This is a genomic window from Kitasatospora phosalacinea (assembly GCF_000716545.1).
GTDB lineage: Bacteria > Actinomycetota > Actinomycetes > Streptomycetales > Streptomycetaceae > Kitasatospora > Kitasatospora phosalacinea.
The window spans coordinates 1-56,106 of sequence record NZ_JNWZ01000036.1 but is presented as its reverse complement, the minus strand read 5'-3'; the positions used below and the strand labels follow the sequence as shown (position 1 = coordinate 56,106).

54 protein-coding genes (1 of these 54 only partly in view) are annotated in these 56,106 nt (G+C 75.9%); 31 read left to right on the top strand and 23 right to left on the bottom strand.

Going from position 1 to position 56,106, the window contains the following annotated elements; genetic code table 11:
- The 6 genes in view from OO48_RS19370 to OO48_RS40720 are tightly spaced (at most 33 nt apart) and all read left to right on the top strand, a layout consistent with a single transcriptional unit that may run on beyond the window.
- On the top strand, positions 1-1,089 hold the 3' portion of the coding sequence (locus tag OO48_RS19370; protein WP_051732312.1) for a condensation domain-containing protein. The gene continues 273 nt to the left of window position 1, outside the view; only the last 1,089 of its 1,362 coding nucleotides appear in the window; its start codon lies beyond the left edge, outside the window; it ends in the stop codon at positions 1,087-1,089.
- Positions 1,086-2,024: a 3-oxoacyl-[acyl-carrier-protein] synthase III C-terminal domain-containing protein gene (locus tag OO48_RS19365; protein WP_033217926.1), complete on the top strand. Its 939-nt coding sequence runs from the start codon at positions 1,086-1,088 to the stop codon at positions 2,022-2,024. The genes OO48_RS19370 and OO48_RS19365 overlap by 4 nt, the downstream gene beginning before the upstream one ends.
- 33 nt (positions 2,025-2,057) lie before the next feature.
- Positions 2,058-2,318, top strand: a complete 261-nt coding sequence (locus tag OO48_RS19360; RefSeq protein WP_033217921.1) for a phosphopantetheine-binding protein — start codon at positions 2,058-2,060, stop codon at positions 2,316-2,318.
- Positions 2,315-2,965: a hypothetical protein gene (locus tag OO48_RS19355; protein ID WP_051732311.1), complete on the top strand. Its 651-nt coding sequence runs from the start codon at positions 2,315-2,317 to the stop codon at positions 2,963-2,965. The genes OO48_RS19360 and OO48_RS19355 overlap by 4 nt, the downstream gene beginning before the upstream one ends.
- Positions 2,962-4,053, top strand: coding sequence for an alpha-hydroxy acid oxidase (locus OO48_RS19350; protein ID WP_033217919.1), 1,092 nt, complete (start codon positions 2,962-2,964; stop codon positions 4,051-4,053). Before OO48_RS19355 ends, OO48_RS19350 begins: the two co-directional genes overlap by 4 nt.
- The gene (locus OO48_RS40720; protein ID WP_051732310.1) at positions 4,050-4,751 is read left to right on the top strand and encodes a 4'-phosphopantetheinyl transferase family protein; all 702 of its coding nucleotides are present in this window, start codon (positions 4,050-4,052) and stop codon (positions 4,749-4,751) included. Before OO48_RS19350 ends, OO48_RS40720 begins: the two co-directional genes overlap by 4 nt.
- A gap of 108 nt (positions 4,752-4,859) precedes the next feature.
- Here the strand turns inward: OO48_RS40720 and OO48_RS19340 are convergent, their stop codons facing one another.
- The gene (locus OO48_RS19340) at positions 4,860-6,335 is read right to left on the bottom strand and encodes an aldehyde dehydrogenase (NADP(+)) (protein WP_033217917.1); all 1,476 of its coding nucleotides are present in this window, start codon (positions 6,333-6,335) and stop codon (positions 4,860-4,862) included.
- Positions 6,336-6,508: 173 nt separating this feature from the next.
- Between OO48_RS19340 and OO48_RS19335 the strand changes: the two genes are divergently transcribed.
- The 3 genes from OO48_RS19335 to OO48_RS19325 all read left to right on the top strand — a co-directional run bounded on the left by OO48_RS19335 (position 6,509) and on the right by OO48_RS19325 (position 10,144).
- Positions 6,509-7,306, top strand: coding sequence for an IclR family transcriptional regulator (locus tag OO48_RS19335; RefSeq protein ID WP_051732309.1), 798 nt, complete (start codon positions 6,509-6,511; stop codon positions 7,304-7,306).
- Between the two features lie 263 nt (positions 7,307-7,569).
- Positions 7,570-8,889 (top strand): pectate lyase family protein, encoded by a 1,320-nt coding sequence (locus tag OO48_RS19330; RefSeq protein WP_033217914.1) that lies wholly within the window; start codon positions 7,570-7,572, stop codon positions 8,887-8,889.
- Positions 8,890-9,025: 136 nt separating this feature from the next.
- A complete protein-coding gene (locus OO48_RS19325) occupies positions 9,026-10,144 on the top strand; it encodes a pectinesterase family protein (RefSeq protein WP_033217912.1) in 1,119 nt (372 codons plus the stop codon).
- Between the two features lie 7 nt (positions 10,145-10,151).
- On the opposite strand, the gene OO48_RS19320 is transcribed toward OO48_RS19325, so the two are convergent.
- Positions 10,152-11,288, bottom strand: a complete 1,137-nt coding sequence (locus tag OO48_RS19320) for a hypothetical protein (protein WP_033217910.1) — start codon at positions 11,286-11,288, stop codon at positions 10,152-10,154.
- Between the two features lie 69 nt (positions 11,289-11,357).
- Positions 11,358-12,287: a 5-dehydro-4-deoxyglucarate dehydratase gene (locus tag OO48_RS19315; RefSeq protein WP_033217908.1), complete on the bottom strand. Its 930-nt coding sequence runs from the start codon at positions 12,285-12,287 to the stop codon at positions 11,358-11,360.
- 212 nt (positions 12,288-12,499) lie between these two features.
- On the opposite strand from OO48_RS19315, the gene OO48_RS19310 reads away from it, so the two are divergent.
- The 5 genes from OO48_RS19310 to OO48_RS19290 are packed head-to-tail and all read left to right on the top strand — an operon-like array spanning position 12,500 to position 17,588.
- Positions 12,500-13,420: a carbohydrate ABC transporter permease gene (locus OO48_RS19310; RefSeq protein ID WP_425338561.1), complete on the top strand. Its 921-nt coding sequence runs from the start codon at positions 12,500-12,502 to the stop codon at positions 13,418-13,420.
- Complete coding sequence (locus OO48_RS19305; RefSeq protein WP_033217907.1) at positions 13,417-14,304, top strand: carbohydrate ABC transporter permease; 888 nt, start codon at positions 13,417-13,419, stop codon at positions 14,302-14,304. The genes OO48_RS19310 and OO48_RS19305 overlap by 4 nt, the downstream gene beginning before the upstream one ends.
- A gap of 51 nt (positions 14,305-14,355) precedes the next feature.
- Complete coding sequence (locus tag OO48_RS19300) at positions 14,356-15,651, top strand: ABC transporter substrate-binding protein (RefSeq protein WP_033217906.1); 1,296 nt, start codon at positions 14,356-14,358, stop codon at positions 15,649-15,651.
- 6 nt (positions 15,652-15,657) lie between these two features.
- On the top strand, positions 15,658-16,815 hold the full coding sequence (locus tag OO48_RS19295; RefSeq protein WP_033217904.1) for an enolase C-terminal domain-like protein: 1,158 nt from the start codon (positions 15,658-15,660) through the stop codon (positions 16,813-16,815).
- Positions 16,812-17,588 carry an NAD-dependent epimerase/dehydratase family protein gene (locus tag OO48_RS19290; protein WP_033217903.1) on the top strand — a complete coding sequence of 259 codons (777 nt, stop codon included), beginning with the start codon at positions 16,812-16,814 and terminating at the stop codon, positions 17,586-17,588. Before OO48_RS19295 ends, OO48_RS19290 begins: the two co-directional genes overlap by 4 nt.
- A 117-nt stretch (positions 17,589-17,705) precedes the next feature.
- Here the strand turns inward: OO48_RS19290 and OO48_RS19285 are convergent, their stop codons facing one another.
- A complete protein-coding gene (locus tag OO48_RS19285) occupies positions 17,706-18,215 on the bottom strand; it encodes a hypothetical protein (RefSeq protein WP_033217901.1) in 510 nt (169 codons plus the stop codon).
- A 178-nt stretch (positions 18,216-18,393) separates the two neighbouring features.
- Complete coding sequence (locus OO48_RS19280) at positions 18,394-19,080, bottom strand: esterase/lipase family protein (protein WP_033217899.1); 687 nt, start codon at positions 19,078-19,080, stop codon at positions 18,394-18,396.
- Between the two features lie 202 nt (positions 19,081-19,282).
- Between OO48_RS19280 and OO48_RS19275 the strand changes: the two genes are divergently transcribed.
- The 3 genes from OO48_RS19275 (at position 19,283) to OO48_RS19265 (ending at position 24,874) form a co-directional block, all read left to right on the top strand.
- Positions 19,283-22,105 carry a helix-turn-helix transcriptional regulator gene (locus tag OO48_RS19275; RefSeq protein ID WP_033217897.1) on the top strand — a complete coding sequence of 941 codons (2,823 nt, stop codon included), beginning with the start codon at positions 19,283-19,285 and terminating at the stop codon, positions 22,103-22,105.
- A gap of 145 nt (positions 22,106-22,250) precedes the next feature.
- Complete coding sequence (locus OO48_RS19270; protein ID WP_033217895.1) at positions 22,251-23,669, top strand: aldehyde dehydrogenase family protein; 1,419 nt, start codon at positions 22,251-22,253, stop codon at positions 23,667-23,669.
- Between the two features lie 119 nt (positions 23,670-23,788).
- Positions 23,789-24,874 (top strand): Zn-dependent alcohol dehydrogenase, encoded by a 1,086-nt coding sequence (locus OO48_RS19265; protein ID WP_033217893.1) that lies wholly within the window; start codon positions 23,789-23,791, stop codon positions 24,872-24,874.
- 223 nt (positions 24,875-25,097) lie between these two features.
- Here the strand turns inward: OO48_RS19265 and OO48_RS19260 are convergent, their stop codons facing one another.
- Positions 25,098-25,784: a molybdate ABC transporter substrate-binding protein gene (locus OO48_RS19260; protein WP_245194716.1), complete on the bottom strand. Its 687-nt coding sequence runs from the start codon at positions 25,782-25,784 to the stop codon at positions 25,098-25,100.
- Positions 25,785-25,823: 39 nt separating this feature from the next.
- Between OO48_RS19260 and OO48_RS19255 the strand changes: the two genes are divergently transcribed.
- The 8 genes from OO48_RS19255 (at position 25,824) to OO48_RS19220 (ending at position 33,956) form a co-directional block, all read left to right on the top strand.
- Positions 25,824-26,591, top strand: a complete 768-nt coding sequence (locus OO48_RS19255) for an IclR family transcriptional regulator (RefSeq protein ID WP_033217891.1) — start codon at positions 25,824-25,826, stop codon at positions 26,589-26,591.
- 172 nt (positions 26,592-26,763) lie between these two features.
- Entirely contained in the window at positions 26,764-27,978 is a 1,215-nt protein-coding gene (locus OO48_RS19250) for a 4-hydroxybenzoate 3-monooxygenase (protein WP_051732308.1), read from the top strand.
- 32 nt (positions 27,979-28,010) lie between these two features.
- Positions 28,011-29,039 (top strand): amidohydrolase family protein, encoded by a 1,029-nt coding sequence (locus tag OO48_RS19245; protein ID WP_033217889.1) that lies wholly within the window; start codon positions 28,011-28,013, stop codon positions 29,037-29,039.
- A gap of 18 nt (positions 29,040-29,057) precedes the next feature.
- Entirely contained in the window at positions 29,058-29,747 is a 690-nt protein-coding gene (gene ligK, locus OO48_RS19240) for a 4-carboxy-4-hydroxy-2-oxoadipate aldolase/oxaloacetate decarboxylase (protein ID WP_033217887.1), read from the top strand.
- A gap of 5 nt (positions 29,748-29,752) precedes the next feature.
- A complete protein-coding gene (locus OO48_RS19235) occupies positions 29,753-30,673 on the top strand; it encodes an amidohydrolase family protein (protein WP_033217884.1) in 921 nt (306 codons plus the stop codon).
- A gap of 4 nt (positions 30,674-30,677) precedes the next feature.
- Positions 30,678-31,982, top strand: coding sequence for a protocatechuate 4,5-dioxygenase subunit alpha (gene ligA / locus OO48_RS36415; RefSeq protein ID WP_081952227.1), 1,305 nt, complete (start codon positions 30,678-30,680; stop codon positions 31,980-31,982).
- Between the two features lies 1 nt (position 31,983).
- A complete protein-coding gene (locus OO48_RS19225; RefSeq protein ID WP_033217882.1) occupies positions 31,984-32,958 on the top strand; it encodes a Gfo/Idh/MocA family oxidoreductase in 975 nt (324 codons plus the stop codon).
- A complete protein-coding gene (locus OO48_RS19220; protein ID WP_033217880.1) occupies positions 32,955-33,956 on the top strand; it encodes an aldo/keto reductase in 1,002 nt (333 codons plus the stop codon). The genes OO48_RS19225 and OO48_RS19220 overlap by 4 nt, the downstream gene beginning before the upstream one ends.
- A gap of 34 nt (positions 33,957-33,990) precedes the next feature.
- Here the strand turns inward: OO48_RS19220 and OO48_RS19215 are convergent, their stop codons facing one another.
- A complete protein-coding gene (locus tag OO48_RS19215; protein WP_033217879.1) occupies positions 33,991-34,911 on the bottom strand; it encodes a DUF4097 family beta strand repeat-containing protein in 921 nt (306 codons plus the stop codon).
- 182 nt (positions 34,912-35,093) lie between these two features.
- Here OO48_RS19215 and OO48_RS19210 point away from each other — a divergent pair, with 182 nt between their 5' ends.
- Positions 35,094-36,263 (top strand): AI-2E family transporter, encoded by a 1,170-nt coding sequence (locus OO48_RS19210; protein WP_245194715.1) that lies wholly within the window; start codon positions 35,094-35,096, stop codon positions 36,261-36,263.
- 82 nt (positions 36,264-36,345) lie between these two features.
- Here the strand turns inward: OO48_RS19210 and OO48_RS19205 are convergent, their stop codons facing one another.
- Together OO48_RS19205 and OO48_RS19200 are read right to left on the bottom strand one after the other, a co-directional pair.
- Positions 36,346-36,750, bottom strand: a complete 405-nt coding sequence (locus OO48_RS19205) for an SRPBCC family protein (protein WP_033217877.1) — start codon at positions 36,748-36,750, stop codon at positions 36,346-36,348.
- A gap of 71 nt (positions 36,751-36,821) precedes the next feature.
- Positions 36,822-37,601: an NAD(P)H-dependent oxidoreductase gene (locus OO48_RS19200; RefSeq protein ID WP_033217875.1), complete on the bottom strand. Its 780-nt coding sequence runs from the start codon at positions 37,599-37,601 to the stop codon at positions 36,822-36,824.
- 168 nt (positions 37,602-37,769) lie between these two features.
- Here OO48_RS19200 and OO48_RS19195 point away from each other — a divergent pair, with 168 nt between their 5' ends.
- On the top strand, positions 37,770-38,621 hold the full coding sequence (locus OO48_RS19195) for a helix-turn-helix transcriptional regulator (protein ID WP_033217873.1): 852 nt from the start codon (positions 37,770-37,772) through the stop codon (positions 38,619-38,621).
- 25 nt (positions 38,622-38,646) lie between these two features.
- Here OO48_RS19195 and OO48_RS19190 read toward each other — a convergent pair whose 3' ends face one another.
- Positions 38,647-39,507 carry an NAD(P)H-binding protein gene (locus OO48_RS19190; protein ID WP_033217871.1) on the bottom strand — a complete coding sequence of 287 codons (861 nt, stop codon included), beginning with the start codon at positions 39,505-39,507 and terminating at the stop codon, positions 38,647-38,649.
- Between the two features lie 109 nt (positions 39,508-39,616).
- Here OO48_RS19190 and OO48_RS19185 point away from each other — a divergent pair, with 109 nt between their 5' ends.
- Positions 39,617-40,036 (top strand): winged helix-turn-helix transcriptional regulator, encoded by a 420-nt coding sequence (locus OO48_RS19185; protein WP_033217869.1) that lies wholly within the window; start codon positions 39,617-39,619, stop codon positions 40,034-40,036.
- A 34-nt stretch (positions 40,037-40,070) separates the two neighbouring features.
- Positions 40,071-41,303, top strand: coding sequence for an erythromycin esterase family protein (locus OO48_RS19180; RefSeq protein WP_051732307.1), 1,233 nt, complete (start codon positions 40,071-40,073; stop codon positions 41,301-41,303).
- Positions 41,304-41,360: 57 nt separating this feature from the next.
- Here OO48_RS19180 and OO48_RS19175 read toward each other — a convergent pair whose 3' ends face one another.
- The 8 genes from OO48_RS19175 to OO48_RS19140 all read right to left on the bottom strand — a co-directional run bounded on the left by OO48_RS19175 (position 41,361) and on the right by OO48_RS19140 (position 49,541).
- Complete coding sequence (locus OO48_RS19175; RefSeq protein ID WP_033217867.1) at positions 41,361-41,990, bottom strand: TIGR03086 family metal-binding protein; 630 nt, start codon at positions 41,988-41,990, stop codon at positions 41,361-41,363.
- 63 nt (positions 41,991-42,053) lie between these two features.
- A complete protein-coding gene (locus tag OO48_RS19170) occupies positions 42,054-42,515 on the bottom strand; it encodes a DUF3237 domain-containing protein (RefSeq protein ID WP_033217865.1) in 462 nt (153 codons plus the stop codon).
- Complete coding sequence (locus tag OO48_RS19165) at positions 42,512-43,339, bottom strand: ABC transporter ATP-binding protein (RefSeq protein ID WP_033217863.1); 828 nt, start codon at positions 43,337-43,339, stop codon at positions 42,512-42,514. Before OO48_RS19165 ends, OO48_RS19170 begins: the two co-directional genes overlap by 4 nt.
- A complete protein-coding gene (locus OO48_RS19160) occupies positions 43,336-44,316 on the bottom strand; it encodes an ABC transporter ATP-binding protein (RefSeq protein WP_033217861.1) in 981 nt (326 codons plus the stop codon). The genes OO48_RS19165 and OO48_RS19160 overlap by 4 nt, the downstream gene beginning before the upstream one ends.
- Positions 44,313-45,173 (bottom strand): ABC transporter permease, encoded by an 861-nt coding sequence (locus OO48_RS19155; RefSeq protein ID WP_033217859.1) that lies wholly within the window; start codon positions 45,171-45,173, stop codon positions 44,313-44,315. Before OO48_RS19155 ends, OO48_RS19160 begins: the two co-directional genes overlap by 4 nt.
- The gene (locus tag OO48_RS19150) at positions 45,170-46,123 is read right to left on the bottom strand and encodes an ABC transporter permease (protein WP_033217857.1); all 954 of its coding nucleotides are present in this window, start codon (positions 46,121-46,123) and stop codon (positions 45,170-45,172) included. Before OO48_RS19150 ends, OO48_RS19155 begins: the two co-directional genes overlap by 4 nt.
- Positions 46,120-47,784: an ABC transporter substrate-binding protein gene (locus tag OO48_RS40715; RefSeq protein WP_051732306.1), complete on the bottom strand. Its 1,665-nt coding sequence runs from the start codon at positions 47,782-47,784 to the stop codon at positions 46,120-46,122. The genes OO48_RS19150 and OO48_RS40715 overlap by 4 nt, the downstream gene beginning before the upstream one ends.
- A 53-nt stretch (positions 47,785-47,837) precedes the next feature.
- Positions 47,838-49,541: a CocE/NonD family hydrolase gene (locus OO48_RS19140; RefSeq protein WP_245194714.1), complete on the bottom strand. Its 1,704-nt coding sequence runs from the start codon at positions 49,539-49,541 to the stop codon at positions 47,838-47,840.
- 167 nt (positions 49,542-49,708) lie between these two features.
- On the opposite strand from OO48_RS19140, the gene OO48_RS19135 reads away from it, so the two are divergent.
- Together OO48_RS19135 and OO48_RS19130 are read left to right on the top strand one after the other, a co-directional pair.
- Positions 49,709-50,278, top strand: coding sequence for a TetR/AcrR family transcriptional regulator (locus tag OO48_RS19135; RefSeq protein ID WP_033217856.1), 570 nt, complete (start codon positions 49,709-49,711; stop codon positions 50,276-50,278).
- 185 nt (positions 50,279-50,463) lie between these two features.
- A complete protein-coding gene (locus tag OO48_RS19130; protein ID WP_033217854.1) occupies positions 50,464-51,921 on the top strand; it encodes an amidase in 1,458 nt (485 codons plus the stop codon).
- A gap of 289 nt (positions 51,922-52,210) precedes the next feature.
- Here OO48_RS19130 and OO48_RS19125 read toward each other — a convergent pair whose 3' ends face one another.
- The 5 genes from OO48_RS19125 to OO48_RS19105 form a co-directional block, all read right to left on the bottom strand.
- Positions 52,211-52,639 carry a VOC family protein gene (locus OO48_RS19125; protein ID WP_033217851.1) on the bottom strand — a complete coding sequence of 143 codons (429 nt, stop codon included), beginning with the start codon at positions 52,637-52,639 and terminating at the stop codon, positions 52,211-52,213.
- Between the two features lie 250 nt (positions 52,640-52,889).
- Positions 52,890-53,282, bottom strand: coding sequence for a hypothetical protein (locus OO48_RS19120; protein ID WP_051732305.1), 393 nt, complete (start codon positions 53,280-53,282; stop codon positions 52,890-52,892).
- A 146-nt stretch (positions 53,283-53,428) separates the two neighbouring features.
- A complete protein-coding gene (locus OO48_RS19115; protein ID WP_033217849.1) occupies positions 53,429-53,728 on the bottom strand; it encodes a hypothetical protein in 300 nt (99 codons plus the stop codon).
- A 71-nt stretch (positions 53,729-53,799) separates the two neighbouring features.
- A complete protein-coding gene (locus OO48_RS19110) occupies positions 53,800-54,795 on the bottom strand; it encodes a phosphotransferase (RefSeq protein ID WP_033217847.1) in 996 nt (331 codons plus the stop codon).
- Between the two features lie 186 nt (positions 54,796-54,981).
- Positions 54,982-56,106: NsdA family TPR-like regulatory protein (locus tag OO48_RS19105; protein ID WP_051732304.1), on the bottom strand; the 1,125-nt coding region annotated here is incomplete at its 5' end.

Below are 56,106 nucleotides of genomic sequence, written 5' to 3'. Positions count from 1 at the left end.
CGGATCGGCCTGGAGGTGTACGACGCGCCGGCCGGGACCGATCCGGCGGCGCTGGCCGCCGAGGTGGAACGGCTTTACCGGGAGCGGCCGTTCGACCACGCCGGGCAGTGGCCGGTGCGGATGGCGGTGGTGCGGGCGGGCGGGTCGCCGACGCACCTGGTCAGCATCGTGAGCCACCTGGTGACGGACGCCGCGGGCGGGGAGATCATGCTGCGCGAGGTGCGGGAGCGGGCGGACGGTCCGGTGGCCGGGATGCAGCAGTTGGAGCAGGCGGCCTGGCAGGGGTCGGCGGCGGGGCTGCGGCAGAACGACCGGGCGCTGCGGCACTGGGAGCGGATCCTGCGCACGGTGCCGGCCCGCCGGTTCCCCCCGTCCGCCGATCCGCGCGAACCCAGCCACTGGACGGGCGAGTTCCTCTCCCCCGCCCTGCCGCTGGCCCTGCCGGTGGTGGCCGCCCGCACCGGCGCCGACACCCGCACCGTGCTGCTGGCGCTGTACGCGCTGGCGCTGCGCCGGATCGGCGCGGCGCACCCGGTGGTGCTGCGGCCGGTGGTCAACAACCGCTTCCGCTCGTCGCTGGCCGGGGTGGTGTGCATGGCCGCGCAGGCCGGGATCACCGTCCTGGACCTGGGCGACGGCGACGTGCCGACGGCCGTCGCGGCGGCCGGCCGGGCGACCCTGACGGCCTACAAGCACGCGTACTTCCACCCGGAGCGGCTGAACGAGCTGATCGCCCGGGTCGCGGCGGAGCGCGGCGAGGACCTGGACGTGCGGTGCTTCTTCAACGACCGCAGCGGCCACCCGCCGGCGGAGCGGGCGGCCACCGCCGAGGAGCTGCGGGCCGCCCGGGCGCGCGGCGCCTTCCGCTGGGTGCGGCGCGCGGACTTGGCGGAACGCATCCTGCAGGGGCAGTTCACGGACGCGCCGGGCGGGCTGCTGATGGAGGTCCTGACGGACACCCGGCACGTCTGTCCCGCCGACGCCGAGACGCTGGCCCGCACGGTGGAGGAACTGGCGGTGGAGACCGCGCTCGGCTTCCTGGCGGCGGACCGGGCCGCCGGGCCCGCCGCCGCGGGGGCGGCGCGGTGACGTCGCTGCTCGCGGTCTCCGACCACCTGCCGTCCGGCCGGGTCCCGATCGAGGCGCTGGCCGGGGAGCTCGGGCTGACCCCGATGCAGGTGCGGATCTTCCGCCGCTACCACGGGCTGGGCGAGGTCAGCCGGGACGCGGGCGGCAGCCTGCTGGACCTGCTGCGCGGCGCGGCGGCCGGGCTGGGGGCGCTGAGCGGCCGGGAGCACCTGGTCCGCTACGTGCTGCACGCCCGCTCCTTCCCGACCGTCGTCCCGTACCCGCACGACCCGGTGCGGGAGCTGTGCGCGGAGCTCGGCCTGGACCCGGGGGTGCCGGTGTTCGCGGTCGGCCACCACGCCTGCGCCTCGGGCCTGCTGGCGATCGACGCGGCGGGCCGGCTGCTGGCCGCGGACGGCGACCCGGACGCGCTGGCGCTGGTGCTGGCCGGGGAGAAGGCGTTCACGCCGGAGGCCGCGGCGGTGCCGGGCAGCTCCTTCTTCGGCGAGGGCGCCGGGGCCTGCCTGGTCTCGGCGTCCGGCGGGCGCGACCGGGTGCTGTCGTACGCCGTCGACCTGCGCGGCGAGTTCGACACCGTCCGGGACCGCGCGGAGCTGGAGTCGGAGTTCCAGCGGATCTACGGCGAGGCGCTGGCGGCGGCGGTGCGCGCGGCCGTCGAGCGGGCCGGAGTGGCGCTGGAGCGGGTCACGGCCGTCCTGCCGCACAACGTCAACCGGGTGGCCTGGCACCAGGTCTGCCGGATCCTCGGCTACCCGCGCGAGCGGGTGGTGCTCGACCACGTGCCGACGGTCGGGCACGTCTTCTGCGCCGACCACTTCCTCAACCACCGCACCGCCCGGCAGCGCGGCCTGCTGCGCCCGGGCGAACCGTACGTGATGGCCGCGGCGGGCGCCGGGCGCGGCGCGGCGTTCGCCGCCATGGTCCTCCAGCACTGATTCCCCTCCCCTCCGTCCGAAGGACTCACCCCGATGACTTCCCGTGACCAACTGGTCTCCGCCATCTGCGAGTTGCTGCCGGTCGTGCTCAAGCGCGAGGTGACCGGCGCGGACGCCGGCACCGAGCTGCTGGACGCCCTCGGGCTGAACTCCACCACCGGGCTGGAACTCGTCCTGGAACTGGAGGAGCGCCTCGGCCTGGAGATCAGCGTGGAGGACCTCGGCCGGGACGACTTCGCCACCGTCGGCTCGCTGGCCGCGTACGTCGCGGGCCACCTGCTGGCGGACGCGTGAGCGTCCGCGCCCTCCTGCCGCCGGTCCTGCCCGCCGCCGGACCGGGGGCCTGGGGGGTGCGCCGGGCGGCCCGGCTGGTCTTCCCGGAACCGTCCGCGCTGGCCGCCGACCCGGTGCACGCGGCCCGGCTGCGCCGCTACCTGGCCGACCTGCTGTCCCCGTACGGCCTGCCGGCCCCCGCCGGGCTGCCGCCCGGCGGGCAGTCGTACGGGGAGATGGCCGAGGCGCTGGTCCGGGAGGTCGTCCCGGCGGGCGAGGAGGTCGACCTGCTGGTGCTCGCGCACTCCGTCCCGGACCTGGCCCCGGGCCGGGCCACCGCCTGCCGGCTGGCCCACGTCTGCCCGGGCGGCCCGCTGTCCTTCGCCGTCACCGGCCCGGACGGCACGGCCGCGGCCACCGCGCTGCGGCTGCTGACCGCGTACGCGGACACGGCCGGGCTGCGGCGGGCGCTGCTGCTGGTGGTCGAGCAGGACTGGCTGCCGTACGACCCGGGCGTCCCGGTGGCGGTGCCGGAGGTCAGCCGGGGGGTGGCGCTGCTGTTCGGCGACCCGCTGCCGGGCGAGCGCGTCGTCCGGCCGGCCCTCACCGGCCCCGCGCGGCCGGGCACCGGTCCGTGGTGGGAGCTGGCCGCCGAGGTGTCCCGGTGACCGAACCGCTGCGGCTGGCCGACTACCGCGCCCGCGCGTACCGCCGGATCCCGTCCGCCGTCCGCGACTTCGTCGAGGGCGGGGCGGGCGCGGAGCGGGCGCTCGGCGCGAACCGGCGGGCCTTCGGGCGGGTGACGCTGCGGCCCCGGGTGCTGGTCGACGTCTCGGCCCCCGACCCGGCGACGGAGCTGTTCGGCGCCCCGCTGGCCACCCCGGTGGGCGTCGCGCCCACCGCGTACCACCGGCTGCTGCACCCGGACGGGGAGCTGGCCACCGCGCGCGGCGCCGGGCGGGCGGGGGCGCTGTACGTGGTGAGCCTGTTCGCCTCCCGCACGCTGGAGGAGGTCGCGGCCGCGGCGTCCGGGCCGTGCTGGCTGCAGCTGTACTGGCTGCGCCGCCGGGAGGTGCTGGCGGGCCTGGTCGACCGGGCCGCGGCGGCCGGCTACCGGGCGCTGGTGCTGACGGTGGACGCCCCCCGCCTGGGCCGCCGCCACCGGGACGCCCGCAACGGCTTCGCGATCCCGCCGGACGTGCGCGCGGTCAACCTGGACCCGGCGCTGATGGCCTCCGCCCACCGTCCCGGCCCGGGGCGTTCGGCGCTCGCGGTGCACACGGCGGAGGCCGTCGACCCGTCCGTGACCTGGTCCGACCTGGCCTGGCTGCGCGGGCTCAGCCCGCTGCCGCTGGTGCTGAAGGGAGTCCTGACCGGCGAGGACGCCCGGCTGGCGGTCGAGCACGGGGCGGACGCGGTGGTGGTCTCCAACCACGGCGGCCGCCAGCTCGACGCCGCCCCGGCCGCGCTGGACGCGCTCCCGGAGGTGGTGGACGCGGTCGGCGGGGCCTGCCCGGTGCTGTTCGACGGCGGGGTGCGCGGCGGCGCGGACGCCTTCGCGGCCCTGGCGCTCGGCGCGCGGGCGGTCCTGCTGGGCCGCCCCGTCCTGTGGGGCCTGGCGGCCGGCGGCGCGGACGGCGTGGCGGGGGTGCTGGGCCTGGCCACCGAGGAGCTCGCCCACACCATGGCCCTCACCGGCCGCCCGTCGCTCCCCGCCCTGGACCGCTCGGCGGTCCGCCTGGCGGCGCCGCGATGACCTCCCGTCAGGACACCGTCCTGCTCCACCTCGTCCCCGACCCCGGCCCCGGCCTCCCCCTCGCCCCCCTGCTCGCCGACCTCTCCCCCGCCGAGCGGCTGCGCGCCGACACCTGCCGCGACGCCGACACCCGCCGCCGCTACGTCCTGGCCCACGCGGCCCTGCGCCGCCTGCTGGCCGAACGGCTCGGCACCGCCCCCGCCGAACTCCGCTGGCGGCACGGCCCGCACGGCAAACCCGCCCTCCCCGGCGACGGTCCCCGGTTCAACCTCTCCCACTCCGGCGCCTTCGCCCTCGTCGCCCTCTCCCCCGCCCGCCCGGTCGGCGTCGACATCCAACGCGTCCTGCCCCGCACGGACACCGCCGCGCTGGCCGACCGCTACTTCCCGCCCGAGGAGGCCCGCCGCGTCCGCTCCGCCGCCGACCCCGCCGGGTGCTTCGCCCGCCTCTGGGCCGGCAAGGAGGCCCTGGTCAAGGCGCACGGCGGGCGCCTCGTCGAGGGCCTGCGCGTCCCCCTCGAAGACACCCCCGCCCCCGCCCCCGAGGACGCCTGGTCCCTGGCCTACCGCGTCGCCCCCGTCCCCGCCCCGCCCGGCTACCACGCCGCCGTCGCCCTCGCCGGCACCGCCCCGTTCCGCGTCACCGCCCGCCGCTGGGCGTGGCCCCGCGCCGGCTCGTCGGCCGACGGGCACGGGTAGCGCGCCGGGGGCCCTGCGCCCGCTTCCGGCGCCGGGAGGACCGGCCGGGAGGGCCCGCCGGGAGGCTCGATCGCGGAAGCTCGGTCGCGGAGGGTCGGTCGCGGAGGCTCAGTCGCGGAGTTCGGGCGGGAGGAGGTCCTGCGGGGCGTCCTGGTAGGTGACGGGGCGGAGCCAGCGGTGGATGGCGGCGGTGCCGACCGAGGTGGTGGGGGTGGTGGCGGCGGGGTAGGGGCCGCCGTGCTGCATGGCGGGGGTGACGGCGACGCCGGTGGGCCAGGAGTTGAGGACGAGTCGGCCGGCGAGGGGGGTGAGGCGGGCGAGCAGGGCGCGGGTGTCGGCGGGGGGTTCGTCGGGGGCGTGGTGGAGGGTGGCGGTGAGGGTGCCGGGGAGCCGGGTGAGCACGGCGTGCAGGTCGGTGTGGTCGCGGTAGCGGACCAGGACGGTGAGCGGGCCGAAGCACTCCTCCAGGAGGTCCTCGTGGAGGTCGTCGGCGGTGGTGGCGAGGATGCCGGGGCGGACGGCGAGCGGGGCTTCGGGGGTGGGGGCGGGGCCGGGGGCCAGCAGGACCTCGACGCCGGGGAGGGCGGCGCGGTGGGCGGCGCCGGTGAGGTAGCCGTCGCGGATGCGCGGGTCGAGCAGGGGCCCGGCGGGGGCTTGGGCGGCCGCGGCGACGGCGGCCTTCTCGAGGGCGGGGTGGCCGGCGGGGACGAGGACGAGCCCGGGTTTGGTGCAGAACTGGCCCCGGCCGAGGGTGAAGGAGGCGGCGAGGCCGGCGCCGATCTCCTCGGCGCGGGTGGCGGCGGCGCGTTCGGTGACGACGACCGGGTTGAGGCTGCCGAGTTCGCCGTGGAAGGGGATGGGGCGGGGGCGGGCGGCGGCGAGGTCGTGCAGGGCGCGGCCGCCGCGCAGCGAGCCGGTGAAGCCGACGGCGGCGGTGAGCGGGTGCCGGACGAGGGCGGTGCCGGCGGCGAAGCCGTGGACGGTGGCGAGGACGTCGGCGGGCAGGCCGACGCGCTCGGCGGCGCGGCGCAGCAGGCGGGCGCAGAGTTCGCCGGTCCCGGGGTGGCCTGGGTGGGCCTTGACGACGACGGGGCAGCCGGCGGCGAGGGCGCTGGCGGTGTCGCCGCCGGGGACGCTGAAGGCGAGCGGGAAGTTGCCGGCGGCGAAGACGGCGGCGACGCCGAGCGGGGCCTTGGTGCGGCGCAGGTCGGGGCGGCCGGTGGCGGGGTCGGCCCGGTCGATCCGGACGCCGAGGTAGCCGCCGTCCGCGACGGTCTCCGCGAAGGTGCGCAACTGGTGCGTGGTGCGGGCGAGTTCGCCGGTGAGGCGGGTCTCGCCGAGGGCGGTCTCGGCGTCGGCGGCGGCCAGGATCTCGGGGCGGGCGGCGTCGAGGAGGTCGGCGGCGGTGTGCAGCAGGGCGGCCCGGCGGGGGCGGTCGGCGAGCGCGTCGAGGGTGCGGGCGGCGGCGGTGACGGCCCGGTCGACGTCGGCGGGGCCGGCTTCGCGGGCGGGGTGGGCGCGGACGGTCCCGGTGCGCGGGTCGGTGCTGGGGACGGGGGCGCCGGGGCGGGCTTCGGCGGTCATGACGCGGGCCTCCTCGTGGGGTGCCGGGGTCGGGTAGCGTCCGGTAGCGCGGCGGTGTGCGGCCCGCTGTGGAGCCGGACGGTCCACCGACCCTCGATTGTTCAGTATGCTGAACGGCAGTCAACTATTTGAACTTCGCGGGACGATACGCCGCGGGACAGAAGGGGTCAAGGATGCCCTCGCCGACCAACGCCGCCCGGGGCGGCACCAGCCCGGGCGGCGGCGCCCAGGTGAAGTCCGCCGTGCGGACGGTGGAGCTGCTGGAGTACTTCGCGGGCCGGCCGGGGATGCACAGCCTGGCCGAGGTGCAGGAGCAGACCGGCTACCCGAAGTCGAGCCTGTACATGCTGCTGCGCACGCTGGCCGAGCTGGGCTGGGTGGAGACGGACGCCACCGGCACCCGGTACGGCATCGGGGTGCGGGCGCTGCTGGTGGGCAGCTCGTACATCGACGGGGACGCGGTGGTGGCCGCGGCCCGCCCGGCGCTGGACGTGCTGGCGGAGGACACCGGGGAGACCATCCACCTGGCCCGGCTGGACGGGGCGAACGTGGTGTACCTGGCGACCCGTCAGTCCCAGCACAGCCTGCGCCCGTTCACCCGGATCGGGCGCCGGCTGCCCGCGTACTCGACCTCGCACGGCAAGGCGCTGCTGGCGACGCTGGGCGACGAGGCGGTGCGGCGGCTGCTGCCCGAGCGGCTGGAGCCGCTGACCGAGCACACCCACACCGACCGGGAGGAGCTGATCCGGGAACTGGCCGAGGTGCGCGACCGCGGCTACGCGGTGGACCGGGAGGAGAACACGCTGGGGCTGCGCTGCTTCGGCGTGGCGATCCCGTACCGCACCCCGGCCCGGGACGCGGTGTCGGTGTCGGTGCCGGTGGCGCGGCTGACGCCGGGCCGCGAGCAGACGATCCGGGACGCGCTGTTCGACGCCCGGGACCGGCTGACCCTGGCCACCCGCCACCTGTGATCCCGCCGTCCGCGAGCCGCTGACGCGGCGTCATGTACCTTTCGGCGCCCCGCACCCCGCGTGCGGGGCGCCGTCGCGCTCCGGCGCCGGACACCTTGACAGGGTCGCGCGGGGATCCCTAGGTTGCGGACACGGATGCGACCCGCGTTCACGGACATGAACCGGAACGGCGTCCGGCCGCACCGCACCGCGCACCGCGCTGCACGCCGTACCGCACCGCACGCATGCACCCCCACCCGACAAGCTCGACGAGGAGCCCCGTCATGCGTCTGCCCCGCACCGTCCGCACCACCGGACCGCTGTTCGCCGTCGCCGCCCTGTGCGGCTCGCTCGCCTGCGTCCCGCCCGCCCACGCCGCCGACCTCGGCCACTCCGTGCTGGCCGCGAAGGACGGCTGGGCCTCCGCCACCACCGGCACCACCGGGGGGTCGAAGGCGGACGCCGCGCACACCGTCACCGTCTCCACCCGGGCCCAGCTGGTGGCCGCGCTCGGCGGCAAGAACTCGAGCAACGGCTCCAACGCCACCCCCAAGATCGTCTACGTCTCGGGCGTCATCGACCTCAACACCGACGACTCCGGCAAGCACCTGGACTGCTCGGCGTACGCCACCGGCGGCTACTCGCTGCCCGCGTACCTGGCCGCCTACGACCCGAAGACCTGGGGCACCTCGCAGGTGCCCTCCGGCGCCCAGGAGGACGCCCGCGCCGCCTCGCAGAAGAAGCAGGCCGACAAGGTGCAGATCAACGTCGGCGCGAACACCACCATCGTCGGCGTCAACGGCGGCACGCTGCGCGGCGGCGGCCTGGTGGTGAAGAACGTCGACAACGTGATCGTCCGCAACCTGTCCTTCGAGAACGCCGCCGACTGCTTCCCGCAGTGGGACCCGACCGACGGGTCCACCGGCAACTGGAACTCCGAGTACGACGCGATGACGGTCTACGGCGCCACCCACGTCTGGGTCGACCACGACACCTTCTCCGACGGCGCCGTCCCGGACTCCAGCCTGCCGACGTACTTCGGCCGGATCTACGAGGTCCACGACGGCCTGCTGGACGTGGTCAAGGGCGCGGACTACGTCACCGCCTCCTGGAACGTGTTCAAGGACCACGACAAGACCAACCTGATCGGCAACAGCGACAGCGCCTCCGCCACCGACGCGGGCCACCTGCGGGTGACCTTCCACCACAACCTGTGGCAGAACACCGTGCAGCGCGCGCCCCGGGTGCGCTTCGGGCAGGTGGACGCCTACAACAACTACTACGCGCCGACGGCCGGGGACTACGAGTACAGCATCGGGGTCGGCAAGTCCTCGCAGATCGTCGCGCAGAACAACTACTTCGCGCTGCCCTCCGGCGTCACGGCCGCCAAGGTGCTCTACAACTGGGGCGGCACCGCGCTGACCGCGAGCGGCAACTCGGTCAACGGCACCACCGGCGACCTGGTCGGCGCCTGGAACGCCGCCAACCCCGCCAAGCAGCTGGGCACTTCGGCGGGCTGGACGCCCACCCTGCGTACCGGGCTGGACGCGGCGAACACCGTCCCGGCGAAGGTCACGGCGGGCGCCGGGGCCGGTCGGCTCTGACCGCCCCTCCCCCGCGCACCCCGCACCGCACGGGCCCCGGCGACCCTCCGCCGGGGCCCGCGCCGTCCCGCCCGGCACCTGCACCGCCACCGCCGACGCCACCGCCACCGCCACCGCCCGCCAGGAGGAACCCCCCGTGCCCACCCGCCGCACCGTCCTGCTCACCGCCGCCGGGGCCCTGCTCGGCTTCGGTCCCACCGCCGCCCCGGCCGCCGCCGCCCCGTCCCGTCCCGGGCGGTACGGCACGCCCGCCGACCGGCTGGACCCCCGCACGCTGTACGTGGATCCGGCCGGGTCCGGCGACCACCGGACCGTCCAGGACGCCGTGGACGCCACCCCGGCCAACGCGGACCCGGCCACCGGCTGGACGCTGGTCCTGGCGGCCGGCACCTACCGGGCGCCGGTGCGCGTCCCGGCCGACCGCCGGTACCTGACCGTCCTCGGTGCGACCGGCCGCGCCGAGGACGTGGTCGTGGTGCACGACAACGCGGCGGGCACCCCGAAGCCCGGCGGCGGCACGTACGGCACCACCGGCAGCGCCACCTTCACCGTGCTGGCCGACGGCTTCACGGCCGCGGACACGACCTTCGCCAACGACTGGCTGCGCGCCGACCACCCGGGCTGGACCGGCACCCAGGCGGTGGCCGTGAAGGCCGTCGGCGACCGGACGGCCTTCCTGCGCTGCCGCCTGCTGGGGCACCAGGACACGCTGTACGCGGACTCGGCGGACCTGGCGTCCTTCGCCCGGCAGTACTACGGCCGCTGCTACGTGGAGGGCGACGTGGACTTCGTGTTCGGGCGGGCCACCGCCGTCCTGGACCGGTGCGAGCTGCGCACGCTGGCGCGCACCGACCTGGACTCCGTCCCGCAGGGCTTCGTCTTCGCCCCGAGCACCGCCCGGGCGAACCCGCGCGGCTTCCTGGCCACCCGGTGCGCCTTCACCAGCACCGCCCCGGCCGGTGCCTTCCGGCTGGCGCGGCCGTGGGTGCCGAGCAGCGACCCCACCGCCCGGCCGATGCTGACGGTGCGCCGGTCGCACCTGGGCGCGGGCATCGACGTGGCGGAGCCGTACGCGGACATGTCGGCCGCCCACCCGTGGCAGTCGCAGCGCTTCGCCGAGTACGCGAACACCGGGCCGGGCGCGCGGGTGCCGGTGCCGGCGAACCGGCCGCAGCTGAGTGCCGGGGAGGCCGCCGCGCACACCGCGGAGGCGTACCTGACGGGCGCCGACGGCTGGCGCCCGTGGGAGTGCTGACGTGGGGTCAGCCGGTCTCCGGGCGCAGCAGCCGCCGGACGGCGGCCAGGTCGGCGTCGGAGGCCAACCCGGCGTGGTAGAGCCGCAGTTCGTCGGCGCCCTCGACGTCCTGCGGCGGGTCGCCGCCGAGGGCGGCGACCACGGACCGGTTGGCGGCGAGCACGGTGCCCGGGCGGCGGTGCGGGGCGGCGAGCGGCAGCAGCCGGTGCGGGAGGACCAGGCCGTCGGCCAGGTCGAGCAGCCGGTCGGCCTCGACGCCGGGGTTGGGGCCGCTGCGGTGCGGGACGGGGTCGGCGTGCAGCAGGATCCGGAAGCCGGGCGGGGCGGCGGCGCGGACGGCGGCGACCGCGGCGGACTGCAGGCGGTGGGCGGCGGCCAGCCGGTGGGCGCGGGCGGTGGCGGCGAGGCCGGCGCCCAGCAGGCGTTCGATCCGGGCCCACTCCCCGGGCAGGTCGGGCTCGGGGGCGCCGCGCCACAGCGGTTCCAGGGCGGCCCGGGCCGCGGCGCGCAGGGCGGCGGCGTCGGGGCCGTAGCCGGTGCGGCAGGCGGGGCAGAAGCACAGCGACATCAGGAACTGTCCGGCGGGGCCGAGCGGCACGCCGCCGATCTTGTCGTGGGCGTGCAGGTGGGCGAGGCCGTACCAGCCGCAGGACTCCAGTTCGGTGCCGGCGGCGCCGGGCCGGACGGCGGCCTCGGCGGCGAGGTCGGCGCAGTACTCGACGACCTCGTCCTGGGCGACGCACAGCGCCCAGGGGTAGGGCTCGCCGTAGGCGTTGCGCACGGTGCAGCGCGGGTTCTCCCGCCCCAGGCGGGAGTTGTGGGCGAGCACCACCCAGGAGTGCACCTCCAGGCCGGCCGCGGCGAGGGCGGCGGCGGCCTCGCCGAACGGGTCGTCGCCGGCCAGCCAGTGCTGGGCGTACGGGCGCAGCGCGCGGCCGCGCCAGCGGGCGGGGTCGGCCGGGTAGTAGGCGGCGGAGTGCGGGGCGGTGACGATCCGGCGGGCGGGGTGGCGGGGGGTCAGCGCCCGGGTGGAGTGGTAGGCGGCGGCGAGGACGGCCCCGCGCAGGCCGAGTCCGGCCAGCAGTTCGGGGGCGGCGACGTCGCCGACGACGTCCCACGGGTAGAGGAAGGCGGAGGCGCGCACGGGGTCTCCTGGCGGTCGGCGCGGGGCTGCCCGGCCGGGGGCGGTCCGGCCGGGCGGCGGGCGGGCGGGTCAGATCAGGGTGCGGCCGTGGGCGACGAGCCCGGCGAGCGCGTCGACGTGTTCGGGGGCGGGTTCGGCGAGCGGGGCGCGGACGGTGCCGACGTCGAGCCCGCCGAGCCGGACGCCGGCCTTGACCAGCGAGATCGCGTAGCCGCGGCCCTGGTTGCGCAGTTCGACCAGGGGGCGGAAGAAGCCGTCGAGCAGGCGGTTGACGAGGGCGTCGTCGCCGCCGTTGACGGCCTTGTGGAAGGCGAGGGCGAGGTCGGGGGCGAAGCAGAAGACTGCGGAGGAGTAGAGGGTGACGCCGAGGCCGCGGTAGGCGAGTCCGGTGAGTTCGGCGGTGGGCAGGCCGTTGAAGTAGCGGAAGTCCAGGCCGGGGTGGGTGGTGCGGACGGCGCTGATGACGCGCTGGAGCAGGTCGAGGTCGCCGATGCCGTCCTTGAGTCCGATGACGTTGTCGAGGGCGGCGAGGGCGGCGACGGTGTCGGGTTCGAGGACGGCGTTGTCGCGGGCGTAGACGATGACACCGAGGTCGGTGGCCCGGGCGAGGTCGGTGTAGTGCCGCAGCAGGCCCTGCTGGGAGGGCTTGACCAGGTAGGGGGGCAGGGCGAGGACGCCGTCGGCGCCGGCCCGTTCGGCGCGGCGCAGGAACTCCAGGGCGAGCGCGGTGCCGTGGCCGACGCCGGCGACGACGGGGACGGCGCCGGCGGTCTCCTCGACGGCGGCGGCGACGACGGCCTGGTACTCGTCGAGGTCGAGGGCGTGGTACTCGCCGGTGCCGCAGGCGGCGAACACGGCTCCGGCGCCGGCGTCCAGGCGGGCCCGGACGTGGGTGCGGAAGGCGGCGAGGTCGAGGCCGCCGTCGGGGGTGAAGGCGGTGACGGGGAAGAACAGCAGGCCGTCGAGGCGGTGGCGCAGGCGGTCGGGCGTGTCGGGCATGGGGGTCTCCTGACGGGGCGGCGGGACGGCGGGCGGGTTCGGCGCACGGCGGGCGCCACACCAGCGTTATACATCATTCTGATCGCAGTACACATCCATGAACAGAGAATCAGAATCCTTGCTCGCACAAAGGGTTGACGCCCCCTCAAGCCCTCCCTAGTGTGTCCACGCATGTGAACGGCGTCCATGAATGTAGAGGAGGTGGGCTGCCTGTGGCGCTCGCCGGTCCATCCCCAACCCGTGCCCGCACCCGCCGGGCACTCACCCCGTACGTCCTGATCTCCCCGACCGTGCTGCTGCTGATCGGCTTCCTGCTGGTGCCGCTCGGCAGCGTCGGCTACTACGCCCTGCAGCACCGGGTGGTGAACGAGCCGTACGACGACGCCTTCGTCGGGCTGGAGAACTTCCGCCGGATGCTGGGCGACGAGCAGTTCTGGCACAGCCTGCTGTTCTCGGCGAAGTGGGTGGCCGCCGAGGTCGGGCTGCAACTGCTGCTGGGCCTGGCCCTGGCGCTGATCGTGAACGAGACCTTCGTCGGCCGGGCGGTGGCCCGGGCGCTGGTGTTCTCGCCCTGGGCGGTGTCCGGGGTGCTGACCACCGGGATCTGGCTGCTGCTGTACAACCCCGCCACCGGCGTCTTCCACCAGCTGTCCGAGCTCGGCGTCGGCGACCCGGCGACCTCGGTGCTGGGCGACCCGGACACCGTGTTCCCGGCCGTGGTGGTGGCCGAACTCTGGCGCGGCGTCCCGTTCTTCGCCATCCTCATCCTCGCCGACCTGCAGTCCGTCCCGAAGGACCTGTACGAGGCGGCGTCGATCGACGGCGCGGGCCGGCTGCGCAGCTTCTGGCACGTGACGCTCCCCCACCTGCGGGACGCGATCGTGCTGGCCACCCTGCTGCGCGCGGTGTGGGAGTTCAACAACGTCGACCTGCTGTACACCCTGACCAACGGCGGCCCGGCCGGGGCGACCACCGGCCTGCCGCTGTACGTGGCCCAACTGGCCCGCAAGTCCTACGACTTCGGCTACGGGTCGGCGCTCACCACGGCGGCCTTCGTGCTGCTGCTGTTCTGCTCGGTGCTGTACCTGCGGCTGAGCCGCTTCGAGGGCCGGGGCGAGGGGGTGCGCCGATGACCACCGACGCCCCCCTGCTGCCCGCCGCCCGCCGGAGGGCAGCCCGCTCCGCCGGGCGCGCCGCCGCCGCCCGCTCCGGCACCGGCCGCCTGCTGCGGCTGTTCCTGCCGCTGGGCCTGTACCTGGTCTTCACCCTGGTGCCGTTCTACTGGATGCTGCTGTTCGCGCTGCGCCCGGCCGGCTCGACCGCGCTGCTGCCCTGGCCGGTGACCTTCGAGCACTTCGACACGGTGTGGAACGGCATGGGCTTCCGCACCTACTTCACCAACAGCGTGCTGATCGCCGCGCTCACCCTGGTGTCGGTGACCTGCTTCGCCCTGATGGGCGGGTACGCGCTGGCCAGGTTCGCCTTCCGGGGCCGGCGGGCGTTCATGCTGGGCCTGCTGTGCACCCAGTTCGTGCCCGGCGCGATGATGCTGATCCCGCTGTTCAACGTCTTCCAGCTGCTGCACCTGATCGACACCCGGTGGAGCCTGGTGATCGCCGAGACGGTGTTCCAGCTGCCGCTGGCGATGATCCTGATGAGCGGCTTCGTGAAGAACGTGCCGGTGGAGCTGGAGGAGTCGGCGATGGTGGACGGCTGCGGCCGGCTGCGCGCCTTCCTCGCCGTGGTGCTGCCGCTGCTGCGTCCCGGCATCGTCGCGGTCGGCTCGTTCGCCTTCATCGGCAGCTGGAACAACTTCCTGTTCGCGCTGATGTTCCTCAACGACCCGGAGCTGCAGACCGTCCCGGTGGGCCTGCAGACCACCATCGGCGAGAACACCGTGGACTTCGGCGCGCTGGCCGCGGGCGGCGTGGTCGCCGCGGTGCCGGTGGTGCTGGTGTTCGCCTTCGTGCAGAAGTACCTCGTCCAGGGCATGAGCGCCGGCGCCGTCAAGGGCTGAGCGCCGCGCCCCGCAAGCTCCCCCACCCCGTCACAGACAGGACTCCCACCCATGGCCCGTCCCCTGCGCACCGCCGCCGCGGCGCTCGCCGCGCTCGGCCTGCTGACCGCCTGTTCCTCGGGCGGCTCCGCCGGCGACTCCGCGAAGAAGACCGTGATCACCTTCTGGGACAACAACGCCGGTCCCGCCCGCACCCCGCTGTTCCAGCACCTGATCGACGAGTTCGAGAAGGCCCACCCGGAGATCGAGGTCAAGTACGTCGGGGTGACCAGCGCCGAGGTCGCCGAGAAGTACAACACCGCGATCGCCTCCCACTCCACCCCCGACGTCGGCGGCGTCACCACCGCCCTGCTGGCCTCGCTCACCGCGCAGAAGGCGCTCGTCCAGCTGGACGACCGCCTCGCCGCGAGCCCGCTGAACGGGAAGCTGTCGGCGGCGATGCTGGAGACCTCGAAGGCCGCGGCCGGCGGCAAGGGCCTCTACCAGCTGCCGTCCTCCGGCAACCAGGACGTGATCTGGTACCGGGCGGACAGGTTCAAGGAGGCCGGGGTGGACGTCCCGAAGACCTGGGACGAGCTGTTCGCGGCCGCGGCGAAGCTGACCGACAAGTCGAAGAACCAGTACGGCTTCACCATCCGCGGCGGCGCCGGCTCCGGCTTCCAGGTGCTCGCCGAGGCGTACGCCTACTCCGGGCTGACCGGGGTGTTCGACGCGAGCGGCAGGTCCACCGTCGACGATCCGAAGAACGTCGAGCTGATCGCGAAGATCGCCGCCCAGTACAAGAACACCACCCCGGAGGCCGACGTCTCCAACGCCTACCCGCAGATGCTGGCCCAGTTCCAGGCCGGCCAGGTGATGATGGTGCACCACAACCTGGGCTCCACCAAGGACGTGAAGAGCGCGCTGGGCGACAAGGCGGCCGGCATGCTGCTGCCCGCCGGGCCGGGCGGCACCGCGACGCTGGCCAACCCGGTCGACGGCTTCGGGGTGTTCAAGGGCTCCAAGCACCAGGACGCCGCCTGGACCTTCCTGGAGTACCTCGACTCGCACGAGGCCAACTCGTACTGGAACGAGAACGCCGGCCAGATCCCCGCCAACACCGAGGCGTACGCGGACGACTGGTACCTCCGGTCCGGCATCACCAAGCAGGCCGGCGACGCGCTGAACAGCGGGAAGCTGGTGCAACCGCCGGTCTACCTGCCGCAGTACTCGAAGATCACCAAGACCGAGGCGGAGCCGAACTTCCAGAAGGTGCTGCTGGGCCGGATGACGCCCGCGGACTTCGCCAAGACGGTGGCCGACGCCCTCACCAAGGCGCAGGCCGACTACCGGGCGAAGAACGGCTGACCGGCGATGGCTGCCGTCGAATCGGTCGAGGTGTCCTTCTTCACCACCCTCGCCCGCACCGCCGTCGACCCGCACGGCCACCGGCACCCCGCCGAGCCGCACGAGGTCCGCGAGGCCCTGCTGACCGTCACCGACGCCGACGGCGTCGCCGGGCGGGTGCTGGTGCAGCCCGACCACCTGCGCCCGCACGTGCTGGAGAAGTACGTCCGGCCCGCGCTGCTGGGGCAGGAGGCGCTGGAGCGCGAGCGGCTGTGGACGTCGCTGGCCCGGCGCCAGCGCGGCGCGGGCGGCGCCCTGACCGACCGGGCGCTGTGCTTCGTCGACCTGGCGCTGTGGGACCTCGCGGGGCAGCGGCTGGGCCAGCCGGTGTGGCGGCTGCTCGGCGGCGCCCGCCGGGAGGTGCCCGCCTACGCCTCCACCATGTGCGGCGACGAGACGCCCGGCGGGCTGGCCACCCCCGCCGACTACGCCGAGTTCGCGGTGCGGCTGGTCGAGCAGGGCTACCGGGCGATCAAGCTGCACACCTGGATGCCGCCGGTGGCGGGCGCGCCCAGCGTGGCGATGGACGTCGCGGCCTGCGCGGCGGTGCGCGAGGCGGTCGGCCCGGACGTCGAACTGATGCTGGACGCCAACCACTGGTACTCGCGCACCGAGGCGCTGCGGCTGGGCCGGGAGTTGCAGGAGCTGGGGTTCTACTGGCTGGAGGAGCCGATGGAGGAGGCGTCGGTCTCCTCCTACCGGTGGCTGGCCGAGCAGCTGGACATCCCGGTGATCGGCCCGGAGACCTCCTGGGGCAAGAACTTCACCCGCGCCGAGTGGGCGGCCTCCGGCGCCTGCGACATCCTGCGCACCGGCACCACCGACGTCGGCGGCATCACCCCGGCGGTGCGCACCCTGCACCTGGCCGAGGCGTTCAACCTGGACTGCGAGGTGCACGGCAACGGCTCCGGCAACCTCGCCCTGCTCGGCGCCACCACCAACGCCCGCTGGTACGAACGCGGACTGCTGCACCCGCTGGTCGACTTCGACCTGCTGCCGCCGCACCTGAACTCGGCCGTCGACGCGATCGACGGGCACGGTGTGGTGCGCTTCCCCGAACGCCCGGGCCTGGGCGACGATTTCGACCTCGACTACATCAAGTCCCACACCGTGGAGGTGTCGTGACCCTCGTCCTGCTCACCGGCGCGGCCGGCGGCATGGGTACCCTGCTGCGCGAGCTGCTGCCCCCGTACGGCTACCGGCTGCGCCTGGCCGACCTCAAGCCCGTGGCGGGCGAACCCGACGCGCTGACCTTCGACCTGGCCGACGCCGACGCCGTCCGCGAGGCGGTGCGCGGCGTGGACGCGGTGATCCACCTCGGCGGGATCTCCCTGGAGGACACCTTCGCCAACATCGCGCGCAGCAACATCGAGGGCACCTACCACCTGTACGAGGCGGCCCGGACCGAGGGCGTGCGCCGGGTGCTGTTCGCCAGCTCGAACCACGCGGTGGGCTTCACCCCGCTGGACGGCGAGCTGCCGGTGCGCGCCGACATCGCGCCCCGGCCGGACACCTACTACGGCGTGTCCAAGGCCTTCGGCGAGTCCCTGGCCTCGCTGTACGCCGACAAGTACGGCGTGGAGACGGTCTCGCTGCGGATCGGCTCCTGCTTCCCCGAGCCGCGCTCGCCCCGGATGCTCTCCACCTGGCTCAGCCCCGCCGACTGCGCCCGCCTGATGCACGCCGCCCTCACCGCGCCGGACGTCGGCCACACCGTGGTCAACGCGATCAGCGCCAACACCCGCGCCTGGTGGGACCTGGGCCCGGCCCGCGCGCTCGGCTACGAACCGCAGGACGACGCCGAGGCGTACGCCGAACGGATCCTCGCCGAGCACGGCGAACTGGACCCGGACAGCGCGGACGCCCGGCTGATCGGCGGCCCCTTCACGACCCTGTAGGCACCACTTCGACCTCGACGCGCTCGCGAACCGGGTCCACCGCGGCGATCCGTCCCCCGACCCCCTGCCCGGGGGCCGGATCGGTGCGCCGGCGGGCCCGTTCGAGGGTGGTGGTGGTCAACGCGCTTCCCAGCGGGAGCCGGGGCCGATCCCCAGCGTGCGGCGGGAGGGCAGCCGCAGCACCCAGTCGGGGCCGCTGTCCGGGGTGTGGCAGGTGGTGGGGAAGATGCTGAGCCGGTGGTCGCCGAACTCGATCAGGGCGTCCCAGCCGGGTTCGGTGATCCGGACGTCGGTGATCTCGCGGCCGACCAGCACCCGCAGGTCGGCGGCCAGCTTCGGAACGGCGTCGCCGGAGGCGGCGGCCGGCACGGACTCCCCGGGGCCGGTGCGGTCCAGCCGCCAGGCGGGGCTGCCGAGGGTCAGCCAGCGGTAGGCGAGCCCGTTCCGGCCGCTGGGCCGGCGGTACGTCAGGGCGAGCAGCAGTGCGAACCGGCCGGTGCTCTCGCTGGGCAGGTGCAGTGAGGTCACCCTCCCGCCGTGCAGCACCGCCAGTTGCCGCCGCAGGGCGGGGAGGTCCGTGGAGGCGTCGGGGCACAGCTCGGGGGCGGGGTCGGTCCGGGTCGTCACCGGGCCCAGTCTCCGCGCCGGGCCCGGTCCCGTCCAACCGTTATCGGCGTGCCGCGTCCGGGGGTTGACGCCGGACCGGCCGGGGCACGGGTCCGGGTCACCGGGAGGGCCGCGGTGACGCCGGGGCCGGGGCCGAGGAGCGGGCCCCGGCCCCGGCGGCCGGTGACCGGGGCGGCGGTCAGCTGGTGAGGAAGCGCTCGACGGCCCGGAGGGTGGGGATGTCGGCCAGGAAGCCGAGGTGGGTCTGGCAGGGGACGAGGTTGTTGGCGGCGCCGTCGAGCCGGGTGCTGGTGTAGGGGACGATGACTCCGTCGCAGGGCGAGTACCAGGTGGCGTACTTCGTGTCGCCGGGGGTCTCGTCGCCCGCGTTGAGCGTGGCCAGGAACAGGGAGCCGGGGAACATCTCCACGCAGGACGGGTTCACCAGGCAGGCGCCGGCGGCGGTGGTGCCGTGGTTCGCGCCCGCGATGGAGGCGAGGTGGCGGACGTAGGGCTGGCCGCCGAGCCTCTTGACGTACCAGTCGCTGACCAGGCCGCCCATGGAGTGGTTGACGATGTCGACCTGGTGCGCGCCGGTGGAGGCGAGGACCTGGCGCACGTAGGCGGCCAGGCCGGCGGCGCTGACGGCGTTGGACTGCGACCAGTCGTACTGGTAGGCGAACAGGTCGCCGGAGGAGTAGCCGTCGGCCGCGAACAGGGCTTCCGCGGCGGCCCAGTTGGAGGCGTTGCCGACGAATCCGTGGACGAAGACCACGGGGGTGCGGGTACTGGTCGTGGCCGCGTGGGCGGCGCTGGCGGACATGCCGGGCACGGTGAGCACCACGGCCGTGAGGGCGGCGAGCAGAGCGGTACGCAGGCGTCGCACAGGTGGATCCTCTCTCCCTGCCCCCGGACGGGGGACGGATGGCAGGAGTGTGCGCGTGCCCGGCCCGCTGCGGACCGGTGGAACCACCGGTCCTGCGCACAGCCCGGCGGTGCCGCCCGCCCCCGCCGGAGCGGTCGACGGCGGTTGACGAACGTGCGTCAACTCCCTTCCGCTCCCCGCCCTCCCCCCGCACACTGCGGTCATGGACAGCGACAGCACCACGGCCGCCCGTACGCCGGTCCGCCTGCACGGCCGCGCCGAGGAGCAGCGGAGGCTGCACGACGTGCTCGCGCGGCTGCGCACGGGGCGGGGCGCCGCCGTCGTGGTGACGGGCGAGCCCGGCAGCGGGCGGTCGGCGCTGCTGGACGACGCCGCGCGTTCGGCGAGCGGGTGCGCCGTGCGCCGCGTCGGGGGTGTCGGGTCGGAGGCCGCGGTGCCGTGGGCGTGGTGCCAGCGCTTGCTGCTGCGGCTGGCCGAGGACGTCCCGGTGCCCCCGGCCGGGGACACGGCCGGGGACACCGGCGGGGACACGGGCGGGGACACCGGCGGGGACACGGGCGTCCTGGCGGAAGTCCTGGCGGGCCGGTGCCCGCCGGAGGCGGTCCTCGCGGTGGCCTCGGCGCTGCGCGCCGCGCTGGCGGCCTCCCGCGCCGGGCGCCCGCTGCTGCTGTGCGTGGACGACGCGCACCACCTGGACCGCGTGTCGCTGCAGGTGATCGGCCTGCTCGCCCGCCGCGTGCGCGGTCTGCGGGTCGGCCTGCTGCTGAGCGCGGTCACCGGGCACCCGGCCCTCGCGGCCCTGGACGGGATCGACACGCTGTGGCTGCCGCCGCTGGACGACGCCGCGGCCCGCCTGCTGCTGGCGGACGCGGCGCCCGCGCGGCCGCCGGACCGCCGCTGTCCGGCGGCCGAGGCCGAGGCGCCGGCCCTCGCGGCCGGCAATCCGCTGGCGCTGACCGAACTGGCGGCCGCCGCCCGCGCCGACGGCCGGCGCGGCCCGCTCGTCCTGCCCCCGGGCAGCAGGTGGCGGGCCGGTTGCGGCCGACGGTTCCGCCAACTGCCGGACGACGCCCGGGCCGTGGTCGCCACCGTCCTCGTCGGCGGCCCGCTCGCCCCGGACGTGCTGCGCACCGCCGCCCGCCGGGCGGGGTGGGACCCGGGCGCCGTCGACACGGCCCTGGCGGGCGGGCTGGTCGCGGTGGCCGACGACGGCACGACGGCCGTACCGGGCCGGCTGCTGCGCCAGGTGCTGCGCGCCGAGGTCCCGCTGGCCGACCAGCACGCCGCGCACCGCCTCATGTCCGGCGTCCTCGACCCCGGACGGTTCGGGCCGCGCCGGGCGCTGCACCGGCTGGCCTGCGGCACGGGGCCGGCCGAGCGGGCCGCCGCGGACCTGGAGCGGGCAGCCGACCGCGCCGACCACCGTACGGCCGGCGCGGTGCTGGAGGACGCGGCCGACTTCGCGCCGGGGCCGGGGCTGCGGGAGCGGTGGCTGACGCTGGCGGCCCGGCACGCCTTCCTGGCCGGCGAGGGCGACCGCAGCCGGGCCCTGCTGCACCGGGTGCCGCCGGACGGCGTGCCGGCGGGGACGCGGGCGGTGCGGAGCCTGGCCGAGGGGGAACTGCTGCTGCGCGACGGCGCGCCCTCCGAGGCGTACCGCGCCCTCTCCCTGGCGGCCGGTCTGTTCCCGGACGACTGCCGCGAGTCGGCGGCCCGCGCGCTGATGCTGGCCGGTGAGGCCGCCTTCCTCGCCGGCGACTTCGCCGGGTACTTCGCGCTGGCGCGGCGGGCGCGCCCCCCGGGGCGTGCCGACGACGCCCCCGCCGCGCACCTGGTCGCCGACCACTTCGCGGGGATGACGGCCACCTTCGAGGGCCGGTACGGGGAGGCGGGCCGGCTGCTGCGGAACGTGATGCGGCTGGCCGGGGGCACCGACGATCCGTACTGCGCCCTGTGGGCCGCGCAGGCCGCGTACACCCTGGGCGACGCCGCCCGCGCCCACTCCTTCGCCGCGGCCTCGGCCGACTCGGCCCGCAGCCGGGGCGAGGCCGCCCTGGTGCCCGCCGCGCTCGTCTACCAGGCCCTGGCCGCGCTGCTGACCGACCGCTGCGCGGCGGCCGAGGAGGCGGCCCTGGACGGGCTGCGGCTGGCCCGCCGGACGGGACAGCGCAACCTCGCCGTGGACCACCTCGCCGTGCTCGCCCTGGTGTCGGCGCTGCGGGGCGACGGGGAGGACGCGGCGGCCAGGCTGCGGTCCGTCACCCGGCAGGTGTCCGCCTGGGGGCTGGGCCGACCGGCCGCGTTCGGCCGCTGGGCGTCCGCCTGCGCCGACCTCGCGGACGACCGGCCCGCCGACGCGCTGGCCCGGCTCGCGGGCATGTCCGACGACGCCGCCGGCCGCCAGACCAACCTGGTCATCCGTCAACTGGCCACCCCGCACTTCGTGGAGGCGGCGGTGCGCTGCGACCGGCGCGCCAACGCGGCCGAAGCGCTGCGGGGCTACCACGCCTGGGCGGCGAGCGGGACGAGCGCCGCCCGCCTCGCCCTGGCCCACCGCTGCCACGCGCTGCTGGAGCGCGACGACGCGGCGGCCGACGAGCAGTTCCGGCACGCCGCGCTGCTCCACCAGCGGGACGGTGCCGTACTGGAGTTGGCCAAGACCGAGCTGTTCCACGCCCACCGGCTGCGGCGCGCCCGCAAGCCGGGTCCGGCCCGCGAGCTGCTGCAGGAGGCGGTGCAGATCTTCCAGCGGTTCGACGCCGTCTCCTGGACCAGGCGGGCCGCCGCCGAGCTCCGCGCCACCGGCGCCCGGACGCGGTCCCCCGGCGCCCCCGGGGGCGGGGCGGCCGCGGAACTGACCCCGCAGCAGACGCGGATCTGCGAGCTGGTGGCCCGGGGCGCCACGAACCAGGAGGTCGCCGACGCCCTGGTGCTCAGCGTCCGCACCGTCGAGTACCACCTGAGGAACGTCTTCACCCGGCTCGGCGTGCGTTCCCGCGTCGAACTCGCCGCCTGCTTCCGGTAGTCGATGCGCACGTCGGCGAGCACGGGGAGGGTGGCACCGCCGGCCCCCCGCCGTGCCGTCCTGCGCGGGCCCCTTGCACCGGCCGCCCCTCCCCGAGTTAACTACCACTGCTAGTTTATGGGGATCGGACGCCGAGGAGCACCGGATGGAGCACTACGCGGACCAGTACATCGGGGGCCGCTGGCGGCCCGCCGCCGGGCCGGACACCATCGTGGTGCTCGACCCGGCGACCGAGCGGCCGATCGCCGCCGTCCCCGCGGGCACCGCCGCCGAGGTGGACGCGGCGGTGGCGGCCGCCCGCGCCGCCGCCCCCGGCTGGGCCGCGAGCACCCGCGAGGAGCGGCTCGCCGCGCTGACCCGGCTGCGCGACGGCCTGGCCGCCCGTCGGGCGGAGATCGCCGCGACCGTCACCGCCGAACTCGGCGCTCCGGCGCGCTTCGCCGACGCGGTCCAGGCCGGCACCCCGATCGCGGTGGCCTCGGCCTTCCTGGACGTCCTCGCCGACCACGCCTTCGAGGAGAAGGTCGGCAACTCCACCGTCCACGCGGAGGCCGCCGGGGTGGTCGCCGCGATCACCCCGTGGAACTACCCGCTGCACCAGATCGTCGCCAAGGTCGTCCCGGCCCTCGCGGCGGGGTGCACGGTGGTGCTCAAACCGTCCGAGGAGACCCCGCTGACCGCCCGGCTGTTCGCCCGGGTCGTCGACGCGTCCGGCCTGCCGCCGGGCGTGTTCAACCTGGTCACCGGCCTCGGCACGGTGGTCGGTGCGGCGCTCGCCGCCCACCCCGGCGTGGACGTCGTCTCCTTCACCGGTTCCAGCGCCGTGGGCCGCCTGATCGGGGAGAGCGCCGGACGCGGCCTCAAGAAGCTCTCCCTGGAACTCGGCGGCAAGTCCGCCTGCGTCGTCCTGCCCGGCGCCGACCTGGCCCGCGCGGTCAACGTCACCCTCGCCAACGTCTTCGCCAACTCCGGCCAGACCTGCACCGCCTGGACCAGGCTGCTGGTCCACCGCGAGCAGTACGAGGAGGCCCTGACGATCGCCGCCGCCTCCGCCGCGAGGTACGTCCCCGGCGACCCGTCCGATCCGGCCACCCGGGTCGGCCCGCTGGTCAGCGCCCGCCAGCGCGAGCGCGTCCAGGAGTACCTCGCGGGCGCCCTCGCCGACGGCGCCCGCCTGGTGGCCGGCGGCCCGGGCGCCCCCGAGGGGCTGGACCGCGGCTACTACGTCCGCCCCACCGTCCTCGCCGACCTGGCCCCGGACGCCCGCGCGGTGCGGGAGGAGATCTTCGGCCCGGTGCTGGTGGTCCTGCCCTACGACGACGAGGAGCACGCCCTCGCCCTCGCCAACGGCACCGAGTACGGGCTGGCCGGTGCCGTCTGGGCGGCCGACGACGAGACCGCCGCCGCCTTCGCCCGCCGGATGGAGACCGGCCAGGTCGACATCAACGGCGGTCGCTTCAACCCGCTCGCCCCCTTCGGCGGCCGCAAGAGCTCCGGCGTGGGCCGCGAGCTCGGCCGGCACGGCCTGGAGGAGTTCCTCCAGACCAAGTCGCTCCAGTTCTGACCCCCCGCGGCCTGCGCGCGCCGTCCGCGCCGCGGGCCTCCGCCGGTCTCCGGAGTCCGGCGGGAACGGCACCGAGAACACCCCCGAAGTCCGCCGAGAACACCACCGAGGTGACCGTCATGGTCCGTGCCGCCGTCCTGCGCTCCGCCGGAGCCCCGCTGGAGATCACCGAGATCGACCTGCCCGACCCCGGGCCGGGACAGGTCCGCGTCCGGCTCGCCGCCGCCGGCGTCTGCCACTCCGACCTGTCGATCGCCCGCGGCATGCTCCGCGCCGCCTTCCCGCTGGTCCTCGGGCACGAGGGCGCGGGCACCGTCGTCTCGGTCGGCGACGGCGTCACCGGGGTGGCGCCCGGCGACCCGGTCGTCCTGAACTGGGCCCCGGCCTGCCGCACCTGCTCGGCCTGCGCGATCGGCGAGCCCTGGCTCTGCGAGAACTCCGGCGCCGCGTCCACCGGCCGGTACGCCGCGCTGCCGGACGGCACCGGGCTCCACCCGGGACTGGGCGTCGGGGCCTTCGCCGAGGAGACGGTCGTCGACCGCCGGGCCGTCCTCCCGCTGCCCGCCGGCGTGCCGCTCGCCTCCGCCGCGCTGCTCGGCTGCGCCGTCCTGACCGGCTACGGCGCGGTGCACCACGCGGCCCGGGTGCGGGCCGGGGAGTCCGTGGTGGTGTACGGGCTGGGCGGCATCGGCCTGGCCGTGCTCCAGGCCGCCCGGCTCGCCGGGGCCTCGCCGCTGATCGCCGTCGACGTCACCCCGGAGAAGGCGGAGCTGGCCCGCCGCCACGGCGCCACCGAGTTCCTGCTCGCCGACGACTCCGCCCCCAAGGCCGTCCGGGCACTGACCGGCGGCCGCGGCGCCGACCACGCCTTCGAGTGCGTCGGCCGCGGCGCGGCGATCCGCTCGGCCTGGTCCGCCACCCGCCGCGGCGGCCGGACGACGGTGGTGGGCATCGGCGGCAAGCAGGACACGGTCTCCTTCTCCGCGCTGGAGCTCTTCCACTACGCCCGCACCCTGACCGCCTGCGTCTACGGCAACTGCGACCCGGACGAGACGGTGCCGGTGCTCGCCGGGCACGTGCGCGGCGGCCGGCTCGACCTGGACGCCCTGATCACCGACCGGATCCCCCTCGACGGCATCCCCGCCGCCTTCGAGCGGATGGCAGCCGGCCGGGGCGGGCGCTCCCTGGTGCTCTTCGAGCACTGAGACCGGGCGCCGCCGGGCGGACTCCGGGCGGCCGCCGGAGGCCTCGGCCGGGTGTCAGGTGCGGGTGTTCGCTTCCGCCGCCCTGCCCGGTGGGGGCCGCCTCCCGGGACGGTTCGTGGCGCCCGGGCGGATGCGCGGCGCGGGCGCTCGGCGCAGCGGTGACGGCCGACCGGTTCGACCCCGCCACGCCCTGACGCGCCGGAAGCCCGGTGGCGGGCGGCCGTCACCGGCGTGCCGCGTCCGGGTGCGGGCGTCCGGCCGGGCGCATGCCCCGGGCCAGGGCGGTGGCGTCGGCGGTGCCGGAGGCCAGCAGGTCGAGCAGGGCGCGGGCGCGTTCGGGGCGGGGGGCGGTGGTGAGGACGGCGGCGGCGAAGGTGGAGGTGATGGCGGTGTCGCCGGGCAGCGGGCCGAGGATCCGGACGCCGGGGAGGCCGGCGAGTTCGCTGTGCTGCTGGAAGGCGAGGTCGGCGCGGCCGTCGGCGAGCAGGGTGCCGGCGGGGGTGCCGGGCGGGGCCTGGACGAGGTGGACGCGGTCGGCGAGGCCGAGGCGGTCGAGCAGGGCGCGCAGGGCGGTGCCGCTGGGGCCGGTGGAGTGGGCGACGGCGCGGGCGGAGGTGAGCAGGGCGCGCAGGTCGTCGGCGCTCTCCAGGGCGGCGGGCGGTGCGCCGGCGGCGACGGCGGCGACGGTCTCGGAGTCCCAGAGCGGGCGGGGGGCCTCGGCGAGCCCTTCGGCGTGCAGCGCGGCGAGCGCGTCGGCGGCGAGCACGGCCAGGTCGGCGGTGGCGCCCGCGCGGATCCGGCGGGCGACCTCGACGCCGCCGGCGGCTTCGAACCGGACGGGGGGCAGCAGCGGGGCGAGGTCGGCCAGGACGGGGCGGACGGCCATCGAGGTCAGGGCGAGCAGGTCCACGGGGGGTTTCCTCCACGGGCGGGGTGCGAGACTGGCGGGATGAGTGCGAGCGGTGTGTCGGCGGCGGGCAAGGTCCTCCAGGTGCTGGCGGCGTTCGACCGCGAGCACCCGTCGCGGACGCTGTCGGAGATCGCCCGGTGCACGGGGCTGGCGGTGAGCACGGCGCACCGGGTGGTGGCGGAGCTGGCGGCCTGGGGCGCGCTGGAGCGGGCCGAGGACGGGTCGTGGCACGTGGGGCTGCGGCTGTGGGAGATCGCCTCGGGGTGTCCGCGCACCCAGATCCTGCGGGACGCGGCGCTGCCGTTCATGCAGGACCTGTACGAGGCGACGCACGAGAACGTGCAGCTGGCGGTGCGCGAGGGCACCGAGCTGGTGTTCGTGGAACGGATCGCGGGGCACCGCTCGGTGGAGCTGCTGACGATGGTGGGCACCCGGTTCCCGGTCGGGTCGACGGGGATGGGGCGGGTGCTGCTGGCGCACGCGCCGCGCGAGTTGCAGGAGGAGGTGCTGGCGGCGCCGCTGCGCCCGTGGACGCCGCACACGGTGACCGACCCGAGGACGCTGCGGGCGCAGCTGGACCTGATCCGCCGGGAGCAGGTCTTCGTGAGCGACCGTCAGCTGTCGGAGAGCACGGTGGCGGTGGCCGCGCCGGTGCGGATCGGGCGGGCCGGGCCGGTGAGCGCGGCGCTGGGGATCGTGGTGGCGGCGCGCGGCGCGGAGCGGGCGCGGGGGCTGCGGGAGCCGCTGCTGCGGGCGGTGCACGGGATCTCCGAGGAGTTGGGGCGGCGGGCCCGCACGGCGCTCTGAGGGCCGGGCCCAGTCTGTGCGGCGGGGGCGGCCGGAAGGGGGGCGTTTCCGTCAGGCGGAAAGGGCCGGGACGCGCGGCGCGGTGAGCTGCCAACGTTCGGGGCGTACCCGGACGGCCCGCTGCCCCGGGTACCGCCACCCTCGCCCCGCCCTGCCCTGCCCTGGAGCCGTCATGCCCGAATCCGTCGTCGACCCGGTCGACACCGTCACCGAGGTGCCCGTCGCGGTGGTCGGCGCGGGGCCGGCCGGGCTGATGCTGGCCCACCTGCTGGGCCGGGCCGGGGTGGACGCGGTCGCCGTCGACCTGCGCACCCGGGAGGAGATCGCCACCACCCACCGGGCGGGCATCCTGGAGGACGGCGCGGCCCGGGACCTGGTGGAGACCGGGGTGAGCGACCGGATCCTGCGCGCGGGCCACGAGCACGGGGGCACCGAGCTGCGCTTCGGCGGCCGGTCGCACCGGATCGACTTCCGGGAGCTGGTGGGCGCCTCGGTGTGGCTGTACCCGCAGACCGAGGTGTTCACCGACCTGGCCGACGCCCGCGCGCGCGACGGCGGGACGGTGCACTTCGGGGTGCGCGGCACCGAGGTGCTGGACGCGGACACCGACCGGCCGCGGGTCCGCTTCACGGCGGCGGACGGGACGCGGCACGAGCTGCGGGCTCGCTACGTGGTCGGCGCGGACGGCTCGCGCAGCACCTGCCGCGGCCTCGTCCCGGAGCGGCTGCGCACCCGGTACGGCACCGAGTACCCGTTCGCCTGGTTCGGCGTGCTGGCCCAGGCGCCGGTCAGCGCACCGGAGTTGGTGTACGCGCACTCCGAGCACGGCTTCGCGCTGATCAGCCAGCGCACCGAGACGGTGCAGCGGATGTACTTCCAGTGCGACCCGGACGAGCGGACGGAGGACTGGCCGGACGAGCGGATCTGGGCGACCCTGCAGGCCCGGGTCGCGGGCGAGGACGGCTTCCGGCTGGTCGAGGGGCCGATTCTGGAGCGGTCGGTGCTGCGCTTCCGGTCCTTCGTGCAGGAGCCGATGCGCTGGGGTTCGCTGCTGCTGGCGGGCGACGCCGCGCACACCGTGCCGCCGACCGGCGCGCGCGGACTGAACCTGGCGCTGCACGACGTCAAGGTGCTGGCGGGCGTGCTGCTGCGGGCGCTGGGCGCCGAGGGCGACGCGGCGCTGGCCGACTACCAGCCGCTCGCGCTGCGCCGGATCTGGCGGGCCCAGCACTTCTCGTCCTGGATGACCCGCCTGCTGCACACCGCGCCGGGCGCCACGGCGTTCGAGCTGCGCCGCCAACTGGGCGAGCTGGACGGCGTGGTGGGCACCCGCGCGGGCCGCGCCTACCTGGCCGAGCAGTACACCGGCTGGCCGACCGCCGCCTGACACCCCGTTCGAAGACCCCTCAGGAGACCTCCGTGATCATCGACGCGCACGGCCACTTCACCACCGCCCCGCCGCAGCTCGCCGCCTGGCGCGAGCGCCAGGCGGCCGCCGCGAACGACCCGGCCGCCGCCCCCGACCCGGCCGGGCTGCGCATCTCGGACGACGAGCTGCGCGAGGCGGTCGGGTCCAACCAGCTGCGCCTGATGGACGAGCGCGGCACCGACCTGACGGTCTTCTCTCCGCGCGCCAGCTTCATGGCGCACCACGTCGGCGACTTCGCGGTCTCGTCCGTCTGGGCGCGGATCTGCAACGACCTGGTGCACCGGGTCAGCACGCTGTTCCCGGAGCGCTTCGCGATGGGCGCGATGCTGCCGCAGTCGCCGGGCGCCGACCCGGCGAGCTGCCTGCCGGAGCTGCGGCGGGCGGTGGAGGAGCTGGGCGCGGTCTCGGTGAACCTCAACCCGGACCCGTCGGGCGGGCACTGGAGCGCGCCGCCGCTGACCGACCGCTCCTGGTACCCGCTGTACGAGGCGCTGGTGGAGTACGACGTCCCGGCGATGGTGCACGTGTCGACGTCCTGCAACCCGGCGTTCCACACCACCGGCGCGCACTACCTGAACGCCGACACCACCGCGTTCATGCAGCTGCTCCAGGGGAACCTGTTCGCGGACTTCCCGACGCTGCGGCTGGTGGTCCCGCACGGCGGCGGCGCGGTGCCCTACCACTGGGGGCGCTTCCGCGGGCTGGCGCAGGCGCTCGGCGGGCCGACCCCGGAGGAGCTGGTGGGCACCAACGTCTTCTTCGACACCTGCGTGTACCACCAGCCGGGCATCGACCTGCTGGCCTCGGTCGTCCCGTCCGGGGGCGTGCTGTTCGCCAGCGAGATGATCGGCGCCGTCCGGGGGGTCGACCCGCTGACCGGCCACCACTTCGACGACACCCGGCGGTACGTGGACGCCACCGACCGCCTCTCCGACGCGCAGCGGGCCGCGGTGTACGCGGGCAACGCGCTGCGCGTCCACCCCCGACTGGCCGCCCGCCTCGCCGCGTCCGGCCGCTGACACCCCCAGGAGCAGACCATGGAGCACACCGAACTCGGTGTCGTCCACACCAGGATCGAGCGGCCCGACGAGGCCGCGGTGGCCGCGCTGTCGGCCTTCGGCACGGCGACCGTCCACGAGGCGATGGGCCGCACCGGCCTGACCCGCCCGTACCTGCGCCCGGTGTACCCGTCGGCGCGGCTGTGCGGTCCGGCGGTCACCGTGCTGCTCCAGCCGGGCGACAACTGGATGCTGCACGTCGCGGCGGAGCAGGTCCGGCCGGGCGACGTGGTGGTGGCGGCCTGCACGACGGAGAGCGAGGACGGGTTCTTCGGCGAGCTGCTGGCGACCTCGCTGCGCGCCCGGGGCTGCGCGGGCCTGGTGATCGACGGCGGGGTGCGGGACGTCGCGGAGCTGGCGGCGATGGACTTCCCGGTGTTCTCGCGGGCGGTCAACGCCCGGGGCACGGTGAAGGCCACCTTGGGCTCGGTCAACGTCCCGGTGGTGTGCGCCAACGCGCTGGTGCGCCCGGGCGACGTGGTGCTGGCGGACGCCGACGGCGTGGTGGTGGTGCCGCGCGAGCGGGTCGCCGGGACCGCCGAGGCGTCCGCGGCGCGGGAGGCCAACGAGGCGGTCAAGCGCGAGCGGCTGCGCGCGGGCGAACTCGGCCTGGACATGTACGCGATGCGCGGCCCGCTGGCCGAGCTCGGCCTGCGCTACGAGGACTGATCACCATGGACCAGCAGAAGACCCCGGGCTGGCTGGACTGGCACCCCGCCCCCGGCCGCCCCGCCCTCGAACTGCCGGCCGGCGCGGTGGACGCGCACTGCCACGTGTTCGGCCCGGCGGCGGAGTTCCCGTACGCGCCGGAGCGCAAGTACACCCCGTGCGACGCCTCCGCCGAGCAGCTGTTCGCCCTCCGCGACCACCTGGGCTTCGCCCGCAACGTGATCGTCCAGGCCACCTGCCACGGCGCCGACAACCGGGCCCTGGTGGACGCGCTGCGCCGCTCCGGCGGCCGGGCGCGCGGCGTGGCGACCGTCGGGCCGGGCGTCTCGGACGCCGAGCTGCGCGAGCTGCACGAGGCGGGGGTGCGCGGCGTCCGGTTCAACTTCGTCCGCCGCCTGGTCGACGTCACCCCGCGCGAGGACCTGTGGGACGTGGTGGAGCGGATCGCCCCGCTGGGCTGGCACGTGGTGCTGTACTTCGAGGCCGCGGACCTCGCCGGGCTGCGCGAGTTCTTCCTCTCGATCCCGGTGCCGCTGGTGATCGACCACCTGGGCCGCCCGGACGTCTCCAAGGACGTCGACGGGCCGGAGTTCGCCGGGTTCCTGTCCTTCCTGCGGGCCCGGGACGACGTCTGGTGCAAGGTCAGCTGCCCGGAGCGGCTGTCGCTGACCGGCCCGCCGGCCCTGGACGGCGAGCGCGACGCGTACCGGGACGTGGTGCCGTTCGCCCGCCGGGTGGTCGAGGAGTTCCCCGACCGGGTGCTGTGGGGCACCGACTGGCCGCACCCCAACCTGAAGGACCACATGCCCGACGACGGCCTGCTGGTCGACTTCCTGCCGCACGTCGCCACCACCCCCGAACTGCGCCGGCGCCTGCTGGTGGACAACCCGATGCGCCTCTACTGGCCCGAGAACGAAGGGAGTTGACGCCATGGCAGTCGACCGCAGCTACCGGCTGGTGCCCGGCACCACCATCTTCGACGCCGAGCAGTCCGCCCGCGGCTACCACCTCAACCAGTTCTGCATGTCGCTGATGACGGCCGAGAACCGGGCCGCGTACCTGGCCGACGAGCGCGCCTACCTGGACGCCTGGCCGCTGCGCGAGGAGCAGAAGCGGGCCCTGCTGGACCGGGACCTGAACGCGGCGATGCGCGAGGGCGGGAACATCTACTTCCTCGCCAAGTGGGGTGCCACGCTGGGGTTCTCGTTCCAGCAGATGGCGGGTTCGATGACCGGCATGACCGAGCAGGAGTACCGGGACATGATGGTCTCCGGCGGCCGCTCGGCCACCGCGCCGGCCAGCCGGATCGACCACGCCGTGCTGGAGGCCGCGCACGCCGGCCAGGCGCCGCCCGCCGAGCACGCCGCCGTCTCGGCCGCCGTGTTCACCTCGCACGTCCCGGCGATCGGCGCCGCGATGGACCACGGCAAGACCGAGGAGCCGTACTGGCGGCCGGTGTTCGCCGGCTACGAGCACTCGCGGCGGTGGGCCGCCGCGCACACCCCCGACGTGGTGATCCTGGTCTACAACGACCACGCCAGCGCCTTCGACCTCTCGCTGGTCCCGACCTTCGTGCTGGGCACCGGCGCCGCCTACCCGACCGCCGACGAGGGCTACGGCCCGCGCCCGGTGCCCGGGATCGAGGGCGACCCGGAGCTGGCCGCGCACCTGGCGCACTGCCTGATCCAGGACGACTTCGACCTGACGCTGGCCAACGAGATGCCGGTCGACCACGGGCTGACGGTGCCGCTGTCGCTGATGTTCGGCGAGGTGGAGAAGTGGCCGTGCAGGGTGATCCCGTTCCACGTCAACGTGGTGCAGTACCCGGTGCCGTCGGGGGCGCGCTGCTTCGAACTGGGCCGGGCGCTGCGCCGGGCGGTCGAGTCGTACCCGCGCCCGCTGGACGTGCAGGTCTGGGGCACCGGCGGGATGAGCCACCAGCTCCAGGGCCCGCGCGCCGGGTTGATCAACCGGGAGTGGGACAACGCGTTCCTGGACCGGCTGGTGGCCGACCCGGCGGGCCTGGCCCGGGTGCCGCACCTGGAGTACGTCGAGGAGGCCGGCTCGGAGGGCATCGAGCTGGTGATGTGGCTGATCGCGCGCGGCGCGCTGAGCGACGTGGACGACGGCGGCAGCGTGGACGTCGAGCACCGCTTCTACCACGTGCCGGCGTCCAACACGGCCGTCGGCCACCTGATCCTGAACAACAACCGTCGCCCTTCCGAGGAGAACTGACATGACGAAGCGGCAGCCCCTGAGGATCGCCCTGGCCGGCGGCGGCGCGTTCGGCGCCAAGCACGCGGCGGCGCTGCGCCGGATCGAGGGCGTGGAGGTGGCCGCCGCGGTCTCCTCCTCGCTGGACAGCGCCCGGAAGTTCGCCGCCGAGCAGGGCATCGCCCGGGCGGCCGGCAGCCTGGCCGAGGTGCTGGCGGCGGACGAGGTGGACGCGGTGATCCTGGCCACCCCGACGCCGCTGCACGCCGCCCAGACCCAGGAGTGCCTGGCGGCGGGCAAGCACGTGCAGGTGGAGATCCCGGTGGCGGCCTCGCTGCCGGACGCCGAGGCGTGCGTCGCGGCGGCCGAGCGCACCGGCCTGGTGGCGATGGCCGGGCACACCCGCCGCTTCAACCCGAGCCACCAGTGGGTGCGCCGGCGGGTCGCGGCGGGCGAGTACACCATCCAGCAGATGGACGTGCAGACCTACTTCTTCCGCCGCAGCAACCTCAACGCGCTCGGTCAGAAGCGCAGTTGGACCGACCACCTGCTGTGGCACCACGCCGCGCACACCGTCGACCTGTTCGCGTACCAGACCGGTTCGCCGATCGTCCGGGCCAACGCCGTCCAGGGCCCGATCCACCCCGAACTGGGCATCGCGATGGACATGTCGATCCAGTTGCAGGCGGCGAGCGGCGCGATCTGCACCCTCTCGCTGTCCTTCAACAACGACGGCCCGCTGGGCACCTTCTTCCGCTACATCGGCGACACCGGCACCTACCTGGCTCGCTACGATGACCTGGTGACCGGAGAAGACGAACCGATCGACGTCAGCGGCATCGACGTCTCCCTGGACGGCATCGAACTGCAGGACCGCGAGTTCGTGGCCGCGATCCGGGAAGGCCGCGAACCGAACGCCTCGCTCGCCCAGGTGCTGCCCTGCTACCGCACCCTGGCCGACCTGGAACGGCAGCTCGCCACCCCGGTGGGCGCATGAACACCCTCCGCAGGATCGGCCCGTTCGAGGTTCCGGCGGTCGGCCTCGGCTGCATGAACCTCAGCCACGCCTACGACACGCCGCCCTCGCCCGAGGACGCCGCCAAGCTGCTGCTGTCCGCCCTCGACGCGGGCGTCACGCTCTTCGACACCGCCGCGCTGTACGGCTTCGGCGCCAACGAGGAGCTGGTCGGCCGGGTGCTGGGCCCGCACCGCGAACGGATCGTGCTGGCCTCCAAGTGCGGCATGACCGGCGTGGACGGGCGGCGCGTCATCGACGGCCGCCCCGGGACGATCCGGCGCACCGCGGACGAGTCGCTGGCCCGGCTCGGCACCGACGTGATCGACCTGTACTACCTGCACCGGCTCGACCCGGCCGTCCCGGTCGAAGAGAGCGTGGGCGCGCTGGCCGAGCTGGTCGAGGCGGGCAAGGTCCGCGCCATCGGCCTGTCCGAGGTGTCGGCGGCGACCCTGCGCCGGGCGCACGCGGTGCACCCGGTCGCGGCGCTGCAGAACGAGTACAGCCTGTGGACCCGCAACCCGGAGCGCGGCACCCTGGCGGCCACCCGCGAACTGGGCGTCGCCCTGGTCGCGTTCAGCCCGGTCGGCCGCGGTCTCCTCACCGACGCCCCGCCCCGGACGGCCGACCTGCCGCCCGGCGACATCCGGCGGACCATGCCGCGCTTCACCGACGCCCACTACCCGGCCAACCTGGCGCTGCGGGCCGAACTCGCCGCCCTGGCCGGGGGCGCGGGCCTGACGGTGGCGCAGCTGGCGCTGGCCTGGGTGCTCTCGCGCGGCGAGCACGTGCTCGCCATCCCGGGCACCCGCTCGGTGGACCACCTGCGCGAGGACGTCGCGGTCCTCGGCCTGGACGTGCCCGCCGAACTGCTGGCGGCGGCCGGCCGGGTGCTCTCGGACGAGACGGTGCACGGCTCGCGCTACGCGGAGGCGACCCTGCCGGAGATCGACACCGAACGCTGCGGCGCGGCGGGCTGACGGCCCCGCGACCCCGCCCGTGCTGCCCGCCCGCTCACCCGCCGGCGGGCAGCACGGCCAGCGAGGCCGAGGTGGTGCGCAGCCGCACCCGGTGGTCGGCGTCCGGCCGCGAGGGCAGGGCGATCCGGACGTCGGCGGAGGCCGCGTCCGAGTCGAAGTCGTAGCCGTCGCCCCCGTCCGGCAGCCGCAGCGCCACCGAGGCGGACGCCGACTCGACGGTCAGGTCGCCGGGCGGGGCGGCGAAGCCCAGGTCGGCGCTGCCGGAGCGGACCGACACCGTCGCGTGCTCCGGGCGCAGGCCGACGGCGGTGCAGCGGATCGAGGCCAGGGACAGCGCGAGGTCGCCGCGCAGCCCGGACAGCGCGATCTCCCCGGACTCCTGGCGGACCGTCAGCGCGGTGTCCTCCGGAACGGTCAGCCGCAGCCGCCCCCCGCACCGCTCGTACGGCCCGCCGGGGGCGACGGCGCACCGCACGGGCACGACGCCGTCGCTCCCGGCCGGGCCGAGCCGGACCAGGCCGGGGCTCTCGGACCCTTCGGGCAGGTACTCGGCGGTGGCGGTGGAGTCGTGGGACCCGACGATCTCGACCCGGCCGGACACCCCGTCCAGCAGCAGCGCCCGCGGGCTCCCGGGCAGCGCCCGCGGCCCGTCCCCGGCGCCGGGCCCGGGCCCGGGGCCCTCCCCGTTCCGGCCGGCCAGGGTCACCGCGCAGACCCCGACCAGCAGCAGCGCGGCCGCCGCCGCACCGAACCGCCACGCCCGGCGACGGCCGCCCGGCGGAGCGAACCGCGGGACGGCGGGCGGCGGCGCGGCGGGCGGCGGCGCGGCGGGCGGCGGGACGGCCGGCCTCGGGGGCGCCGAGGGGGTCGGCGGGGCGGACGGGGTGCGCGGGGCCGCCGGAGCCGACTGCTGCGGCACGGACGGTTCCGGGTGCGGCGGTACGGGCTCGTTCATGTCCGGCCGTGTGCCCGCCCGGAGCCGGAAGCATTCCCGTCGGACGGCCGGACGGTCCGAACGGCCGAACGGCCCGCCCGCTGCCGCCACCGCGCGGCTCCCGGACCGGGGGGCTTCGACGCGGCGCGACGGGGCAACCGGACGGTGCCCCACAGGCCCGCGAACGGAACGGAAGCACGGCGATGAAGATGCCACCGGGACTGCGCGTCGTCACCACCGGCGCCGCCGACGGAATCCGTCGGCGGCTGTTCGTCCCCCCTGACGCGGCCCCGGTCGCGCCGCCTGCCGATCCCCCGCCGGCCGCGGAGCGCGGGCGCCGCTCGCTCCTGGCCCGCCTGCCCGGCTTCTCGCTGGGCCTGCGCCTGGCGCTCGGCGCGCTGACCGGCTGGTTCCTCTTCCGCCAACTGCTGCGCCTGGAGGAGTTCCTGACGCTGCTGCTGCTCTCCGCCTTCCTCGCGGTGAGCATGGAGCCGGTCGTGGCCGCGCTGTGCCGGCGCCGGCTGCGGCGCGGCTGGGCGGTGGCCGTGGTGCTCGGCGTCTTCCTGCTGCTCGTCGCGGGCTTCCTGCTGCTGGTCGTCCCCCCGGTGAGCCGGGAGGCCGGTGTGCTGGCCCGCGGGGTGCCGCTCTGGCTGGAGCAGGTGCACGACCACCACTCGGCCCTCGGCCGGATCGAGGACCGCTTCCACCTGGCCGAACAGGCCAAGAACGCCCTCGGCGGCAACGGCGGGGCCGGCCTGATGGGCGGCGTCCTGGGGGCCGGGCGCCTGCTGCTGGACACCGTCACCTCGTTGACGGTCGTCGTCACGGTGACCCTGTACCTGATGGCGGGGATGCCCGACATCAAGGAGTTCTGCTACCGCTTCGTGAAGGGCAGCCGGCGCGACCGGGCCCGCGAGCTGACCGAGGAGATCCTCACCCGCACGGGGCGCTACATGCTCGGCAACCTGGTGACCTCGGCGATCGCCGGCGTCGCCACCGCCGTGTGGTGCGCCGCGGTCGGCGTGCCGTACGCCGCCGCCCTCGGCGTCTTCGTGGCGCTGATGGACCTGGTGCCGATCGTCGGTTCCACCATCGGCGGCGTCGTCGTCAGCCTGGTCGCCCTCGCCGTCTCCTGGCCCGTCGCCCTCGCCACGGCCGGCTTCTACATCGGCTTCCGGCTGCTGGAGGACTACCTGATCATGCCGCGGGCGATGAAGTTCGCCGTCGACGTCCACCCCTTCGTGACCATCGTGGCGGTCCTGATCGGCGGCGCCCTGCTGGGCATCGTCGGCGCGCTGGTCGCCGTCCCGGCCGCGGTCGCCCTCGGGCTGCTGCTGGACGAGTTCGTCTTCCCCCGCCTCGACCGCCGCTGACCCGCCGCCGGCCCGCCCCTCCCCCGCTCCCCGCTGTCCCGCTGTCCCGCTGTCCCGCTGTCCCGCTGTCCCGCTGTCCGGTTCAGCGCAGCATGGCGTGCAGGGCGCGGCGGAAGAGGAGGCGTCCGCACCAGGCGGTGGGGCGGTCGAGGAGGGCGGGCAGCGGGGCGATCCGCAGGTCCTCGCGCCAGCGGACGACGGCGCCGGCGGGGTGCGGGCGGACTTCGATCTCGGCCCACCCGGTGATCAGGGGGCCGCGTTTGACGAGCCGGCAGGTGCCGGGGCGGTCGGCGGTCGGGGGTTCCCAGCGGACGACGTCCATCACGTCGTCGAAGCCGTACCGGCCGGCGCCGGTGCGGGCCGTCACGGTGCGCCCGTCGGAGCGCACGGCGGTCAGCGGCACCGCGTGGCGGGGCCAGTCGGTGACGCGCCGCCAGGCCTCGCCGGGGTCCAGCGGGGTGGCCGCCACGATGCGGAACTCGGTCATCCGCCGATGCTATCCGCCGCGCGGCGGCCCGGGCCGGACCGCCGCCGCGCCCCGCGCCGCACGCGCCGCGCTCAGTGCCGCACGTGCAGGCCGAAGCCGGTGCGGCCGGCCGGTTCGAGGCCGTCCTTGAGGTGCAGGGCGGGGATCTCGTAGTCGCCGAAGTTCTGCCGGCGGAACGGGATCGGTTCGGTGGTCTCCAGCGTGAGCAGGCGCCGCTCCCAGGCTTCGGTGGCGGCCCGGTACTGCTCCTCGGTGAGGCGGTCGGCGCCGTGGACGACGAAGGGCGGCAGCACCTCCAGGCCCGGGTAGTAGAGGATGCCGTGCTGGATGGGGAAGAGCAGGTCGTCGATGGGGCCGTTGATGCCGCGGGCGGCGTAGTGCGAGGCGGGGCCGCCGGTGGTGACCGAGAGCAGGGCGCGCCGGCCGGCGAGGGTGCCTTCGCCGAAGCGCTCGCCGTACTTGGTGTCGCTGTGCTCGCCGACGCCGTACGCGAAGTTGTAGGTGAACACCCGGTCCACCCAGCCCTTGAGGATCGCGGGCATGGTGTACCACCACAGCGGGAACTGGAGGATGACGGTGTCGGCCCAGAGCAGCTTCTCCTGCTCGGCGCGGACGTCGGCGGTGAGCTCCCCGGCGTCGAAGGCCCGGCCGGAGTCGCGGACGACGTTCAGCGGGCTGGAGGCGTGCGGGCCGTAGTCGGCGGCGTCGGCGGTGGCCTTCCAGCCCATCGCGTACAGGTCGCTCACCCGCACCTGGTGCCCGGCGGCCTCCAGGACGGACACCGCCCGGTCCTTGAGCGAGCCGTTGAGCGACTCGGGCTCGGGGTGGGCGTGGACGATCAGGGTCTTCATCGGGGATCTCCTCCGGTTCGGTGGCCCGCGGCCGGCGGCGGCCTGCGGTGCTCCCGATCCTGGCCGTCGGCGCGTCCGGCGTTCAGGGGCCCGGCTTCCGTAGGACCGGACTTCCTGGTACTGACGGGGCCACCCTCGGCGGGGCGCCGGCGGGAGATACTGGGGCGCATGGACGATCTCGCGGGTTTCCTGCGGACCCGGCGCTCCCGGGTCGATCCGGCGACCGCCGGCATCCCCGTCGACAGCCGGCGGCGGGTCGCGGGGCTGCGGCGCGAGGAGGTCGCGCACCTGTCCGGGGTGAGCGTGGACTACTACGTGCGCCTGGAGCAGGGCCGCGCCACCCAGCCCTCCGAGCAGGTGCTGGACGCGCTGGCCCGGGTGCTGGGCCTGGACCGGACCGAGCGGGACCACCTGCACCGGCTGGCCCGGCAGCCCCGGCTGCGGACGAGGACCCCGAGCGGGCGGGTGCGTCCGGAGCTGCTGCGCATGCTGGACCTGGTCGCCGACGCGCCCGCCCTGATCATGGGCCACCGGCTGGACGTGCTGGCCGGGAACCGCCTCGCCGGGCTCCTCTACGGCCGGCCGGACGCCACGGGCCTGAACATCGCCCGGCACCTCTTCCTGGAGGAGGGCGAGCACGGCCTCTACGCGGGCTGGGAGACCTGCACCCTGGACGTGGTCGGCCACCTGCGGCTGGCCGCCGGGAAGTACCCCGACGACCCCCGACTGACGTCGCTGATCGGCGAGTTGGCGATGGGCAGCGAGCGCTTCCGCCGCCTGTGGGCCCGCGCGGACGTCCGCGCCCGCACCCACGGGCACAAGGCGTACCGCCACCCGCTGGTCGGGCTGCTCGAACTGCACCAGGAGAACTTCGCGCTGCCGGACGGATCGGGCGCCGAACTGCTGGTGCTCACCGCGCCCCCCGGCAGCCCCTCCGAGGACGGGCTGCGCCTGCTCGCGGGCCTGGACGCGGCGGACGGCACCGCCCGGGAGCGCGCGGACGCCCGGACCGCCGAGTAGTCCGGGCGTCCGCGCGCGACCGGGTTCAGCGCGCGGCGAGCGCCTGCGCGACGGTGTCGGCCAGCGGCGTGGTCGGGCGGCCGATCAGCCGGGCCAGTTCGCCGCTGCCGCCGGCCAGCAGGCCGCGGGCGATGGCGGAGACGTCCACGTCCACCAGGATCTCGGCGAGCTGCGGCGGCAGGCCCGCGCCGGTGAGCATCCCGAGGTTGGCCTCGGCGGGCAGTTCGTGGTGGGCGACCGTCCGGCCGCTCTGCCGGGAGAGTTCGGCGGCGTACTCCTCCAGCGTCCAGGCCTCGTCCCCGCTGAGTTCGTAGGCGCGGTTCTCGTGACCCTCGCCGGTCAGCACGGCGGCGGCCGCGGCGGCGTAGTCGGCGCGGGTCGCGGAGCCGATCCGGCCGCCCGCGGTGCTGCCGGCCACGCCGTGCTCCAGCTGGACCGGGATCAGGGCGGTGTAGTTCTCGGTGTACCAGCCGTTGCGCAGGAAGGTGTACGGCAGGCCGGAGTCGAGGATCAGCCGCTCGGTGGCCTTGTGCTCGTCGGCGAGCCGGAAGTCGGCGGCCGGGCCGCCGAGCACCCCGGTGTAGACCAGGCGGGCGGCCCCGGCGGCCTTCGCGGCCGCGACCACGGCGGCGTGCTGGGCGACCCGGCGGCCGACCTCGCTGCCGGAGACCAGCAGCACGGTGTCGCCGGGCCGGATCGCCGGGGCCAGCGTCTCGGGCCGGTCGTAGTCGGCGAGCCGCAGTTCGACGCCGCGGGCGGCCAGGTCGGCGGCCTTCCGCTCGTCACGGACGGCGGCGACGACCTCGGCGGCCGGGACACGGGCCAGCAGCTCGTCGATGACGAGGCGGCCGAGCTGTCCGGTGGCGCCGGTGACGACGATGCTCATGGGGATGCAACTCCTGGGGTGGTGCGACGGTGGGTGCGACGGCTGTCCCACCCACCGTAGGAAAGTCACTAACGAATCGGAAGTACCCACTTTCGGGTAAGCTACTTCCATGAACCGCAGAGTGCAGGAGCTGACCGGCGGCCCGCAGCCGGACGTCAACTCGGCGAGCTGCCCCTCCCGGGGCATCCTCGAACACGTCACCAGCCGCTGGGCGGTGCTGGTGCTGACCGTCCTGCTGGACGGCACCCACCGGTTCAGCGAGCTGCGCCGCACGGTGGGCGGGGTGAGCGAGAAGATGCTGGCCCAGACCCTGCAGACCCTGGAGCAGGACGGCCTGGTGCACCGCGAGGCGCACGCCGTCATCCCGCCGCGCGTCGACTACACGCTGACCCCGCTCGGCGAGGAGGCCGCCCGGAAGGTCTGGGCGCTGGCCCGCTGGGCCGAGTCATGCGTCCCCGAGGTGCTGGCGGCCCGCGCGGCCCACGCCGGGGCGAAGGCGGCGGAGGCGAAGGCGGCAGCTCGCGCTTGACTTCAAGTCGACTTGAAGAACGAGACTGGGCGGCATGCCGAACACCACCGCAGCCACTGCGGCCACCGCAGCCACCGCCCGACCCGCGCGCCCGGCCGACGGCCTGACCCCCCGTCACCCCGCCGCCGGCCTTCCGCTCCCGGACGCCGCACTCGACGAGATCGCCGGGCGGCTGGCCGCCGGAGCGGAGGTGGTGGGCATCGGGGAGTCCACCCGCTTCTCCCGGGAGACCTTCGAGGTCCGGGACCAGCTGTTCCGCCGGCTGGTGCGGGAGCACGGCTTCCGGGCGCTGGCCGTCCAGGACGACGCGGTCACTGCCGCCGCCCTCGACGCGTACGCGAACGGCGGCGGCGGGTCGGCCGCGTCCGCGCTGGCCGGTGCCTGGAAGCCGTGGCGCACCGCCGAGATGGCGGCGGTCCTGGATTGGGTGCGGGCGTTCAACCTGGACCACCCGGGCGGTCCGGTGCGGATCTTCGGCGTGCGGCCGGCCCAGGCGGGGCCCGCCGACTACGACGCCGTCCTGGCGCACGTGCGCGCGGCGGCCCCGGAGCTGCTCGCGCGGGTGGCGGCCCACCTGGAGCCGGTCCGCACCGCCCACGAGACGGCGGAGCACGTGCAGCGCGCGCGTGGCATCCATCCGGGGCGCCCGTTCGCCGAGCACGCCCGGGACGCGCTCGCGCTGGTCGCACCACTGCCCGGCGCGGACCTGCCCGGCGGCGCGGCCGAGCGGATGCGGCTGATCGTGGAGTTCCACGAGCACAGCGTCGCCGGGCGCGGCGACTACGCGGGCGAGGCGGAGGCGTGGGCCGGGGCGGTCGCGGACTTCCGGCGGCGGACCGGCCTGCGCGTCGTCTACTGGGACGGCATCGGGCACACCTCGGCGGCCGAGGCGGTGCTGGGCCTGGCGCCCGAACGCGGCGCGCGGGCCACCGTGGGCAGTGCGCTGCGCGAGCGCTACGGCGCGCGGTACGTCTCGGCGGCGATCGGCTTCCACCACGGCGACCTCGGGGTGTTCACCGTCCCGGACCCGGCTGCGGACCTGGTCGACGCGAGGCTCGGCGCGGGGGCCCCGGCCGCCCGCTGGCTGGACCTGCGCGAGGAGGAGGTCCGCCGCCGGTGGGACGGACCGGCGAAGGCCCGCGTGGTCAGCGGCGTCTACACCCCGGAGCGCGACGCCGTCGAGCACCTGGCCGTGGCCTCCCTGGCCGCCGCCTTCGACGTCCTGGTCCACCTCCGCCGGGCCACCGCGGTGCGCTGGCTGCCGTGACGCCCCGGTTGTTCACCGAGGCCGCCCGGGAGGGGCCGGCCAGGAAGGGCCGACCGGTCAACCGGCCCGGGGCGGCGCCCAGTTCGGATCGCGGCCGAGCAGCCTGAGCACCCGGTCGAACGGGTCGGCTCCGTCGTCACCGGCCGCGGCCCCCAGGACGGGGCCGAAGGCAGCACCGGGCTGGTCGCGGGCGGGCCCGGCAGGGACGAGGGCGGCGATCGGGAGGGCGGCGGCCACCAGGTCGGCGTCGAAGGCGGGGCGGAGGCCGATCGAGACGGCGACGTCCCAGCCGTGGACGAGGTAGTCCAGGAAGTGGAAGCCGATCGCCTGCCGGGCCGGGAACGGGCCGCCGTCGCGGATCTCGGGGAGCCAGAACCCGCGTTCCGGCACGCCCTCCTCGGCGAAGGCCGCGGCCACCTCGGCCGCCGAGGCGGCGAACGCCCCCGCCGGGTCCGCGCCGAGTGGGCGGTCCGCCCACTCGGCGAGTTCGCGGCCGCCGCCGCGGGCGGCGGCCGCGAAGCCGTGGTTCTGCCCGGTCATGTGCGCGAGCAGTCGTCCGAGCGTCCACGCCCCGCAGGGGGTCGGCCGGTCGAGCGCGGCGGCGTCGACCCGGTCGACGTAGGAGCGCGCGGCCTTCAGGGCGCGCGCGTCGAGCGCCCGGATGTCCACTTCCTGGGTGTCCGTCATGCCGCCGAGCCTACCCGGGATTTCGGCACGGTCGTGCGAATTATTTCCCGGGCCGCGGCGGCGTCAGCGCAGCGCGTACATCCGGATCGCCACGGTCCGCTCCTCGTCCTCGGGGCGGGCCAGGCCGACGAAGACCGTCTCGGCCAGCCAGCGGTGGGCGGGGGCGTCGGTGCGGAAGACGGGCGCGGTGCGGTAGTAGACGCCCACCTCGCTGACCCGCAGGCCGTCGTCCTCGTGCTGCTCGGGGCAGTCGGGGCCGAGCCGGTAGTACCCGCGGTTGACGATGTCGATGACGGCGCCGTCCTCGGCGCGCAGCAGGTAGCGGGCGTCGAGTTGGCAGACGGCGCCACGGGTGCTGCTCCAGTCGCCGCCGCCGGGCAGCACGGTGCCGGTGAGCCGGGGGCCGGTGACGGTGCCGCCGGTGATGGGGGTGAACTCCAGCGTCTCGCCGTCGCCGTGGCCGACGTGCAGGGCGGGGGCGAGGTGGGCGCGGATCTCGAAGGCGAAGTCGAGGGCGGGGGTCACGGGGTCACGGCCTTTCGTTCGGGCTGTCGGGCGGGCTGTCGGGCGGGCTGTCGGGCGGGCTTCCAGCCGGGGCGGGGGACGGAGTCGACCAGGGCGCGGGTGTACGGGTCGCGCGGGGCGGTGAGCACGTCCCGGGAGCGGCCCGACTCGACGATCCGGCCGCCGCGCATCACCACCACGTCCTCGCACAGGAACGGGACGATGCCCAGGTCGTGGGTGATGAACAGGTAGGCGATCGGGCGCTGTTCGCGGATCCGGGCCAGCAGGTCGACGATCTGGGCCTGCACCGAGACGTCGAGCGCGGCGACCGCCTCGTCCAGCACCAGCAGGTCGGGTTCGACGGCCAGCGCCCGGGCGATGGCGGCGCGTTGGCGCTGGCCGCCGGAGAGGGCGCGGGGGCGGGAGCCGGCCTGCCGGGCGTCCAGGCCGACCCGGGTGAGCAGTTCGTCGCGGCGGGCTTCGAGGGCGGCGCCGCGCAGCGGGCCGTGCAGGGCGAGGACTTCGGCGACGGCGTCGCCGATCTTCTGCCGGGGGTCGAGCGAGGTGTACGGGTCCTGGAAGACCAGTTGGACGCGGCGGGCGTGGGCGAGGCGTTCGGCGCGGCGGGCGCGGGGGCCGGGCGGCGGGGCGCCGCCGAGGGTGATCCGTCCGGCGTCGGAGGTCTCCAGGCCGGTGACCAGGCGGGCGGTGGTGGTCTTGCCGGAGCCGGACTCGCCGACCACGGCGAGGGCCTGGCCGGGCATCAGGCGCAGGTCGACGCCGTCGACGGCGGTGTGGGCGCCGTAGTGCTTGACCAGCTGTTCGACTTCGAGCAGGGGTTTCACGGGGCGCTCCCCTCGAGAGGGACGGGGTGGTGGCAGGCGGCCCGGCCGTCGCCGCTCGGCCGGGGTTCGGGGCGTTCGGTGCGGCACGTCCCGGTGGCGCGGGCGCAGCGCGGGGCGAACGGGCAGCCGGGGCCGGCCTCGTCGGCGGGGAGCGGACGGCCCTCGATGGCGCGGAGCTTCGCGCCGGGAACGGTGGGGTCGGGGCGGGCGGCGAGCAGGGCGCGGGTGTAGGGGTGGGTGGCGCCGGTGGCGAGGCGGTGGGCGGGGAGTTCCTCGGCCAGGGTACCGGCGTACAGGACGGCGGCACGGTCGCAGACGGCGGCGGCCAGGGCGAGGTCGTGGGTGATGAACAGCAGGGTGAGGCCGTGGCGTCGGCGGGCTTCGTCGATGACGGCCATGACTTCGGCCTGGGTGGTGACGTCGAGCGCGGTGGTGGGTTCGTCGGCGAGCAGCAGGCGGGGTTCGGCGGCGAGCGCGGCGGCGATCATGACGCGTTGCAGCAGTCCGCCGGAGAGTTCGGCGGGGCGCTGGCGCAGTCGGCGGGCGGCGTCGGCGACGTGGACCTCGTCGAGCAGGGCGGTGGCGCGGGCGTCGGCGGCGGCCCGGGTGAGGCCGCGGACGGAGACCAGGGCCTCGGTGAGGAAGTCGCCGACGGTGCGCAGCGGGTTGATGTGGGCGCGCGGGTCCTGGAAGACCATGGCGGCGCCGCCGCGGCGCAGGGCGCGCAGTTCGGGCGGGCGCATGGCGGGGACGGAGGCGCCGTCGAAGCGGACGTCGCCGTCGACCCGGGCGCCGGGCGGGAGCAGGCCGAGGACGCTGCGGGCGGTGAGCGACTTGCCGGAGCCGGACTCGCCGACCAGTCCGACGGCGCTGCCGGGGGCGAGGGCGAGGTCGACGCGGTGGATGACGGTGCGCCGGGTGCCGCGCGGGCCGGGCAGGGTGACGCGCAGGGCGTCGAATTCGAGCAGCGGGATCATGTCCGGTCTCCGGCGAGGCGTTGGGACAGGGCGGTGCCGAGCAGTCCGCAGGCGACGGTGAACAGCACGATGGCGCCGCCGGCGGCGAGGGCCTGTTCGGGGCGGCCGGCCAGGAGGCCGGGGGCGCCCTGGGCGACCATCAGTCCCCATTCGGCGGTGGGGGGTTGGGCGCCGAGTCCGATGAAGGAGAACGCGGCGGTGTCGAGCAGGGTGTAGCCGAAGGCGGTCGCGGTCTGGACGAGGACGAGCGGGGCGAGGTTGGGCAGCAGGTGGCGCAGGCAGGCGCGGGCGCCGCCGAGGCCGAGCATCCGCAGCGCGGCGACGTAGGGCAGGTGGCGTTCGCGCAGGGCGCTGCCGCGCACCACCCGGGCGACGTAGGGCAGGTAGGCGATCGTCAGGGTGGCGACGGCGACGGGCAGTCCGGCGCCGAACAGGGCGGCGCCGACGACGGCGAGGACGAGTCCGGGGAAGCCGAAGACCAGGTCGAGGGCGGCGGTGACCAGGCGGTCCCACCAGCCGCCGAGCCAGGCGGCGCTGACGGCGAGCGCGGTGCCGATCGTCCCGGCGGCGAGGGTGACGGCGAGCGGGGCGAGCAGGCTGGGCCGGGCGCCGTACAGCAGCCGGGAGGCGATGTCGCGGCCGGTGTCGTCGGTGCCGAGCCAGTGCGCGGCGCCGGGGGGCAGGGAGACGGCGAGCGGGTCGACGGCGTTCGGGTCGTGGGGGGCGATCAGCGGGGCGAGGGCGGCGGCGAGCACGACCAGGGCGACGACCGCTCCGGCGAGCAGCGGCACCGGCCGTCCGCGCGGCCCGGTCCGGCCGGGTCCGCGGACGGCGGCGGCGAGGCGGAGCGTGGTCATGGGCGGGCGCCTCCGATCGGGGTGCGGTGGTCGAGCGCGGCGGTGGCCACGTCGACGGCGGTGTTGACCAGGGCGAAGGCGGTGACGGTGAGCAGGGCGAGGGCCTGGACGACGGCGAGGTCCTGGCGGGCGGCGCTCTGCACGAGCAGGGCGCCGACGCCGTTGAGGCCGAAGGTCTGCTCGATGACGGAGCTGCCGGCGATCAGTCCGGCGACGGAGACGCCGGCCACCGAGAGGATCGGCCCGGAGGCGTTGCGCAGCACGTGGCGGCGGATCACCAGGCGTTCGGGGATGCCCCGGCCGCGGGCGGTCTGGACGTGTTCGGAGCCCTGTTCGGTGTGCACGGCGGAGCGGGTGACCTGGGCGACGTAGGCGAGCCAGGAGGCGGCGAGCGCGAGGGCGGGCAGGGTGAGGTGGCGCAGTCGGTCGGCGAGCCCGTCGCCGGTGCCGTAGGCGGGCAGCCAGCCGAGCCGGACGGCGAACAGCCAGATCAGCAGGACGGCGGAGACGAAGGTGGGGACGGCCATCAGGGTGCCGGTGGCGGCGGTGACGGCGGTGGCGGTGCGGCCGCCGCGCAGTCCGGCCAGGGTGCCGAGGGCGGTGCCGACCAGCAGGATGAGCGTGCTCGCGTAGGCGATCAGCAGGGCGGTGGTGCCGATCCGGCTGCCGATCAGGTGGGCGACGCTGTCGTGGTGGGCGAGCGAGGTGCCGGCGTCGCCGTGCAGCATGCCGGTCAGCCAGTGCCAGTACCGGGTGAGGAAGGGGTCGTCGAGGTGGTACTGGCGGTGGATCTCGGCGAGGAGCGCGGGGTTGGGGGGTTTGCCGCCGCCGACCAGCAGGGTGGCGGGGTCGCCGGGGGCGAGGAAGAGCCCGCCGTAGATGGCGAGGCTCGCGGCCAGCAGGGTGGCGAGCAGTCCGAGCGCCCGGCGCAGGAGGTAGTGCGCCGTCACCGGGTGCCGCCGAGGTACGCGGCCCAGGGCATGTTGACGTAGGCGAAGGTGGCGGGGGCGCCGCTGATCCGCCTGTTGAGGAACATCCGCTCGTCGGGGGCGGCGATCGGAACGATCGGCAGGTCCTCGACGAAGGCGGCCTGGGCGCGGTTGAAGGCGTCGGCGGCCCGGGCGGGGTCGGTGGCGGCGCGGGCTTCGCCGAGGGCGGCGGTGACGGTGTCGTCGCGGTAGCCGGCCCAGTTGAACGGCGAGCCGGGGTCGGTCATCTGCTGGACGTACGAGGAGGGGTCGGGCAGTTCGACGTAGCCGAGCACGATGACGGCGTCCAGGCCCCGGCGCAGCGCCGGGTCGTAGAACAGGCCGGAGAGTTCGGCGGGTTGGAGCTGCTTGATCCGGACGTTCAGGCCGATCTTGCGGGCGGCGTCCTGGAGGAAGGTGAGGGTCTGCAGGGACTGCTGGTCGCCGGCGGCGACGGCGACGGTGATGTCGGTCCGGCCGCCCGGGGCGCCGGCCAGGATCTCGCGGGCCCGGTCGAGGTCGACGGCGGGGGCGGGCGGCAGCGCGTCGTAGCCGGCGGTGTAGGTGGCGGCGGCGGGGTCGTGCTGCCAGACCAGCGCGGGGACGAAGGTCTTGAGCTTCCGGGCGGCGCCGTCGTACACGTTGCGGATCAGCGCGTCGCGGTCGAGGACGAGTTGCAGGGCCCGGATCGTCCGGGGGTCGGCGAGCGGGGAGTCGGGGCCGGTGGGGGTGAGGAAGACGGTCTGCGCGGAGGCGCCGCGGTAGAGGGTGCCGGCGGAGGAGTGCGCGAGGGCGCGGGCGGTGGCGGTGTTGATCTCGTAGGAGCCGTCGACCTCGCCGGAGAGCAGGGCGCCGGTGAGGGTGGAGCCGTCGGTGATGAAGCGAAAGGTCAGCTCCTTGACCTTGGGTTGCAGCGCGGTGTCCCAGTAGGTGCCGGCCCGGGTGATGCCGATGGACTCGCCGGCCCTCCACTCCCCCAGCCGGTACGGGCCGGTGCACATCAGCCCGCCGCCGGGGGTGCCGTAGTCGGCACCGGCCTTCGCCAGGTAGCTCGCCTCGCTGACGGCGCCGAAGCCGTTGGTGAGCGCCTTCACGAACAGCTGGTCGGGCTGCTTGAACCGGACGGTGACCCGGTGCGGGCCGTCCGCCTCGATCGCGGTGACGTTGCGCAGCGCGTCGGCGTTGGCGCTGCGGGTGGCCGGGTCCTGCTGGCGTTCCAGGCTGGCGACCGCGTCGGCGGAGGTCATCGGGTTGCCGTCCCAGAACTTGACGTCCTCGCGCAGGTCGAGCACCAGGGTGGTGGGGTCGGTCCAGGTCCACGCGGTGGCCAGGCCGGGGCCGTAGGTGTAGTCGGCGTGCAGGCGCAGCAGCGGGTCGCACAGGTTGGAGACGACGGTGCTGGGCGAGTAGTCGCCGACCCTGGCCGGGTCGAGGCTGAGCGGTTCGCCGGTGGGCAGGTTCCAGGTGACGCGGTCGAGCTGCCCGGTGGCGGCGGGGGTGAACTCGGTGAGTTCGGCGGGCTTTCCGCTGCCGGGGGCGGCGGACGAGCCGCAGGCGCTCAGCACGAGGAGCGCAGCGGCGGCCGCTGCCACCGCCGGGGCGGCGGGTCTGCGGGTCGCGGCGGGTCTGCGGGGAGCGTGCATGAGGGGGTGCTCCTGAGGGGGTGTCGGTGGGGGCCGGTGGGTGTCAGCGGGCGTCAGCGGGCGGAGGCGGGCAGGACGGTGAGGGTGAGCCGGGAGGGGTGCGCGCCGCCGGTGCGCAGGTGCTGGACGGCGGGGCGGGCCCCGGTGGCGGTCCACGGGTTGTCACCGGTGCCGGTGGCGGGCAGGAACAGCGGGAAGTCGGAGGCGGTGACCAGCAGCAGCAGCCGGTGTCCGGCGCGCACCCGGTAGCCGGTGTGCGCGAGGTCGAGGTGCACGGTGCCGCCGGCGGTGGCCTGCACCTGACCGCGGACGATCAGCCGGGCGGTGCCGTCGGGCGCGAGGTCGGCGAGTTTGGCGAACACGTCGAAGACGGGGGCTTCGCCGTCCACGTCCAGCTCGGCCTCGACCGGCCCGGCCAGGTCCAGCGGCCGCTCCAGCACCTCGCCGGTGAACGCCAGCACGTCGGGGCGCCCGGCGAGGGGGGCCAGGTCGGGGTGGGTGTGCAGGTAGGCGAAGGAGTTGTCGACCAGGGACGGGACGGGCGCGTCCGGGTCGTGCGCCCACGCGGCGTGCCGCTCCTCCCCCGGCCCCGGTGGCTCGGCGGTGAGCGCGCCGCCGGGCAGCGGGCCGGCGGCGCGGTCGGCGGCGGCCAGGTGCAGGGTGAGCCGGCGGGTGCCGGGCGGCGGCCAGGAGTCGGCGGTGCGCCAGCCGGCGTGGCCCAACTCCCAGGTGACCTTGGGCAGTTCGTCCGCCTTCCGGCTGCCCGCCAGGAACACGTCCAGGAAGTCGAGGGCCGGGCCGAGGTAGCCGTCGAGCATCCGCCGCAGGGCGCCGGCGTCCTGGGCGTGGTCGTCGCCGGGGGCGATCGGGGCCAGGGCCAGCGGGTAGTTCTCGTGGTCGACGGCGCCGGCCCACAGGTACTGCACGGCGTTCCACTCGGGGCGGGCGGCGAGTTCCAGGTAGTCGGCGAGGTGGGCGCGGACGATGTTGTCGTACCAGCCGACGCAGTGCAGCACCGGCACCGGCCGGGCGTCGAACGGGTGCCGCCCGAACTGGGTGCACAGGTCGATTCGGTGCGGGGCGAGCAGGGTGAACCAGGCCGAGCGGTCGCCGATCTGCCGGAACGCCTGCTCGTACGGCGCGATGGCCGGTCGCGCGGCCGGGTCGGCCCGGTACTCGTAGGTGTCCCGGCCCACCCAGTGGTGGGCGAAGTAGGCGACGCCCTCCCGCCAGGGCGGGGGCGGCAGTTCGCGCCCGCCGCGACGGAGCACCGCGTTGAAGTCGGCGGCGGTGACCCGCGGCACGACGGCGCGCAGTGCGGGGTGCTCGGCGGCGACGGCGGCCCACTGGGTGAAGCCGTAGTAGGAGTCGCCGAACATGCCCACCCGGCCGTTCGACCAGCTCTGCCGGGTGATCCACTCGATGGTGTCGTACCCGTCGGCGGACTCGTGCACGAAGGGCAGCGTGGCGCCCTCGGAGCGGAACTTGCCGCGCACGTCCTGCACGGCGACGGCGTAGCCGCGGGCGGTGAGGCGGGCGGCGATCTCGTCGGTGAACACGTAGCGGCTGTTCTTGTCGTACGGGAGCCGGATCAGCACGGTGGGGCGCGGCGGCGCGGCGCCGCCGTCCGGCAGGTAGACGTCGGTGGCGAGGCGGACTCCGTCGCGGACCCGGACGCGGTGCTGGCGGGCCTGCGGGGGGACGGGCGCGGGGACGACCCGTTCGATGGCGAGCTGCGGGGTTTCGGGGGATGGCACGGTGGTGTCGCTCCAGCCTGGAGGGCGCGGCGGGGAGGTGCGCAACGGGCGGACGCGCGGCGGGGGTTCCGGTCGGCAGCGTCATGCAACAGCGTTGTGCAACGTTGTTGTATGACAAGATTGCACCTGCCCGCCAACCGGTCAACACTTTTCGGAGGAGTACGCAGATGCCGATCGAGGTCGACCAGGAAGACCGACTGGCCCGGATCGCCGACGCCACCATCCAGGTCGCCCGCGAGCGCGGCGTCCGGGCCGTCACCATCCGCGCCGTGGCACAGGAGCTGGGCGGCTCCACCGCGGTGATCACCAACTACCTGCCCACCCGCTCCGCGCTGATCGCCAACGCGCTGCGCCACGCGGAACGCCACTGGTCCCACGAGACCGGGACCCTGCTCGCCGGACGCACCGGCACCGAGCGCCTGCTGGCCCTCGCCGAGTGGATGTGCACCACCGAACGCGACGACGAGGTGATGCGGCGGCTGCTCGCCGAGATCGTCAGCGAGGGCGGCGAGTCCGACGCCACCGCCCTGGCCGCCGAACTCGCCCGCGACCACCGCGCCGCCCTGGGCCCGCTGCTCGCCGACGCCGGCGTCACCGACCCCGCCGCCGCGGACCTGCTCCACCTGCTCTTTCGCGGCTACTGGCTCTCCACGCTGGAGGACCCCGCCGACTGGCCCCCCGCCCGCGGCACGAACGCCGCGCGCGCGGCGGTCCGCCTCCTCACCGGCGGAGCGTGACCCGGGGGCCGCGCACCGGGGGGCACGCCGGGGACGCGCGCCGGGGACGCGGGGAACCGCGCGGGCAGCCCTGCATCTTGACTTCATCAAACAGCGTTGCATAACGTCGTCGCATCTCGTGCGTCAGCACTCCCCCCGCCCCCTCCGCGCGTTCCGCCGGAGCGCGCGCCCCCACAGAGGCGTTCATGGACAACCACTCCCTGCCCACCCGACCGTGGCAGCTCACGGCCGTCGAGGCCGCCGCCGCGATCCGCGACGGCTCCCTCTCCTCCACCGAACTCGTGCGGTCCTGCCTGGACCGCGTCGAGGCCGTCAACCCGACCGTCAACGCGCTGGCCGACCTCCGCCCGGAGGAGAGCCTGGCCGCCGCCCGGGAGGCCGACCGCCGCAGGGCCGCCGGCGAGGAGCTGGGGCCGCTGCACGGCGTCCCCGTCTCCACGAAGATCAACACCGACCAGCGCGGCTTCGCCTCCTCGCACGGCGTGGCCGCCCTGGCCGGCACCGAGGCCGCCGAGGACGCCTCCTGCGTGGCGGCGCTGCGCGGGGCCGGCGCGGTGTTCCTCGGGCGCAGCAACGCGCCAGCGTTCTCCTACCGCTGGTTCAGCACCAACGACCTGCACGGACGCACCCTCAACCCGTGGGCGCCGGACCGCACGCCCGGCGGGTCCAGCGGCGGGGCGGCGGCGAGCCTGGCCACCGGGATGACGCCGCTCGCGCAGGGCAACGACATCGGCGGCTCGATCCGCTACCCGGCCGCGTGCTGCGGCGTGGTGGGCATCCGTCCGACGGTGGGCCTGGTCTCCAACTGGGCCGAGCCGGTGTACGTCGACACCCCGGCGGGTCGGCAGCAGCTGGTGATGCCGCTGACGGTGCAGTCCTGCGCGGTGGAGGGCCCGCTCGCCCGGACCGTCGCGGACGCCCGGCTCGCGCTGCGCGTGATGACCACCCCCGACCTGCGCGACCCGGTCGGCGTGCCCGCGCTGCCCCGGCGCCCGGCGCCGGACGCCCCGCCGGCCGTCACCGTGGTGCGCTCGATCGGCACCGTGCCCAACCACCCGGCGGTGGAACGGGCGATCGACGAGGCGGTGCGCAAGCTCGCCGAGGCCGGGTACCGGGTGGAGGAGGTCGACGGCCTGCCGCTGCTGGCCGAGGCGGCCCGGCTCTGGTCGCTGCTGATCTACGAGGACTTCCGCCCGACCGTACCGACGGTCGAGCGGATCGGCGACGCGGGCATCCGGACCTCGCTGACGTACTCCTTCGCCGCCGCGGCCGCCGAGTGGGGCGAGGCACCCTCCCTCGCCACCTACGTCCACGGCTGGTCGCGGCGCGCCGCGCTGATCGGCGAGCTGCAGCAACTCCTGGGCCGCGAACGGCTGCTGCTCACCCCGGTGAGCGCCGAGCCGCCGTTCGAGCAGGACGCGGACATCGCCTCCCCCGAGCGCGCCGCCGCCCTGATCGCCGCGCAGTGGCCGATGGCGGCCGTTCCGATCCTGGGCTTCCCGGCCGCCACCGTCCCCTCCGCGCTGGTCGACGGCCTGCCGATGAGCGTCCAGCTGATCGGCGGCCGCTTCGAGGAGGACCTCGTCCTGGACGCCGCCCAGGCCGTCGAGGACCGCACCCCGCGCCTGGTCCCGGCGCTCTGACCCCGCCCCCGGCGCCGCCCCGCCCGGCCCGCTCAGGGCCGGGCCCGGCCCAACCGCCTCCGGACCAGGTCGAGTCCGGCGGGCACGACGCGGGTCCGGCCCCCGGCCCGGAGGGGTCGGGGACCGGGTGCGGGAGCAGCCCTTCGATGCCGTCGGCCACCCGGGCGGAGGCGCCGGACGGGTGCAGCGCGGCGACGGTCCGCGCCGCGGCCTCCCGCGCCTCCGGCCCGTCCGCCGACCGCGGCCCGTCGGATGATCGACCTGGCGGCGGAGCGGCGCCGAGCCGGCGTCAGTCGAGGCAGAACTCGTTGCCCTCGACGTCCTGCATGACGATGCACGAGTCGTCGCCGCCGTCGTACAGCAGCCGGACCCGGACGGCGCCGAGCGGCAGCAGCCGGGCGCACTCGGCCTCGAGGGCCGCGAGGCGCTCCTCGCCGAGCAGGCCGGTGCCGACCCGGACGTCGAGGTGGACGCGGTTCTTGACGGTCTTGCCCTCGGGAACGCGCTGGAAGTAGAGGCGGGGGCCGACACCCGTGGGGTCGGTGCAGGCGGACCACGAGCCGCGCTCCTCGGGCGGGAGCGTGGCCTCGTACTCCTCCCAACTGTCGAAGCCCTTGGGAGGGTTGGACTCGTAGCCGAGCACCTCGCACCAGAAGCGGGCGACGCGGGCGGGGTCGGCGCAGTCGAAGGTGACCTGGAATTGTCTGAGCACTGCCATGGCGGGGACCCTAACAGCACGTCAGCCGGGTGTCGCCCGAATACCGACCGCCCACAGCCGGGCCGCTCCGACCGGGGCCGCCCGACTTGGCATCGGGGACGCCGTGGACGACGGCGCACTCGGCGACGCCGGGCAGGGCTTCCTCGACCTCGGCGGGGTGGACGTTCTCACCGCCGGAGATGCACGTGTCCTTGATCCGGTCGGCGATGGCGAGGTAGCCGGGGACGGAGGAGGCGGCGGCGGAGGAGGGTCAGCGGTGGTCGCCGCCCGGGTGGTCCCGTTCGTCGTCGTCCTCGATCGGGCCGTGCTCGGCCTCGTACTGCTCCCGCAGCTTGACGGCCCGCTTGTCGGAGGCCTCGCGCTCCTCGGGCGAGAGGTTCTCCGCGGCGGTGCGCATCTCGCCCAGGCGGGCGCCGATCGCCGACAGGTACCGGTCGGACTCGATCACGTCCCGCATGCCGATCCGCCCGCTGAGCACCTCCCGGGCCATCTGCTGGAGCTCCGGGCCGACCTTGTCGTTCTTCGCCAACGTCCGCAGGGCGCGGTGCAGTTCGGCGGCCTGCGCCGGGTTGTCCGCGACGTCGAGCAGTTCGTCGTCGGTGATCTCCGGCCCGCCGAGGTCGTCGTCCCGTCCTGCCGCCATGGCCACTCCCCCGTCGTCGGGTGTCTCCCCGTCCGGGCCCGGCCCGGCCCGGACGGGCGTACGGATCGTCAGCCGACCCGGGTCGGGGCCGACTCGACCAGGCGATCATATGTCCTTCCCCAAGGGAGGGTAATGACGATGCCCGGCTACCCTCCGGCGCCCTCCAGCCGCGCCGCGACCATCGTCACGAAGTGCTGCAGCACGGCGAACGGCACGGTGTGCCCGTCGCTGAAGAAGGCCGTCGGCGGGCCCTCCGCCAGCTCCTGGGCGACGACCGCCACGGCCGTCGGCCCCGGCGCCGGCGAGTCCGGCACGGCCGGGGTCCCGCTCGGGACCAGGCGGGCCTCGCTGAGTTCGAAGTGCCGGACCCGACCGCTGGCCACGCCCGTCTCGGTGAACAGGGCGCAGTACAGGTCGCCGTCGTGGCTCCAGGTCGTCAGAGACATGGCCGGGATGCTCCCACACCCGCCGTCGGCGGCGACAGGCGCCCGACGCGGTCCGCGGGAGCGGGGCCCGGTCACCGCAGCAGCGCCGCCCAGCCCTCCAACCCGCGCAGTACGACCGGCAGTTCGCGGGCGGTGTCGGTGACGATCCGCAGCCCGAAGGCCCGCTGCTCGGCGTCCGCGGCACGGTGGCCCAGGGCCAGCCACAGGCACCAGGCGGCGGTGGCCAGCTGGCTGCGCAGCAGGCCCGCGAAGGCCGAGGCGTCGGCCGGGCCGCCCGGGCCGCCCGCGTCCAGGTAGGCGGCGAGCAGCGGGCGGACCACCCGGGGGTCGGCGCCGACGGCGGGCCCGTTGAAGGGGGTGGCGAACCGGAAGGCCACGCTCACCGCCTCCCACCAGGGCACCTCCGGCTGGACGCTCTCCCAGTCGATCAGCGCGTACCCGTCGGGCGTGCGCAGCACGTTGGCCCGCGAGGTGTCGCCGTGCACCAGGACGGCCGCGGGGGCGCCGTGCGCCGCGTCCTCGACCAGGGCGACGGCGTCGGCGACGGCCGGGAGCAGTGCGCGGGCCGGGCCGGCCACCGGGAGGCCGCCCGCCTCGGCCTCGGACACCCACTCCCGCCACTCCGCCACGGGGTGCGGCGAAGGCGGCTGCTCGCCGCCGGTGTCCAGCACGGCGATCCGGGCCAGGGTGCGGCCCGTCCAGTCGACGGCCTCGGCGAGGTCCGTTCCGGGGCGGCGCAGGTCGTGCCCGTCCAGCCATCCGCTCACTTTGACCAGGGTGTCGCCGCCGGGGTGGTGCCAGTAGCCGAGGGCGGGGGCGGGCGGGTCGACGGGGCGCGGCATCGCGACGCCCGCCGCCAGCGCGGCCCGTTGCAGGCGGTGCACCCGGTGGGCCTGCTCGCGGTGCCAGTCGCTCAGCAGCCGGCCCGTCCGTACCGTCCAGCGCCCCCGCGAGGTCTCCAGCACTCGCCCGTCGGTCGGCGCACCCCCGTTGTCGAGCGCCCGCCACGGCCCCACCGACCGCCCCAGCCCGAAGGCCTCCACCACCGCGTCCTGATCGAGTTCCACCCCACGAGTCTGCGCCCCGCCCCCGGCCCGGCGCACCCGAATTCCCACCAGCCCGCACCCCACCGCCCCGCACCCGCACCCGCACCCGCACCCGCCGCCAACCGCCCACGCAGACCGCGCAGTTCGTGGCGGATCCCCCTCATCCCCGCCACCCCACCCGCCGCACACCCTCACACCCTCACACCCTCACACCACCGCACCCAACCGCACCGCCGCCTCCGCCGCACCCGCCCCCCACCGGCCCGCACCCGCCGCCAACCGCCCACGCAGACCGCGCAGTTCGTGGCGGACGAGGGCCGGGAGCGGGGCGCCGTCGGTGGCGAGGACGGGGGTGAGGGCGGCGATGGCGGTGTGCGGGTCGTCGGCGCAGAGGTGGCAATCGGCGATGCGGACGGTGAGCATGGCGCGGGCGACGGGGAGCCGGCCGTCGTCGAGGAGGTCGAGGGCGGCGGTGGCGGCGGTCAGGGCGCGTTGGGCGAGGCGGGGGTCGGCGGTGGCGGCGGCCAGGTCGCGCAGGGCGGCGGAGGAACCGGATTCGACGCGGAGGCGGAGCGCGGCGGGGGCCAGCCAGGGGACGTGGACCTCGGCGTCGGGGAGGTCCTCGGGGCGGTCGAGGTACTGGCGGGCGCGGCCGATGTGGCGGACGGTGGCGCGGACGTCGCCGGCGAGGGCGGTGGCGCGGGCTTCGCCGAGGGTGGCGAGGGCGTCGGCCCAGTGGCGGCCGGGCGCGGCGCGGCGGATCTCGCGGGCGTAGTCGCCGGCGGAGGCGGGGTCGTCGTCGAGGAGGCCGAGGACGGCCATGTCACTGAGGGCGGCGGCCTGGGTGGTGGGGTCGTCGGCGAGGGCGGCCCAGCCGAGGGCGCGGTCGAAGCAGGCCATCGCGGTGGCGGGCCGTCCGCCGTGCAGGCGGAGGCTGCCCGCGGCGTGGGCGTACTCGGCGGCGAGGCGGGCCAGGACGCGGCGGTGGCGGACGGGTGCGTCGGCGAGTCGGGCGACGACGGCGCGCAGGGTGCCCTCGATCACGGTGCCGGGCCCGCGTTCGCCCACGGCCCGGTCGGCGCTGTGGAGTTGGGCGCCGAGGACGGCGGCGAGGGCGTGCACGGTGTCGGTGTCGAGGGGGGCAGCGGGGTCGGCGCAGAACGCGGCGTGCAGGGCGACGGCGGTGGCGGGCGGCGGGGGCTGGCAGCCGGCGGCGCCGTGCAGCGGGCACTGGACGTCGTGGTCGGGGAGGCTGGCGGGGCAGTCGTCGGTGGTGGGGACGGGTCCGGCGGGGGCCGTGGCGCCGGGGGGCAGCGGGGGGCGCAGCAGGTG

Coding starts and splice junctions, on each gene's coding strand:
- OO48_RS19225 (WP_033217882.1), top strand. CDS start 31,984: ATGACGAAGCGGCAGCCCCTGAGGATCGCCCTGGCCGGCGGCGGCGCG.
- OO48_RS19125 (WP_033217851.1), bottom strand. CDS start 52,639: ATGGCAGTGCTCAGACAATTCCAGGTCACCTTCGACTGCGCCGACCCC.
- OO48_RS19300 (WP_033217906.1), top strand. CDS start 14,356: ATGGCCCGTCCCCTGCGCACCGCCGCCGCGGCGCTCGCCGCGCTCGGC.
- OO48_RS19210 (WP_245194715.1), top strand. CDS start 35,094: ATGAAGATGCCACCGGGACTGCGCGTCGTCACCACCGGCGCCGCCGAC.
- OO48_RS19335 (WP_051732309.1), top strand. CDS start 6,509: ATGCCCTCGCCGACCAACGCCGCCCGGGGCGGCACCAGCCCGGGCGGC.
- OO48_RS19180 (WP_051732307.1), top strand. CDS start 40,071: ATGCCGAACACCACCGCAGCCACTGCGGCCACCGCAGCCACCGCCCGA.
- OO48_RS19120 (WP_051732305.1), bottom strand. CDS start 53,282: ATGGCGGCAGGACGGGACGACGACCTCGGCGGGCCGGAGATCACCGAC.
- OO48_RS19330 (WP_033217914.1), top strand. CDS start 7,570: ATGCGTCTGCCCCGCACCGTCCGCACCACCGGACCGCTGTTCGCCGTC.
- OO48_RS19205 (WP_033217877.1), bottom strand. CDS start 36,750: ATGACCGAGTTCCGCATCGTGGCGGCCACCCCGCTGGACCCCGGCGAG.
- OO48_RS19200 (WP_033217875.1), bottom strand. CDS start 37,601: ATGAAGACCCTGATCGTCCACGCCCACCCCGAGCCCGAGTCGCTCAAC.
- OO48_RS19130 (WP_033217854.1), top strand. CDS start 50,464: ATGGACAACCACTCCCTGCCCACCCGACCGTGGCAGCTCACGGCCGTC.
- OO48_RS19275 (WP_033217897.1), top strand. CDS start 19,283: ATGGACAGCGACAGCACCACGGCCGCCCGTACGCCGGTCCGCCTGCAC.
- OO48_RS40715 (WP_051732306.1), bottom strand. CDS start 47,784: ATGCACGCTCCCCGCAGACCCGCCGCGACCCGCAGACCCGCCGCCCCG.
- OO48_RS19155 (WP_033217859.1), bottom strand. CDS start 45,173: ATGACCACGCTCCGCCTCGCCGCCGCCGTCCGCGGACCCGGCCGGACC.
- OO48_RS19215 (WP_033217879.1), bottom strand. CDS start 34,911: ATGAACGAGCCCGTACCGCCGCACCCGGAACCGTCCGTGCCGCAGCAG.
- OO48_RS19190 (WP_033217871.1), bottom strand. CDS start 39,507: ATGAGCATCGTCGTCACCGGCGCCACCGGACAGCTCGGCCGCCTCGTC.
- OO48_RS19250 (WP_051732308.1), top strand. CDS start 26,764: ATGCCCGAATCCGTCGTCGACCCGGTCGACACCGTCACCGAGGTGCCC.
- ligA (WP_081952227.1), top strand. CDS start 30,678: ATGGCAGTCGACCGCAGCTACCGGCTGGTGCCCGGCACCACCATCTTC.
- ligK (WP_033217887.1), top strand. CDS start 29,058: ATGGAGCACACCGAACTCGGTGTCGTCCACACCAGGATCGAGCGGCCC.
- OO48_RS19160 (WP_033217861.1), bottom strand. CDS start 44,316: ATGATCCCGCTGCTCGAATTCGACGCCCTGCGCGTCACCCTGCCCGGC.
- OO48_RS19305 (WP_033217907.1), top strand. CDS start 13,417: ATGACCACCGACGCCCCCCTGCTGCCCGCCGCCCGCCGGAGGGCAGCC.
- OO48_RS19315 (WP_033217908.1), bottom strand. CDS start 12,287: ATGCCCGACACGCCCGACCGCCTGCGCCACCGCCTCGACGGCCTGCTG.
- OO48_RS19175 (WP_033217867.1), bottom strand. CDS start 41,990: ATGACGGACACCCAGGAAGTGGACATCCGGGCGCTCGACGCGCGCGCC.
- OO48_RS19220 (WP_033217880.1), top strand. CDS start 32,955: ATGAACACCCTCCGCAGGATCGGCCCGTTCGAGGTTCCGGCGGTCGGC.
- OO48_RS19265 (WP_033217893.1), top strand. CDS start 23,789: ATGGTCCGTGCCGCCGTCCTGCGCTCCGCCGGAGCCCCGCTGGAGATC.
- OO48_RS19255 (WP_033217891.1), top strand. CDS start 25,824: ATGAGTGCGAGCGGTGTGTCGGCGGCGGGCAAGGTCCTCCAGGTGCTG.
- OO48_RS19360 (WP_033217921.1), top strand. CDS start 2,058: ATGACTTCCCGTGACCAACTGGTCTCCGCCATCTGCGAGTTGCTGCCG.
- OO48_RS19195 (WP_033217873.1), top strand. CDS start 37,770: ATGGACGATCTCGCGGGTTTCCTGCGGACCCGGCGCTCCCGGGTCGAT.
- OO48_RS19115 (WP_033217849.1), bottom strand. CDS start 53,728: ATGTCTCTGACGACCTGGAGCCACGACGGCGACCTGTACTGCGCCCTG.
- OO48_RS19270 (WP_033217895.1), top strand. CDS start 22,251: ATGGAGCACTACGCGGACCAGTACATCGGGGGCCGCTGGCGGCCCGCC.
- OO48_RS40720 (WP_051732310.1), top strand. CDS start 4,050: ATGACCTCCCGTCAGGACACCGTCCTGCTCCACCTCGTCCCCGACCCC.
- OO48_RS19135 (WP_033217856.1), top strand. CDS start 49,709: ATGCCGATCGAGGTCGACCAGGAAGACCGACTGGCCCGGATCGCCGAC.
- OO48_RS19185 (WP_033217869.1), top strand. CDS start 39,617: ATGAACCGCAGAGTGCAGGAGCTGACCGGCGGCCCGCAGCCGGACGTC.
- OO48_RS19235 (WP_033217884.1), top strand. CDS start 29,753: ATGGACCAGCAGAAGACCCCGGGCTGGCTGGACTGGCACCCCGCCCCC.
- OO48_RS19340 (WP_033217917.1), bottom strand. CDS start 6,335: ATGACCGCCGAAGCCCGCCCCGGCGCCCCCGTCCCCAGCACCGACCCG.
- OO48_RS19295 (WP_033217904.1), top strand. CDS start 15,658: ATGGCTGCCGTCGAATCGGTCGAGGTGTCCTTCTTCACCACCCTCGCC.